The organism is Paenibacillus glucanolyticus (assembly GCF_037333485.1).
GTDB lineage: Bacteria > Bacillota > Bacilli > Paenibacillales > Paenibacillaceae > Paenibacillus_AQ > Paenibacillus_AQ glucanolyticus.
Genome location: NZ_CP147845.1, coordinates 4,793,872 through 4,851,542 on the forward strand (window position 1 = coordinate 4,793,872; position 57,671 = coordinate 4,851,542).

Sequence of the window (57,671 nt, forward strand, 5' to 3'; positions counted from 1 at the left end):
TACGCACCGCATTAATCGGCTGGCGCGTTTTTTCAATATCCTGAATGAAATCCATGATTTTATCGCGATCCTGGTTTCCGATTACAAGATCCACGCCTGGAATATCCAAAATCTCGGCAGGCGAGGTTTGGGCATAACAGCCCGTTACAGCCACGATGGCTTCAGGATTGCGGCGAACCGCGCGTCTGATCATTTGACGGCTCTTTTTATCCCCTGTATTGGTAACGTGGCAAGTGTTAATCAAATAAACATCAGCGGTTTGTTCGAAGTCCACCTGGTCGTAGCCTTCATTTTTGAAGTATTGCCAGATGGCCTCGGTATCGTAAAAATTGACTTTGCAACCCAACGTATAAAACGCTACGGATGGCATGTTCAAACGCCCCCCATTTCTCCAGATTCGTATAGTGCGCAGGCAAGCGCGGTCATGCCGGCAGTCTCGCAGCGGAGAATCCGCCTTCCCAGTCCGACGGACACGGCTCCCGCATCCTCGGCAGCCCGGCATTCCTCTTCCGTAAATCCGCCCTCAGGCCCAACGACCAGCAGCAAGCAGGCTTGGGAGCCGGACTCCGGCAGCGCCTGCTCTACAAATGGCTTGAGCACGTCCCTTAACTGGGAACCATGCTCTTTCTCATAACAAAAACAAACAGCATCATAGCTGGAAAACGCTGCAAGCAGATTCCTCCACGATAAAGGCTGTTCAACAGACGGTACCCGGTTACGATGAGCCTGTTCAGCAGCCTCCTTCGCGATTTTGCGCCAACGCTCCAGCCGCTTGCCTTCCTTCTTGGCATCGTACTGAACAATCGTTCGTTCCGATAAGAAGGGAGCAAAGGACACCGCGCCAATCTCGGTGCATTTTTGGATGACGGTCTCCATTTTGTCGCCTTTCGGCAAGCTCTGGGCAATCGTCACCTGCAGGCGCGGCTCATTTCTCATCTCCATGGATTCAATCACAACGGCAAAAACGCTAGCCGCTTCTAAACTTTCAATTTCAACCATGGCTTCGCGGGATACCCCATCGCTTACAATCAGTTTATCACCAAGCCTTCCTCGCATGACCTTGGTGATATGACGGGCATCATCGCCCGTAATCTCTACACGGTCTCCCTCGAATTGTGCGGGAGTCACAAAATATCGCTGCATCTTTATATCCTCACCTAACTCAAAAATCGCCAAACCCCATCATACAACTTTTCATGCGAACTGACCAGAAAAAATCAGTGTCGATAACCGCCGGTCATCAAAATGAACATATCCAAAATTTTGGAGGACAGCGCATATGCCGTATCATACAGGGGCTTGATCGTATAGTTCTGGAAAAAAGGCAACAGAATGATCAACAAGAATATAAGGATCGACCATTGCTCAAACTTTTGTATCTTCGCACTCATCCGCGGAGGAAGCGCGTTCTCCAGGATGCGGTAGCCGTCCAGCGGCGGCAATGGAACCAGATTAAACAGACATAAAAAGAAATTGAGCAATATGAATATATTAAAGAACAAATGTACCGCTTGATCCGTCTTGGTTATTCCTTCGGGAGGAATAATGCCGGTTTGATACAGAACAGCATAAATGAGCGCCCCAAGTATGCCTAACAAAAGGTTGCTCAGCGGACCCACCGCCGCCACGATAATGCTCATGCGGCGCGGGTTGCTAAAGTTCTCCCGATTAATGGGAACCGGTCTTGCCCAGCCGAACCCGGCAATCAGCAGGAGGACGATGCCCAGAAAATCAAAGTGCACCGCAGGATTCAGTGTCACTCTGCCCAGCAGCTTGGCTGTAGGATCTCCGAATTTATTAGCAAAATAGGCATGTGAAAACTCATGCACGGTAAATGCAATGATTAAAGCAATCAGGTAAAACGGAAGCTGTTCCAGCGGATAAAATAGCAGCTTATCCAAAAAATCCATAATCAGTTCTTCCTCGCTACGAATGCAACCCAATCATCCTCGCGGCAAATGTCCGCGATTTCGAACCCCGAGGCAATCAGCGCCTTCTCCACGATTTCTTCTTTGTTCTTGTAGATTCCGGAAGCGATATAGGCGCCGCCTGGCTGAAGGGCCTGGTAGACATCGTCCACAAACAATAGGATAACCTCCGCCAAAATGTTGGCCACTACAACTTGTACCGGCAGTCTCACGCCCAGGTCCGATTGAACGGACGAATCCGTCAGTACCGAGAGCAAATCACTTTCCTTCACTGTGATGACATCTTCCAGACCATTAAGACGGGTATTCTCCTTCGCGCTGGATACGGCAACCGGGTCCAGGTCAAGAGCCAGAATTCGCGAAGCCCCCAGATGCGCCGCACCGATGGAGAGAATGCCTGATCCCGTCCCGACGTCAATGACTTCCTCACCGCCCTGGATTACCATCTCCAGCGTACGCAGGCACAAGGAAGTGGTTGGATGTGTTCCCGTTCCGAAAGCCATCCCGGGGTCCAGTACAATAATGGATTCATTGTCCGATTCAGGCGTGTATTCCTCCCATGTCGGTTTGATGGTTAACCTCTCGGACACGCGGATCGGTTTAAAATACTGCTTCCAGGCAGTCGCCCATTCATTCTCATCCACCGTCTTCATCTCATAACTTACTTCACCTGTATCAATGCCAAATTCCTTCAGTTCCTCCACACGAGGGGCAATTTCATCAAGGACCGATTCCAGCGTAACCGTCTCATCAAAGTAACCTTTGATGACGGCAAACCCTTCAGGAATATCGTTAAACGGAACAATCTCATCAAACCATTGCCCAAGGGATGTATCCCGCTTCTTGTTCGTAGTACCGGACTCTTCAATTGAGACGCCTCCGGCTCCTGCTTCATGCAGGAAATTCGTAATCATCTCCACGGCTTCCTCCGTGGTATGTATCGTTAATTCACGCCATAACATGTGCTACAGTTCCTCCTCGTTCATACATAAATACCATTGTACTATATGGAGGACCCCTGATACAAAGTTTGTACGGAAATGCGTGGCGACTATTCTGTTGATCATATAATCAAAAAAGTCCTTCTTACCGCCTCCGCAAGAAGAAGGTAAGAGGGACCAGGCAATACATTAAATTCGTAACGATCAATCTACGTCTTTACTGGTTTCGTCGAGAATTTTCTTCAATTGGCGTTCATCCGCTGCCTCGCTTCTGCGAAGCGCCTCGACATCATCGTGATCGGCTTCCATTGCCGAGAATTCAACATCCTCAGCCTTGGCGGATTGAAGAGCAATCATCTTCTCCGTTTTGCTCGAAATTTTCCCTTTTTTCACACGTCTCATCATGAGTGCTATTCTCCTTTCCTTATAAACGATTAGCGCTGACCTGCAACACTTAAACCATGCCGCCGGATTCTTCGATGATTCGCATGGCTTGAGTGAATACGCCTTCATCCAACACAACCGTCAACAGAATATCCCGGCCTTCGGTTCCGTCCTGCCCTCCGCTGCTCATCCCGCTGGCAGAAGGATCCGCCGCTCCGAGGATTCCGGCTCCCGGCCCCGAAATGTCCGCATTTAGGGTCAACGTTGACAAGCTGGCAATATTACCTGTCAACGGATTCATCGGTTGGTTAAGCTCCCCGCCGGGATAAGCCCCAAATCGGTCGATAGACATATCCGCAACGCGCAGCGACTGGAGCTTGCGAGCTGCGTGCTGTGCCTGATCAGGGCTTTTGAAATACGCCAAAATATTTTTCTCTGCCACTTCACTTCACCTGCATTTCCTCTTCAAAATCGCGCATCTGGATGGAACCCCCCTAGGATGCTTCATCATTGATCCTTTTATTCTTGGGAGCTGTAGAAAAAACAGCAGGCCAAAGGTATGTTATCCTTCAGCCTGCTGTTATATTTCGTGCTATGAAAGGGAATATCCCTATATCGGTATTAGTCACCACGGAATGCTTTTTTCACACGGTCAAAAAAAGACTGTTCCTGTTCGTGAGTCTGTTCGCCATCAAGCGAAGCAAATTGACGAAGCAGTTCTTTCTGCTCATCACTCAGCTTACTTGGCGTGATAACCACGACTTTGACATGCTGGTCGCCCTGTCCCATGCCGCGCAGCCGCGGTACCCCTTTGCCTTTCAGTCGGAAGAAGGTGCCGGTCTGTGTTCCAGCCGGGATCTTCAGCTTCACTTTTTCGGTCAGCGTCGGGATTTCGATCTCATCGCCAAGCGCGGCTTGGGCAAAGGTAAGCGGTACTTCGCAATAAATGTCGTCCCCTTCGCGTTCAAAGAAATCATGCGGCTTCACACGGATAACAATATACAGGTCACCGGCCGGTCCGCCGCGTAATCCGCCTTCGCCTTCGCCTGTCATGCGCAGCTGAGCTCCGTCATCCACACCGGCAGGTACACGAACATGAATTTTGCGCTGTTTTTTCACTTTACCATTGCCATGACAAGTCGAGCAGCGGTCTTTGATAATCTTTCCGGTTCCGTTACAGTTGGAGCAAGCACGGCGGTTCACCATACGTCCGAATGGCGTATTTTGCACAACCTCCTGCTGTCCGCTGCCATTACATACCGAGCAGGTATGAGGCTGCGTGCCTGGTTTGGCACCGGAACCATGACAGGTATCGCAGGTCTCGGTTCTCGGGATATTAATATCCGTCTCCTTGCCAAATATGGCTTCCTTAAACTCTACCGTCATGGTGTACTGCAGATCGTTCCCCCGCTGAGGCGCATTCGGATCACGGCGTCCATTGCCGCCAAAGAACATATCAAATATATCTCCAAAACCGCCGAAATCACCGGAGAAGCCGCCTCCGCCCATTCCTTGGTTCGGATCGACATGACCGTACTGGTCGTAAGTCGAACGCTTCTGACCATCGCTCAATACATCGTAAGCCTCTTTCACTTCCTTGAATTTGGCTTCCGCGTCAGCCGCTTTGTTTACATCCGGATGGTATTGGCGAGCCATTTTGCGGTACGCCTTCTTTATATCATCATCCGATGCATCCTTGCCAACACCGAGCACCTCGTAATAATCACGCTTATCAGCCACGGTTTCACCCCAATCTCTTTATTACTCTTTACATAAGGAAAGCCAAAGTGCGAAGATGCGCAGCTTTGACCTTCCCATACAATCTATTCAGATTAACCTTTGTTTTTATCTTCGTCAACAACCTCGTAATCTGCATCAACGACATTGTCTTTCTTCGGAGCGCCAGTGTCAGCACCTTCAGCACCTTGCTGTTCTTGTGCTGCTTGCTCATACAGCTTCACGGACAGCTGCTGCACGATTTGAGTCAGCTCCTCAACCGAAGCGTTAATCTCTTCCAGGTTATCGGCTTCGAGCGCCTTTTTCACTTTCTCTTTCGCTTCGTTCGCTTTTTCCACTTCGGCCGCATCAACTTTGTCTCCAAGGTCTTTGATGGTTTTCTCTGTGGTGTATACGAGTTGGTCCGCATTGTTGCGAGCTTCTACCAGCTCTTTACGTTTACGGTCTTCCTCGGCGTGAAGCTCAGCATCTTTCATCATTTGTTCAACTTCAGCGTCACTCAAGCCGCTGGAAGACGTGATGGTGATCTTCTGGCTCTTGCCAGTGCCTTTATCCGTAGCCGAAACATTGACGATACCGTTCGCATCAATATCGAAGGTAACTTCGATTTGCGGTACACCGCGCGGTGCTGGAGGAATATCTCCAAGCATGAAGCGTCCCAATGTTTTGTTGCCGGCAGCCATTTCGCGCTCACCTTGAAGCACGTGAATTTCGACACTCGGCTGGTTATCGGCATACGTGGAGAATACTTGGGATTTGCTTGTTGGGATTGTCGTATTGCGATCGATCATTTTGGTGAATACGCCGCCTGCGGTTTCGATACCGAGGGACAGTGGAGTTACGTCGAGCAGAACCACGTCTTTAACGTCACCAGTCAATACGCCCGCTTGAACAGCGGCACCAAGCGCGACCACTTCGTCAGGATTTACGCCTTTGTGAGGCTCTTTGCCTGTCAATTTCTTAATGGCTTCTTGTACGGCTGGAATACGGGTAGAACCGCCGACAAGTACGATTTTATGAATATCATTAGCCGTCAAACCTGCATCGCTAAGCGCTTGACGAGTTGGTCCAAGCGTACGCTCTACAAGTGAAGCGGACAATTCTTCGAATTTAGCACGAGTCAGGTTGATCTCCAAATGCTGAGGCACGCCATCAGCAACGGTGATGAACGGCAGGGAAATCGTTGTTGTAAGTACGCCGGACAATTCCTTTTTCGCTTTCTCAGCTGCGTCTTTCAAACGTTGAACGGCAGCCTTGTCTTTGCTCAGGTCAATGCCCTGCTCTTTTTTGAATTCTGCTACCAGGTAGTCGATGATCACTTGGTCAAAATCGTCTCCGCCGAGTTTGTTGTCACCGCTGGTTGCTTTTACTTCGAAGAAGCCATCGCCGAGTTCCAGAATAGAAACGTCGAATGTACCGCCACCAAGGTCATATACCAAAATCGTTTGGTCTTCGGATTTTTCCATACCGTATGCCAAAGCAGCTGCCGTCGGCTCGTTAACGATACGCAGAACCTCAAGACCCGCGATTTTACCGGCATCCTTGGTTGCTTGACGCTGACTGTCATTAAAATATGCAGGAACCGTGATAACGGCTTGGGTTACGGTTTGGCCAAGATACGCTTCCGCATCGGATTTCAGCTTCTGCAGAATGATTGCGGAAATCTCTTGCGGTGTGTAGTCTTTGCCATCGATGGTTTCTTTGTGATTCGTACCCATATGACGCTTGATGGAGATAATGGTACGATCCGGGTTGGTGATCGCTTGACGTTTGGCTGTATCCCCAACAACACGCTCGCCATCTTTCTTAAATCCGACGACGGACGGGGTTGTACGAGCACCCTCCGGATTCGGGATAACTACTGCTTCCCCACCCTCCATTACGGCTACGCAGGAGTTGGTTGTTCCTAAGTCGATACCAATTACTTTGCTCATGAAAAATTTTCCTCCTTATTCATTCACACGAATCTTCGTATGATATTGATCATTTTTTTATATGATAAACGACCATTCGAGAGTCGCTTACATGCTCACTTTAACCATGGCAGGTCTCAATACTTTGTCTTTCAGCATGTAGCCCTTCTGCACTTCCTCGACCACGATGCCTTCCTCGAATTCATCGCTTTCCACTTGCATTATCGCTTGATGATACTCCGGATTAAACGGCTCGCCGATACTGTTCATCGCCGTCAAGCCTTCGCTTGCCAGAACGGATTCCAGTTGACGGAAAATCATGTTTACCCCTTTGGAGAAGGATTCAAACTCCGGATTGTCACCGGATGCCTGAAGGGCACGTTCAAAGTTGTCAATCACGGGCAGAAGCTCCGTAATGAGTTTGGAGGAAGCATATTTACCAAGCTCCTCTTTCTCCTTCTGTGTACGCCTGCGGAAGTTATCGAAATCCGCTTGCACTCGCAGCGCACGCTGCTGATGCTCCAGCACTTCAGCCTGAAGTTTCTCAAGCTCGACAGAACCAGCCTCATCCGAAGATTCCGTTACAGGAATCTCCTGCTCAGGGGTTACTTCACCCTCACCCGGGCCTGGCGTGTTCTCCAACATTTCTTCTACTATTTCCTCTGATACTGTATCTTGAACGGCATCCTTATGCTCATTATTCAAGACGCCTTCACCTCCTTCATATTCTAAACCAGGTTGTCTGTGATTCATTTATGGGATTACGCTATTCGCCTATTTCCTTCATCTTGATTACATGATGAATCCGAAGCACGGCAGCCGCTACTTCGCCGGCTGCCCGCAGTCCGTGAAGTTTGACCGGAGCCGGATCAAGCACCCCAAGCTCCTCATAATCCACAACACGGCCGCTGTCACAATCAATACCCATACTATCGGAGATGGCACGAATTTGTGCTGCGCGCACTTCTTCCATCTTCTCAAGCGGATTGTAACCGGCATTCAGAAGGATCTGCGACATCGGCTTGCGCAGCGCCGCCGAAACGGCCTCCATCCCGAAGGCTTCCATGCCTTTCTGGGCCTCCCGGATCCGTTCCAACTCGTAGGACACGGCAAGTTCGCTTGTCCCGCCGCCTGGAAGCACCCCGCCGGATACGGCCGCCTGCAGAGCCGATGCTGCGTCTCCCGCGATTCGGGCGGCCTCGCCCACCACTTCAGAGGTGCTTGCACCGACAATGACCGTCACAATACGGTCTTGATTGCCGCATGCAAGCCGGATCTTCTCAATCCCTTCATCATAAGAGACACGCGGGGTATGGCCCAGAAGAGCCGCAAGCTCCTTCGAGTCTTTATGTAACGCCTTCCGGCGTATGGGAGTAGCCCCCGTCATGTCGCTTACCCGCCGAAGATCCGCACGCGATACGCGCGGCACAACCATCATGCCGTGGTCGAGGCAGAACTGCTCTGCATCGGGGTGGATTCCTTTTTCAAGCAGAATGAGTTTTACGGACAACTCCGACATCTTCTCTAAATCCGAAGCGAACACTTTCCTAAGATCCATATATTGCGCAAACCCGGCTTCCGTTGTCAGCGCCTCTTCGTCTATCTCATCCGGCTCCAGGGAATCGAACAGCACAAGCACCTTGGCATCATCATATGATTGTGATTCGCGGGCGAAGATCGGCCTCTGCCGCAGCAGAACCCCTTCAAACACTTCATTCTCGGCATTCTCCAGAGCAATTATACTGTCTGCAAGCGAGTAGGAAGGGTCCTGGAGCCGATTAATTCCGGCCTTGTGTGCAGCCTGCATGATTAATTCCACAATGTCCTTGCGTTCACGGCCAGCAACGTACACCGTCCGCTCAAGCAGCGGATCGTCCAGTCCGTCAATGACCCGAACCCGGTCAGATAACAACCGCAAAGACGTCTCGATTCCCTGACGCAGACCCTCCACCACCTTGGAAGCCGGGACACCCCGCGTAATGCGGGATACGCCTTCCTGTACCAGGGCACCTGCAAGCACGGTAGCGGTTGTGGTGCCATCCCCGATCTTCTCCTGCTGGGCACGCGCCACCTGTATGAGAAGGCGGGCTGCCGGATGGGTGACATCCATTTTATCCAGAATCGTGACACCGTCATTGGTAATGACGACTTCACCGCGAGGACCCACCAGCATCACGTCCAGCCCCTTGGGCCCAAGAGTACCTTCCACAGCGGACGTGACAGCCCGGACGGCATTACTATTGTTCAGCAGCGTAGAGTACCGCTCATCTCCATCCACTTGGCTATGTTGTCCTTGGCTCATCTGTCTCACTCCTTTATTTGTACCAGTGTGACAGCAGCTTCGTCAGGTCATGGGATAATACATTCAAGATGCCGATCACCCGTGCATATTCCATTCGTGTAGGGCCGAGTATTCCGATGGAACCAAGCGCTTTGCCATCGATGGAATAGGTAGCCGTTATTAAACTGCAGTTGGAGATCGCTTCATGCGTATTCTCCGTACCTATCTTCACCTGAATGCCGTGCTCCCCAGGAGCCGGTGCCATCAGCTTCATCAGGGCGGGCGTCTGCTCCAGAAGCTCAAAGATTTCCCTTACCTTATCCACATCCTTGAACTCGGGCTGATTCAGCATATGGGTGGTACCGCTAAGATACACACCGCGGTGGTCCGGTTCGTTATTAAGCGCAATATCGAGCATGCTCATGAGATCCTCGTAATGCGAAATATGCCGCTGCATTTCCTCGCCAATCTCCGTATACAAACGGGTCTTGAGTTTATATAGAGGCACGTTGACAAGTTTCTTGTTCAGAAGGTTCACCACTTGCTCCAATTCCGAAACGGACACGCCCTTGGGAATGGAAACAATCTTGTTCTCGACTTGCCCAGTGCTGGTTACGATGATCGCTACGGCCTGGTCCTCATGAAGAGGAAGAAGCTGGAAATGACGCAAAGACGTATGAAAAACTTCCGGTCCCAGCAGGATGGAAGTGTAATTAGTCATCTGAGACAAAATGCCGGCTGTATGCTGAATCATCTGCTCCATCACGTTCAGCTTTTCTGCAAAAAATGATTTCATCAAATGCAGCTCCGCAGCGTTCAAGGAAAACGACGACGCGAGATGATCAACATAATAACGATATCCCTTATGAGACGGAATTCGTCCAGCTGACGTATGAGGCTGCTCCAAAAACCCGAGCTCCTCCAGATCAGCCATCTCATTTCGAATGGTAGCCGGACTATAACCCACATCCCCGCGTTTGGAAATGCTTCTCGAACCTACCGGCTCAGCAGAACGGATATAGTCATCCACAATGGCATTCAAAATCATGCGCTGACGATCTGTTAACATGTCGCTCCCCTCCTTGCTGACTGCTAAATTTCGCTTTCGTTAGCACTCATCGTCATCGAGTGCTAACCGATATAACAAAAATACCAAACCGACCTGAGGATTGTCAAGTCAGTTCAGTACTTTAAGAACAGCTATTTCGTCACAGGCGTGCTGCTTCTTGCAATGGATGCAGTCGGTCCACACCTTCTCCGGGAAAATCTCCTTCTCAACGACGTCAAAGCCGTTTTTGATGAAAAAGGATACCTCGTACGTCAAGGCCATCACTTTCGGAAGCTCACGACGCTTCGCCTCTTCCAAAAGGGAATCCACCAGCATCGAGCCGATGCCCTTTCCTTTATAACCTTCAGAGATGCCGAGTGATCGGATCTCAACCAAATCGGTTCCGAGCTGACACAATGAACCACAGCCGATAACATGTCCATCGGATTCCGCAACCACGAATTCTCCGATCTGTTTCTCCAGCACTTTTTTGGACCGGGGCAGCATGATCCCCTTCTCGGCATATCCCTGAATCATCTGATACAGCGGCTCGACATCCTCAAGCTTTGCTTTTCTGCATACCGCCGACATGTTGTCCGTCTCCCCTTTACACGCTCCGTCATGTTATGAATAAATATACAACAGAGCGCATATAAGTTCAATAGATTAATTTGTCGACAGACTCCCTATAAATTCGGCGAACACATCGTTGCCAAACAGAATTCCTTTGCTGCTCAGCTTATAGCCGTCTTCCGTGGAATCCAGAAGCCCAGCCCCCACCATTTTATCCAGCGGACGGGCGAATTCCTGCTCCATGGGAACACCGAATTGCTGCTGGAATCGGGTCCGTGATACACCGTCCAGCACACGGAGTCCAACCATCAGGAAATCCTCCATCGCTTCTTCCCTTGACACCTCAAAGCTTTCCAGTCTCGGGAGTCCTTTGTTGGCTGCTTCATTATAGGGATTGACCCCTTTGATGTTCACGTGACGCTGACGGCCTACATATCCGTGCGCTCCTGCGCCCAGTCCATAATAATCCTCGTTCCGCCAGTAGGTCATGTTATGACGGCTCTCAAATCCGGGTTTGGCAAAATTGCTGATCTCATACTGCTTATATCCGGCCGCCTTCATCCGTTCCATTAAGAGAAGGTACATATTCAGCTCGTCCTCCTCGTCCGGAAGCGGCAGCTGGTTTCTCTGGTACATCGTATGGAACAATGTGTTCTCTTCCACCTTCAGGCTGTATATCGAATAGTGGGGGAGCCCCAGTGCCAAGGCCTTATCCACGCTTTCCGCCAGCATCTCCAGAGTCTGGTTCGGAAGTCCGAACATCAAATCGATGGACATGTTGTCAAAGCCTGCTTGTCTGGCGTTGTCCAGGCTCCGGTACACGTCATCCGTATCATGGATTCTCCCGATGCCAGTCAGCAAGCTGTTCTGGAAGGCCTGCACCCCGAAGCTGATCCGGTTCACGCCCCCTTCACGCATGACGGACAATTTCTCCAAATCCGTAGTACCGGGATTCGCTTCCATCGAGAACTCAATATCCTCCGTCCATTCGGGAAAATGCCGCCTCACGCTTTGCAGAAAATATGCCATTTCATTCGGCTTGAGAACCGTCGGTGTTCCTCCCCCCACAAATATGCTCTTGATGATGCCCGGAGGATTGGCCTTAACGGTCAGTTCCATTTCCTTATCCAGCGCATGCAGATAATCCATAACTGGCTGATCCTTTAATACATAGGAGTTGAAATCACAGTAAAAACATTTATTGGTGCAGAACGGAATATGGATGTATACTGCTTCCGTCCGTTTATCGATTGCCATCATTCTTTTTCTTGCCCCCTTATGTGCAGCCTCCTGCACGACTTACTTAAGTAATTACAGAAGTTCATTCTCTACTATAACGCTACGCCTCTTGTAATGAAAGAAAGGAAAGCCGAGAATCGGCTTTCCCATCATTTGCATTGTGAAGCTGTAAGACTGGCGGCTTCGCTGAGACTAAACACGTCCTGCTGAACCATCCGATTACTAGTCGTCGATTTTCAAGACGGCCATAAAGGCTTCCTGCGGCACTTCGACGCTGCCGACTTGCTTCATCCGCTTCTTGCCTTCCTTCTGCTTCTCAAGGAGTTTCCGCTTCCGGGAGATGTCACCGCCATAACACTTGGCAAGTACATTCTTCCGCATCGCTTTCACCGTCTCACGGGCAACTACCTTAGTGCCCACGGAAGCTTGAATCGGCACTTCGAACATTTGGCGAGGAATCAGCTCGCGCAGCTTCTCGCAAATGGCCCGTCCGCGGTGATACGCGCGGTCCTTGTGCACGATAAAGGACAAGGCGTCCACTTGTTCGCCGTTGAGTACAATATCCATCTTCGCCAGATTGGATTTACGATATCCAGACACCTCGTAATCAAACGAGGCGTACCCCTTCGTGCTGGATTTAAGCTGGTCGAAGAAGTCGTAGACAATTTCCGATAACGGAATTTCATAGGTAATGGTAACCCGAGTTGTGTCCAGATATTCCATGTTGACGAATTCGCCGCGTTTGTTTTGGCACAGTTCCATGATCGATCCTACATAATCGTTCGGCACGATAATGGCTGCTTTAACATAAGGCTCTTCAACATAATCAACCTTGCCGACCTCAGGATAATGGGAAGGGTTATCGATCTGGATCTGCTCCCCGTTCGTCAGCGTAATGCGGTATATAACGCTTGGCGCGGTCGTGATCAGCGGTATGTTAAACTCGCGTTCAATCCGCTCCTGGATCACATCCATATGAAGCAGGCCCAGGAATCCGCAGCGGAAGCCGAATCCGAGTGCACTGGACGTCTCCGGCTCAAAGCTGAGCGATGCATCATTAAGCTGCAGCTTCTCAAGCGCCTCGCGCAGATCGTTGTAGTCTGACGTTTCGATTGGATACAATCCGCAGAACACCATCGGGTTGATTTTGCGGTAACCCGGGAGCGGCTCGGCTGTCGGACGCTTGGCATCCGTTACCGTATCGCCGACCTGCGTATCGCCTACACTCTTGATGCCCGCTACAATGAAGCCGACATCTCCGACGTTAAGCTCGTCCACGATGGACATGCGGGGCTTAAATGCACCCACTTCAATGACTTCGAAAGATTTGCCGGTCGCCATCATTTTGATTTTGGAGCCTGCCTTAATGCTTCCGTCGATAACACGCACATAGACGATGACACCCTTATATGGATCATAGTGGGAGTCGAAGATCAGCGCTTTCAGCGGTTCTTCCGGATGGCCCGTAGGTGCCGGTACTTTCTGCACCACCTGCTCCAAAATCTCCTTGATACCGATGCCCGCTTTGGCGGAAGCCAGGACCGCATCGCTGGCATCAAGCCCGATGACATCCTCGACCTCTTGCTTTACGCGCTCAGGATCGGCGCTTGGCAGATCGATTTTGTTAATGACAGGCAGGATTTCAAGATTGTTATCCAGTGCCAGATATACGTTGGCCAGCGTCTGGGCTTCGATACCCTGCGCAGCATCAACAACGAGCAGCGCGCCCTCACAAGCAGCCAGGCTTCGGGATACCTCATACGTAAAGTCGACGTGCCCCGGAGTATCAATCAGATTCAATATGTACTCCTCGCCGTTATCGGCTTTGTAATTTAGGCGAACCGCCTGCAGCTTGATGGTAATACCGCGTTCTCTCTCCAGATCCATCTGATCCAGAACCTGCTCCTGCATTTCACGCGAGGTTAATGCACCGGTATACTCTAATATACGGTCAGCAAGTGTCGATTTCCCATGGTCTATATGTGCAATAATGCAGAAATTACGAATTTTTTGTTGTCTTGCTTGTACGTCTGTCATGCCTAACCCCCAACAACCACCAGATGTTTGAATCAACTTATTATACCAGTTGAGGGGATGCACAGCAATGCTGAGAAAAAGGTGAATTTAATCCGTGATGGATCCGAACATCGACACCACCCAGCGTATGCTCTGGTCAGACAGCTGCTGGAGCAGTCCTGCCGTCTTGTCCGCAAGCACATCCGCAGGCGGTTTTGAGCGTTCGGGCAGCAGAATATCGCTGGGTGACGGCTCGAATTCAGGCTCCGATGCACGGACTTCCTGTTCCTGAGCCGTGGACTCTGATGCCGCCGGGGTCTTGCGCGTCCCTCCCCAGCCATTCCCTCGGGTTGTCTCGCCTTGCGTCTCTTGAACATGGCCTTGCTGCACATTCTGCACAGCTGAAACGCCGTCTGCCGGTACAGGCGCTCTTGACCCTCCAAGCTGCATGCCGACCAATATGCCGATGCCTGTCCAAATGATAAGAGCCACAAACCGTTTCCCCATTCTTGACATCATAAGTCCCCCTCCGATTTCACGTGTGCTCTGCCCTGTATTTGCCAAGGCAGCTTTCAGAACTTAGCCTGCCTTGGCTGCTTTACGCTCAGTGTCCGCAGTGCCGCTTTCTTTGGTTGGCGCTGAAGCGGCACGTTTGTTCGCTGGATCACTGTCTTTTTTCACGCTGGCTTTCTGGGCCTCCTGCTCCTGCCAATACACATCTGCAATAATATCCGCCAACGCTTCAGACGTACGCTGTAATTCTTCCTTGGTGTTGTCGATCCCGCCGATTTCGATCAGGATGCTGTTCGGTGACAGGGATTGGTTGTACTCCCCGTTTCCTTGATCTGCGGATTTGCCCCACACGCCCCGTGAGACGCCGGGATAGGATTTCTCAAGCTTGGCATTGATTTTACTTGCAAACTCCTCGTTCTTTCTCCAGTTCTCGTTCGCATGACCGATAATGAAGTAGACCTTGGCGTAGTTCAAACCGTTCACGGTGGCTGTTGTTTTGTTGTAACGCTGCGAATCGCGGTGGATATCGATCAGATAGTTGATGCCGTCATTCTGGGACATGGCTTCCATGACCATCTGGCGGGAGTATTTATAGGAATAGTTGTAGTTGTACCCCGGTACGGTAGATTGATAGTCACTCTTGTCATGCAGGGTGCCAATCCCGTTGGCCTCAAGTCTTTTGCTTAGAAAACTGCCCACCAGCATAACGTTTTTGCTCGGCGATACCGCCCCCGGATTATCGGATGGATGCGTGAGCAGCGGGTTATAGGCCTCCTGCGGATGCGAATGATAGATTAATACAGCCTTCTTGCCGCCTGTGGTTTTACCGTCCTTGGATGTGTTTCCAGGTTCATTCTTGCTGCCAGGCTCTTCCTCGGCCCCTTGATCCGGCCCGTCTTCACCGCCTATGCCGTTGTCGCCCTGCTCTCCTTGCGGCGGTTCCTCGCCCGTAACCCCCGGGTTCTCTTCCGGCTGTTCCGCTGCAGGATCCGGCCGGTAGTCCGCCGGGGCTTCGCCATCCTCATTGCCAGAGCCGTGGGACAGCTGTACCGGTTGATTGGCCTTCATACCCGGAAGCTCACCCGCGAGAAGGCTTTTTGGATCTTTGGGATTCACACTCGTGAGCAGTTCAAAGACGAAGGTCGACATTTTATCCCCGGAGAAACTTGAAGTCTCTTTCGAAGCCGTCATATGCGGCATTTCCATTCCGATCATATCAATGAAAAAGTGGCTTGATAGGGAAGCGGCCAAACCTTTCATCGACGACACAGGCGAGGAATTCATCCGTTGCTCCGCCATCCCGCCGAGCCCTAGTAAAATAAAAAATATAAGAGAGCCCAGCATTAATATGACTAATGTTCGCCCCATGCTCAGACCTTCCATCACCTTGCGTTTCAGTCGGGCAATATTCCATATACGAAACTTGCGATTGTTCATAACGAAGTCCTCCTCGGTTCGCCGGGAGCTATCAGGCCATCTACTCGCCGTTCCCGCGACTCTGTAATCTCTTATATTCCAAATCTATGAACCGAGGAGAATCGATAGAACTAGATCCATGGAAAAATATAAAAGCTCCGATAGATTCGGAGCTTTTATAGATTGGAGCTAGTGGGTGTACGCCCCCACATTACCGGGATCCACGGCCTCATGGAGCGCCGCGTTTAACCCCGATGCCACGATATTGGCAATATCCTCGATAAACTCGTCAATTTCCTTCGGCGTAACGATAAGGTCGTGGCCCAAAGGCTCCAGTACTTCCTTCACGAGCGCAAGCCGCTCCGCCTCCGATATATCATGGAGCATGCCCATGATCTTCCCGGTCTCCGGTGCTCCCTCGCCGAAATGTGACTTCATCATTTCAATCGCATTATTTACGATAGTGGAGGCATAACAGACCGTTGGCACTCCAATCGCAATGCAGGGGACGCCGAGTATGTCCTGCGTCAGACCCTTGCGTTTGTTGCCAACGCCCGAGCCGGGATGGATTCCGATATCCGCAATCTGAATGGTCGTGTTAACCCGCTCCAGTGAACGCGAAGCCAGTGCATCAATAGCAATGATCAGGTCGGGACGGGTCTGCTCCACAATGCCTTGCACCGTTTCGCTTGATTCAATCCCCGTCAGACCGAGGACGCCGGGTGCAACCGCACTGACCTGGCGATAGCCTGGCGCTACACGATCAGGCATGAGCTCAAAAAACTGACGGGTCACCATCACATTCTCGACAACGAGTGGTCCCAGCGAATCCGGGGTTACATTCCAGTTGCCAAGCCCCACAATCAACACACTCGCCTTAGGTCCGATTCCGATTCGAGACATAAACGCCTCAAACTCGCGTGCGAACACAACCGATACCTGATCCTGCAGCTCTGTATCTCCCTTGCGGAGATCGGGAACTTCCAATGTGACGTAGTGACCCTTCACTCTTCCGATCTTTTGGGAGGCAGCTTCGTTCTCTACGTCAAGCCTCGTAATCTTGATTCCGTCCTCCTGAACCACATCTTCCAGCAAACCCGGAATGGCTGGACTGCCTGCGCCACCGGCCAGTTCTCTAGATTCCACCGCGAGGTCCGTTCGGACCGAATATTTTTGAAGATCCAGATCCATCTAAATTCACACTCCTCCTCATATTGCTAATAGTGTGCGAGAGTAGGGGGGAGTTTATGCAGAAGTCCGAATGAGTATTGCTTTTTGTCCACCCCCATGCTAAAATATTTTAAGTTGTGAATCATTTCGCTCTATTGAAATGCCTTACAGGAGGTGAATGTAATGCCAAACATCAAATCCGCGATTAAACGTGTAAAGACAAGTGACAAACGCCACGCGCTTAACATTTCTCAGAAATCCGCGCTTCGCACAGCTGTTAAAACTGCTGACGTAGCGTTGAACGGTACAGAAATCGAAGCTGCTAAAGCTGCTTTCCAAGCTGCTTCCAAAAAGCTTGATAAAGCCGTTACGAAGGGCCTGATCCATAAAAACGCAGCTGCCCGCAAGAAATCCCGTCTGGCGAAAAGACTGAACGCTCTTACGGCTCAAGCGTAAGTAACGTTTGTTGAATACGACATTGAAAAAGCCCTGAACAGTTCACGCTGCTCAGGGCTTTTTGTGGAGATAAAAGGAGCATACGCTAGTGATAGCCGCACGCTCCGATCTCGCAATAACATTCAGGTGTGTCGTTGAACAAATGACTATGCTCCAAGCCTTAATAGAAACAATTCAATCCCCAGCACCTTATCCACAGCCCCGGTCTTCATCTGATAATCCAGATTAGCCAGATGGTTCAGTATGCCTTCCAGACGAGCCGTCTCAAACTTACGGGCCTGTTCTCCGGCAATCTTCACCGCATAGGGATGCAGTCCGATCGTGGATGCAATCTGCTGCTGCGAGTAGCTTTGGGTGGATAAGGTCTTCACTTGCAGAATGATTCGGAATTGCCTTGTGATCAATGCAGCAATCTTGATCGGCTCCTCGCGTTGTTTCAACAGCTCGTAATAAATACCGAGTGCCTTGTCCATCCGGAGATTTGCGATATCCTCGACCAATGCAAACACATTCTGTTCCGTGCTTCGAGCCACCAGCATATCCACGGTTGCGATATCAATGCTTCCGCCTGAACCCGCGTATAAACACAGCTTCTCGATCTCGCCCGACAAGGACTGCAGGCTGGTTCCGGCATTACGAACAATCGCTTCAGCCGCACCCTCACGCAGTGTGCAGCCGCTTTGCTTCACCTGCTTGTCCACCCAGCGGAGCAGCTCTTCCCCGCCTAAAGGCATGAAGGACAGCGCTACACCTGTCTTCTTCACGGCTTTAACTACCTTTTTGCGCTCATCCAGCTTCTCTTGGCCCACCATAAAGACAATCACACTATAATCAGCAGGATTGGTCAAATAATCCAGCAGTGCCTCTGGACGATGATCCACTTTCCCGTTATCTTTTGCAGCGGTAAAAAAAGACGTATCCCGGACAAATATCAATTTTTTCTGAACCATAAAAGGAACCGTCTCCGCCTCTTCCACAACGGCTTGAATCGAAGCTTCCCCTAAATCCATATGAATCAGGGCAAAATCACGGTCTTCTTTCGGGATCAGCTGGGCTTCCAGAAATTCGGCGAATTCCTTCATTTGAAATTTCTCGCTGCCGTACAGCAAATAGACGGAAGACACATCTCCCTGCTTGACCGCCTTGGCCGCCGCTTTGGCATCCATCGGCGTCCCCCCTTTCTACACTGTACACTATACCAAAAAAGAGGGCCCAAAAGCGATAGATGACCGGCAGAATTATGAGATCTGCTTTTTGAACAAACGGCAACAAAACTAGAAGGATTTCGCAAATCATCATCAACTCGCTTGCGATATCAAATCTTGCGGCAATTGGATGTCCAATCAATCCGGAGTCCTCAAAAAAACAAAGAGACCTCGGCTTTAGCAGCGGCAAGGTCCCTTCGTCCCAACACATCTATATAAACGCCGGCAAGAATGCTCTAGAAACACCCCGCCGCCGGTCATACGACTGTGGTTGGTATAATGCTCTCTCTAATATATAGTGTATTCATATCTCCCGGCATTGGTGCGCCGATTTCATTATCTATATATATATTTCTATTGCTTCGGCTTCTTCTGTTGTGTGGCAGCAGGCGGCTCGGTCTTCTCTATGGAATAAACAGATTCAACCAATTCGCTGTTCATCTGCACTTTGTACTTAAACGTCAAGCCATCCTCAGACCATTGACCGGATACCCATTTGCCGCTGAGTGGAATCTTCTCAAGTGTTTCCATCGCTTCTGGCGACGTATTGCTTCCCGAAGGCAGCCGATAAATGACCAGCTGATCCAGCTCCAGCGAAGCCCTGTACAGACCGTCCGGAGATGACCATTGCTCCGGCATCATCGCAATTCCCATTGACCGTTCGGAAGATTCAGCACTTCCGGCTCCTGCATCTGCTGAAGGATCATTGCTTGGAGACAGCGTCTCTGGCTTCGTATCCGCCGACTCGGAAGGCGGGGTCTGCCCATTCACTCCCTCATTATTCTGTTGAGGTTCACTGGCTGGAGGGGCAGACGGACTTGTAGCATTGCTTTTCGGTACCTCATTGTTGCTCGTTGCAGGTTGTTCTGGCGCTTGAGGTACCCCTTCATTGTCCTTTTTCACGGAAGCATCGGGTGCCGGCGTTTCTTCCCCAGTTTCCTTAGGGGCGTCCGACGGCTCAGCTGTTCCCTTGGTTTCATTCGGATCCGGATCGGATTCGGTTGACGATTCCAACGCCGAGCTTTGAGTGCTGTCGGAAGGGTCGCTCCCCTCCTTCTCCGTGCTATTGGCCGCTGTACCGCCATCGGTAAACAGCTGCGGCGTACCTTGATCCTGGATCTCGGTCGATTCCTCTGTCGATCCAGCGCTTGTCGTACTTGCCTCTTCATATGGAATTTCCGCATCGGATAACATCTTCGGCTCATTATTGAATATGGCAACGCCAAGTATAAGCACTGCGGCAGCAGCTCCGATGGCCGTTCTCCCGCCAACCGTACTCCACCAGCTGCCTGCACGTCGTGGACGCCGAATTTCCGGCATCATCTCTGCAGGCTCCTGGTTTTTTACGGCTGGGGGTATGACAAGGTTATGGCGATCACGGTCAATAGCATCAAGTCTCGGCATGATAGCATCTACCAGACTGACAGGCGGGGTTACGGCCGGAAGATCCTCAAGCTCTCTATTCAATGATTTCAATATATTAAAGGTCTCCGCACACATGGGACACAGAGCAATATGCTGATACATTTCGGCCGTCTCATCGGAAGTAAGGTCCCGGTCCAAATACCGGTGCATACGTTCCACCACCTCTTGGCAATTCATCCTGATACACCACCTTTCTGATGCTCTTGGAGCATATTCTGCAGCTGCTGCCTGGCCCTGAACAAATAGGATTTCACCGTATTGAGCGGGAGGTTCAGACAATCAGCGATTTCGTTGTAGGATAGGTCCTGCAAATATCTTAAGACAATGACGGTGCGATGATGATCCGGGAGTTGATTAATGGCCTCCTGGATATCCTGAGCGAGATAACCCGACATCACTTCCCGTTCTACATCGAGATTATCCCGAAACACCAGATCATGTTCATCGATGGAAACCGTCGGCTTCGTTCTGCGGAATTTATCAATGCATATGTTGGTTACAATTCGCTGGACCCATGTCTTGAACTGGGCCTTCTCCTCGTAGGAGTTAATCTTCGTATATACGCGTATTAGTGCTTCCTGGGCTGCATCCATGGCATCCTGTTCATTGTTTAAAATATAATAAGCAGTTCGGTAAACATGTTGCTCAATTTCTCGCAATAGGGTGATTAGAGCGTCGCGATCGCCCGATTGAGCGGCTCTTATGAGTCCCTGCTCCACCACAGTGGATCCCCCTCTCCCTGCATACATACAGACGGATAGAATAAAAAAATGTTGCAGTATGTAACCTATTATTTTTTTCAGGAAACTTCATCTAACTATACCAAATATAAAGTTTATAGTCATCTGCTGCAATTTCCTATATAGATCATACTACGATTCCGGGTCTCAAGGACAGCCGTGCGCATTATGGAAGCTTCGTGCGGATCTCAATATGGTTCTCCTTCATCCTCATCTGGACTTCACCATGAAGATTGGTCTGATAGATGATCGACCCGGACCGTTCCAGCCGTCCTACCACATCCGTATGCGGATGCCCGTACATATTGTTAACACCAGCAGAAATTACCGCCGTCCTCGGCTTCCAAGCATTCAGCCATGCCGCCGATGTCGAGGTTTTGCTTCCATGATGGGCAACCTTCATGACATCAACCGGGTTATCGGCTTGGAGTCCCGATCCTTCGTGCAGCAGTTCCTCCAGATGCAGCAATATTTTCTGTTCGGCAGCCTGATCCGTATCTCCGGTAAATAACACTCGGCTTCCATTCATCTGAAGGACAAATACTAGTGAAGCATGATTCTGTTCCTTAATCAACGGTAATGAATTTATGGTTTCTCCACTTTCTGGGAAAATAGGGAACAAAAATTGTATGTCCGTGTACTTGTCAACCTTCCAGGGTCCCCGCTCGGCGCCAGCCTGATATATCGGAACATTCCGTTGTACGGCAGTTGACATCAGCTCCCGGAAGGAGTCAGAGTCGGCCAAGGTCCCGTTAAAAACAACCGATTTCACAGGAATTTCCTTCAGTACGGCCAAGAGACCACCAATATGATCCTGATCACCATGCGTCATAATGACGGCCTCAAGCTGGTGAACCCCCCTTTTTTTTAACAAAGGCACCACCACTTTCTCTCCCACTTCGAACGGCGCTTTTCTTTCCTTCCAGGCATCCTTTTCCTTGCGAAAATTCACCGTTCCGCCGCCGTCAATAAGAATATGCTTGCCTTCCGGAGTTGTTACCAAAATCGAATCCCCTTGTCCAACGTCCAAAAATTGCACCAGACCTGCCCCACCCATGGAAGGGGATTGATATCCGGTATACAGCAGTGCACCCAAAACCACGGACAGCAGCATGATCACGGATCTTACCGCATAGCGCTCGATATAATGACTTGTTGTAATGAACCCCCTCCATCGCAACGAGCCAGCCCATTGATCCACAAGCGGAAACACGGCAGCCGGTTCAGATAAGTCTGCTCTGCTGTTCAAGGAATCACGACCTTCCAACGGAACCGTGTCATCGGAGTTATTCATCGCTGCTCCTTGATGCTCTGACTTCTTCTTCACAATCGAGAGCAGTACATACAGGACAACATAGTACACCAATATCCATGCCAGCGAAGGAGATGGCCACAACGTCATAAAAGCAGAGGAGGCATTCATCCATTCAACGATACGAAATGTCAGCTGATTCAGCCATTCGGTTATATTCGCCAGCCAGCCTGCTCCCCGCATCCATACCCAGCTGAGCAGCAGGGACACCATCCCTAACGGGAGAACGATCAGACTTATGACGGGAACGAGAATCAAATTTGCGATGACAGACAGGAGCGATACCTGATTGAAATAATAAATCGTGAGCGGAAAAGAGATGAGCTGAGCCACCACCGTAATGCCTACAGTGCCCGCAAGCCAGCGGGGCATAAATCTCAGCAGCGGCATCAGCTTTGGCACGAAAATCATCAAGCCTGCAGTCACGATGAACGAGAGCTGGAAGCTGACGTTGACAAGAAAATACGGGTTCCACAGCAGCATGGCAAGTGCCGCAGCACTAAGAATATGCAATCCGTCCTTCAACAGCCTTCGCCTCGCAGCATACAAGCCGATCATGCCCATGATTCCCGCACGGACGATGGAGGGACTCGCCCCGGTAAGCAAAACATAGACCGGTATCAGCCACATGACCACGGTGAGCGAAGTCTCTCGCGTCATTCGAAGGGTCGTGCACAAGAATAAGAGACAGCCTACAACCACGGCAACATGCATGCCTGATATCGCAAGAATATGTGTTAAACCCAAGCGGGAGAACTCCATAAATGTATCGGGATCCAGATCATCCTGACTGCCAATAACAAGTCCCTTCATATAACCTGCATGAACTCCGGTGTATAATTGCTCCAGCTTGCCGCCGAGTGTATCTCGGGCAGAATCATTCCACCTGAGAATATGGCTTAAGCTCCAGCCGTCAGGTGGTGTGATCTGCGCTTGGTCGGCGCCCTTGACCTTGATGATCCAATGCATATTCTGAGTGCGCAAATATTGAAGATAATCAAAACCGTCAAAATTTCGCGCTTCACCCGGTTTTTGCAGTTCTCCGGTTAACTGTATATGATCTCCGCGCTGCCACTGGCCTACTATATCCAGCTCGGACTTGTCCAATAATCTGACTTGAACCATAACGACATCATGCGTCTTTAGATCCTGGTCATTGTCCTGGTGAGCATGAGTTTTCATGTGGGTTAATGTAGACTGCCTGAAACCAAGATCAGCCTTCTGCAGCGAAACTTTGAAATCGGCCCTGTCTCCATCCACCTCCACAGGCGAAGAAATCACGCCCTGTGCGGTCACAGGATAAGTATCCACTGTCTCTGCTGCGGGAAGTCGCAATTCCAAATCACTTACATTTAACGCGTCGTGCCATTCCCAGTAGATGGTAGAACAACACAACGAGCACAGCATGCAGAACACAAACAAAGGTCCCGTGCGTCCCCAATGACATACAGCCAGCAGCAGGAGCATCAGCCCGGCAGCAATCAGGGCCAGTCTCCATCCATCGTACATACATGCAGCCCCGCTGCCCATAACCCATATAACAGTAAACACAAGTAACGGCCTTCGCCTCATAATTGGTATATCCTTTCGTTGTCATAACAAAAAAAGAACCTGTGCCTGCATATCGCAGCCAAAGGTTCTTCCTTTGTGACTTCCTATTTCGCATCCTATTTCATAGAAATATTACGTAGACATCCTTCACGCATCATTCCGCTACAGTCATTAATGTCTCTCGTGGGGGCTCGTACGACTCAAGCTGCCGGAACAAAATCCCCTTCTGTTCCATCATGCGAGACACCTTGCCCGAATCCTTCGGATACGAGCGGTGGAATACCACTTCGACAATGCCGCTGTTAGCCAGCATATTCGCACAGGTCCAGCAAGGCTCATCGGTCACATAGACCGTGCTGCCTTCCCTGTCGATCCGGTCTGTGAACAGCAGCAGGTTTTGTTCGGCATGAATGGTGCGGATACAGCGCTGTTTTTTCACCATGCGCTCCTGGCCATCCTGCACAACCAACTCGTAATCCTCCGCTATCATACAGCCTGCTTCCGAGCAGTCAGGAACCCCCATCGGCGCGCCGTTGTATGCTGTACCGAGCAGCTTTTTCCCCTGCACCAGCACCGCCCCAACATGACGCCGCGGGCATTGGGAGCGGGTAGAAACCATAAAGGCAATATCCATGAAATACGTATCCCAATCTTTACGTTGATCTGCACTCATCATCTGTCACCTGTTTCTTATCGATATCTCCTTTATTGTAGCACATAGCTAAAGTCCAACGTAAGGCTTCATCTTCTCCAGCATTTTGGGTCCAATGCCTTTGACATTCATTAAATCCGCTATACTCCGAAAAGGCCCAAACTGCTTCCGGTAATCGATGATGGCCTGGGCCTTGGCTTCCCCGATGCCGGGGAGTTCCATCAGAGTCGCTGCATCCGCCGTGTTCACATTAATCAATCCGGACTGTACCGAAGACGACGGCGAATCCACGGCAGACTCACTAGCAGAAGCTCGTTGCTGCGTCTGCAGAGCGCCACCATCGGTCTGGGAGGAACCCGAAGAGGATTCGGGCTGGACAGAAGCCGGAGGCGACGTTTCGCCTGGGGAACCGCTTACGGTAGCAGCACCTTGGCTGCTGCTTAGTGAGAGATCCTTCGTGTTGCCCGCAGGCTCGCTTCCTGTATCAGGGTCCGCCTTCTTCGCAGCATCAGGAACGTCACCAGCCTCTGCTGGAGCAGCATCTTCCACGGCCCCGTTCCGGGAGTTCGCGGAGGACGTCTTCATTCCCTTTTCTCCTTCAACCCCCACCACTTGCTCCAGTTGGTCGTTTAACGGCTGCCAGCCCTCAATCCCCTTGTCGGTGCCGCCTGCAAACAAAATGAATCCGCAACCTGCGATGGTTGCCGCAAGACTCCAACCTAATGATATCCGTTTCATTCATGACCTCTCCTTATCATAAAAATTCATATCCATTGCGTTCAAAAACAGAATACTTGCATTCTCTCACCGAAATCACATGAAAAACCGTCATGAATCGGCATCTTCCCCGCATACATTAACTTAAGGACGGTACATTTCTGCCGTAAAGCGCGAAAGGAGGGAACGTACACATGAAGGTCGGTTTTATCGGTACGGGCAGCATGGGAAGTCTGTTGATCGAAGCCTTCATTCAATCGGGCGCACTCCTGCCTGAGCAGATTCGAGTCAGCAACCGAAGTCCTGAAAAGGCGCAGAAGCTGGCAAAGCAACATCCCGGTTTGACTGTATGCAGCTCTAACACAGAGACAGCTTCACAGAGCGACCTGTTCTTCTTATGTGTCAAGCCGCTGGAGTTTAAAACGGTCATCAGCGAGATCAAAGATCAGCTGGAAGCCCGGCAAATCGCGATATCCATCACGAGTCCGGTGCAACTGATCCATTTGGAATCAACGCTGCCATGCAAGGTGGCGAAAATCATACCGAGCATCACCAACATTACCGGAGGCGGAGCATCGTTATGTATGTATGGTTCCCGAATAAAAGAAGAAGACAGGCAGCTTATAGAAAGCCTCCTGTCTTATATCAGCAGGCCGCTCGAGATACTGGAATCGCACACGCGAATCACTTCCGATTTCTCCAGCTGCGGGCCTGCTTTTTTAAGTTTATTCATGGAAAAATGGATCGACGCTGCCGTTGAAATGACCGGTATCGACCGTAAGACCCTCAATGCATTAGCCGGTGAAATGCTGCTTGGCACCGGCAAGCTGCTAACGGAGGAGGGCTTCTCCCCCGAGCAGCTGCAAGAGCGGGTGGCGGTTCCCGGAGGCATCACCGCCCAGGCTTTGACACTGCTTGAGTCAAACCTGAACGGACTGTTCTACCAATTGATCCAGACCACACACGACAAATATGAGGAGGATCTGGCAAAACTGGATGCTGCCTTCGGTTTTACGATTAACCGGCCACGATATTGACCAGTTTACCCGGTACGGCAATGATTTTGCGTACACTCTTTCCTTCCAGCGCCTGCTTGACATTCGGAAGGGAGAGGCTATGTTGTTGCATGGCTTCTTGATCCATGTCTTTCGCGATTTTGGCACGTTCTACGATTTTGCCGTTGACTTGAACAACAATCTCAACTTCTGCCTCTACGGTCCAAGCCTCGTCAAAATCAGGCCATGGCTCATAGGTTACACTCTCGCTGTAGCCTAAACGGCTCCACAGCTCTTCAGCCAGGTGAGGCGCAAGCGGGGAAAGCAGTTGAACGAAGCTCTTCATGGCCTTCCGTGGAAGCTCATCCGTCTTGTATCCCTCGTTGATGAATATCATCAGCTGGCTGATTGCTGTGTTAAAGCGCAGATGCTCGAAATCATCGGTCACTTTCTTGATCGTTTTGTGCAGCGTACGTTTGAATTCGTCCGTACCCTCGCCCTCAACGATTCTAGGATTCAATTGACCGTCGTCACCGATGAACAGGCGCCATACACGGGAGAGGAAGCGATGCGTTCCCTCAACGCCGTTAGTGTTCCATGGCTTGGTCGCTTCCAGCGGCCCCATGAACATCTCGTATACGCGCAGCGTATCGGCTCCATACTCGTTAACGATGTCATCCGGATTGATGACATTGCCACGGGATTTACTCATTTTTTCATTATTGTTGCCAAGAATCATGCCCTGATTGACAAGCTTCTGGAATGGCTCCTTCGTATCAACAACACCCAGGTCATACAATACTTTGTGCCAGAAGCGCGCATACAGCAAGTGAAGCACGGCATGCTCCACGCCACCGATGTACAAGTCAACCGGAAGCCACTCCTTCTGCTTCTCCTTGGAGCACAATTCATCATGGTTGTCAGGATCGATGTAACGCAGATAATACCAGCAGCTGCCTGCCCATTGCGGCATCGTATTGGTCTCGCGGCGGGCTTTCATGCCGGTTTCAGGATCTACCGTTTCCACCCACTCCGTAACGTTAGCCAGCGGTGATTCACCGGTACCGGACGGCTTGATCTGATCGACATCTGGGAGAAGCAGCGGAAGCTGATCCTCCGGCACGGTCTTCATCGTTCCGTCTTCCAGATGCAGGATCGGAATCGGCTCGCCCCAATAGCGCTGACGGCTGAACAGCCAGTCACGCAGACGGTAAGTTACCTTCTTCTGACCCTTTCCCTCTTTTTCCAGCCATTCATTCATCGCTTGAATAGCCGCTTCATTATCCAGCCCGTTCAGGAAACCGGAATTCACATGCTCGCCACTGCCGGTGTAGGCTTCCTCTTCAACATTTCCACCCTGAACGACTTCAATAATCGGAAGACCAAACTGTTTGGCAAATTCCCAGTCACGGCTGTCGTGACCCGGAACCGCCATAATGGCTCCTGTTCCGTAACCTGCCAGCACATAGTCCGCAATCCAGATCGGCACTTTAGCGCCGCTCACCGGATTAATGGCGTATGCTCCGGTAAAGACACCGGTTTTGTCTTTTGCCAAATCCGTCCGCTCCAGATCACTTTTACGGGAAGCCTGAACTTGATAAGCCTTGACCGCTTCGCGCTGATCCGCTGACGTAATTTTGTCCACGAGGTCATGCTCCGGTGCCAGCACACAGTAGGTAGCGCCGAACAGTGTATCCGGGCGGGTTGTAAATACCTCCAGATGGCCATCGTAACCCTCGATGTCAAAACGAACCTCGGCACCCGTGGATTTGCCAATCCAATTGCGCTGCATATCCTTCAGGCTTTCGCTCCAGTCCAGCTCATCCAGATCCTCAAGCAGGCGTTCTGCATATTCGGTAATACGCAGAATCCATTGACGCATCGGCTTGCGAACGACCGGATGTCCTCCGCGCTCACTCTTGCCATCGATGACCTCTTCGTTCGCCAGCACGGTACCGAGTGCTTCGCACCAGTTAACCGGCACTTCAGCCACATAAGCCAAGCCGCGGTTATAGAGCTGGATAAAGATCCACTGGGTCCATTTGAAATATTCCGGATCGGTGGTGCTGATCTCCCGGTCCCAGTCATACGAGAATCCGAGGGATTTGATCTGGCGCCGGAACGTATCGATATTTTGCACGGTGAACTCGCGGGGATGCTTGCCTGTGTCCATCGCATACTGTTCTGCAGGGAGTCCGAAAGCATCCCATCCCATGGGATGCAGCACATTGTAACCTCGCATCCGTTTGTAACGGGACACGATATCTGTTGCCGTGTATCCTTCCGGATGCCCTACATGCAGGCCTACGCCGGATGGATATGGGAACATATCCAGTGCGTAAAACTTCGGTTTGGATGATGCCTCTTCGGTTTTAAACGTTTTTTTCTCGTCCCAGTACTGCTGCCACTTCGGTTCGATGGCCTGCGGGATATAGCCGTGGCCGGTTGTCTGATTGTCCGTCATACTTCAATGCTCCTCCTTCACATTCGAGAGACAAGGCCTGATGCCATTGTCCAAAAACAAAAAAACCTCATCATCCATAGCGTTGATCGCTAGGGACGAGAGGTTTGATTCCCGTGGTACCACCCTAGTTAGCCAAAGGCATACTTTGCCTTTCACTCCCTTTGCATCCTTATCGCGGATGAGACGACAATGCTTCATCGGCCAGTTGCTGAAATAGCCATTCAGCGGCCGGGTTAACATCATTGCTCCGAGGCGAGTTCATTCCTATCGTCAACCGGTTTTCACCAAACACCGGCTCTCTGCATGATCGAATGCGGAAGTACTAATCCTCATCATCGCTTTCATATTACCATTTTAATGTGGCTATTATACCCAAAATGTACGATCAAGTCAACGAAAGTTCATCTCCGCTCCTGCGGTAATGCTCCGGTGTCGTTCCGACCATTGATTTGAACATCCGGCTGAAATGAGCCAGATGCTTAAACCCGGATGCCTGGCTGACCTCCGTTATGCTCAGATAAGGGTGAAGCCGCAGTAAAATTTTAGCCTGGTTGATCCGCCGGTGATACAAATATTTAAACACCGTTGTTCCCGTCACCTCCTTGAATAAGGAGGATAGATAATGCTTGGTAATATGCATATCGCGGGCGATTCTCTCCAGCGTCAGATCGTGCATATAATTTTCCTCGACAAACGATACCACATGCTGGACATGCCGCTCCTTCTCTGAGATCGAGTCCTGACCCTGTACAGCGGCCTGACACCAGCCTGCAATGACGTACATCAGCTCCTGGATGCGCAAGGTCATGCGTTCCTGGCGGTAGTGGGTCGTGGACGCTGACAGGCGATGAATATCGGCCAGCAGGGCCTCGAACTCTTCCCGATTGGTCCCGGTTAGGGTCATACGATGATTCCGGAGCGTATCGAAGGGATCCAGCAGGATCGTCTTGGCCGATTCCGACAGCCCCTTGCACACCCAGGCCGGGTCAAAATGCAGAATGCTTCTTACGTATCTGGAATCGGGTTCCACACTCGGACAATGAAGCGTCAAACCATTCATCAGCAGCAGATCCCCCGGCTTCAGCGCAAAGACAGAGTCACCGATTAGATAGGTGCAGCATCCCTCGTGAAAATAATAGATTTCATAAAAGGCGTGGGAATGGAATTGCCCGCTGATAAGGGGCTGTTCATTATAATAGCTCAGATCTATTGGCTCTTTCAGCTGCATCCACTCAAAGCTTGGCAGCCCTTTGGATGATGACGAGGACATAAGAGAATCGCCCCTTTAGCGGCCTGGGGTTGTAGAACCCCTGAACATCGCGGAGTTTTTCTCTATTATATATGATTTTCTTGAATGCGCACGGCTTCATTCTGAGCAATCACGCATAATTCGCCGGCCTTGAAGGCGTGCTCCTGGGACATGGCAAACTCGGTCCGTTCCAGACAATCCAGGATCAGCTCTCCGAAAAACGGATAGCCTACCTTGCCCTGCAGCTCCATATGAAACTCCCCTTCGCCGTTAACCAAATACAGATGATCGCCTTGTGGATGTCTGGCAATATCAATGTATTTACGAAGTTCGATATATCCGTCCGTTCCCAAAATAACGGTTCTTCCGTCGCCCCAGGTACCAAGGCCCCCAGGCGTCAGCCAATCGACACGGAAATAATTCGTGGCCCCATTGTCTCCGAGAAGTGTCGCATCTCCGAAATCCTCCAGCTCCGGGTAGGCCGGATTCGCATAATTGCCCACCTTGCTGCTGAGCACCTTGGCATCGCGGCAGCCTGCAAAAAACAAAAACTGCTCAATCTGGTGAGACCCGATATCGCACAATATGCCGCCATACTGCTGATGGCGGAAAAACCAGTCCGGACGGGATGGAGCATTTAAGCGGTGCGGTCCTGTTCCCATCACCTGCACCACGCGGCCGATCACGCCGTCCTGTATCAGCCGACCCGCGTGGACCGCACTCTCCACATGCAGCCGTTCACTGTAATAAACCATATACTTCCTGCCTGTCTCTGCCGCCTTTGCACGTGCCGCGCTTACCTGCTCCAGGGTGGTGAACGGCGTCTTATCGGTAAAATAATCCTTGCCGTGTGACATAACCTTCAAACCAAGCTCACATCTCTCCGATGGAATGGCGGCAGCCGCTACAAGATGAACTTCCGCATCCTCGAGCACCTGTGCCTCGGAGGAAGCGGCGGTTACGCCGGGATAGGTCTCGAGAAAAGCCGCTACCTTGGCGGGGTCTGAATCATACACCCATTTTAAAGTTGCCCCCGCTTCAATTAATCCGTTACACATGCCGTATATATGTCCGTGCTCCAGCGACATGGCGGCAAAGACAAAATCCCCGGGCTTGCACACCGGCTGGGCTTTGCCAACCGGCGCATAGAGCATTCCATTACTGCGATCCATACCGATTGCCTCCTGACGGTTCATTAATAGGTTCCGAACGTTTTGCTCATATCAACCGGTCCAACCTCTCTGACGGTCTTCTGGCTGGAAGATTGGGCAATGCGTTCCTGCAGCAGCTCATAATACAAATCTTCGTCCAAGGGCAGATCCACCCAATGATCGGTCCAGGTGGACAGATGCATCGCGTTTGACAGCGTCAATCCGTGGATCCCCTCTTCGCCCGGCGCAATCAGCGGCGTGCCTTGACGAATGGCATCCATAAAATTTTGAATAATACCGCTGTGCTGAGGATTATCACCCGAGATCGGCACATCGCATTTCCAGCATTCCGGTTCTCCAAAACCTCCGGTATACTGCTGATTGAATTCGGGTTCCGGAACGCGAAGGCGCCAGAAGGTAAGCTTTCCGTCCTCAATGACGATTTTTCCACGGTCCCCCGTCACTTCGTACCGGTTCGTTCCAGGCGCTTCGCCCGTTGTGGTGATAAAAACTGCCGTTGCACCATTCTCATATTCAGCATAAGCCGTCACATCGTCTTCCACTTCAATATTGCGGTATTTGCCAAACGAACAAAAGGCACGAATCCTCTTCGGCATCATTCCGGTCGTCCACTGCCACAAATCCAGCTGATGCGGAGACTGGTTGATCAGCACGCCTCCACCTTCACCGCCCCAGGTTGCACGCCAACCGCCGGAATCATAATAGCTTTGGGATCGGTACCAATTGGTTACGATCCAGTTCATCCGCCGGATCTCACCAAGCTCGCCGTCTGCAATCAGCTCCCGAAGCTTCTTATACAGCGGATTACAGCGCTGGTTATACATAATCGAAAAGACTTTGCCACTGCTCGCAGCGGCAAGGTTCATTTCCCGAACCTGCTTGGTATAGACGCCCGCCGGCTTCTCGATCAGGACGTGGAGTCCATGACTGAGGCATTTTATCGCCACTTGTGGATGTGCATAATGCGGCGTGGCAATGATCACCGCATCGATCTCTCCCGAAGCTATTAAAGCATCCGCATCATTCCAGATTTTCACATCCGAGGGCAGTGTTGCCTTCGCCTCTTCCTGCTTAGCCGGGTTGAGGTCACATATAGCGCTGAGTTTCCCTCCGGCAATCCGGCCTGCTGCAAGCGTTCTGGCATGCGAGAATCCCATGCCGAGTCCAATGACGGCTACTCTTACTTGATCCATATTTCTTACCTCCCTTGTGAATGAATGTCTACACGCGCTGTTTATGATCTGCCCACACCTTCATCTGCTCGGCAAAACGGAGCAGCATCTCCGTAGACTCATACGTACCGCTAAAGTCTTCAATCCCGAAATAACCATCGTAGCCCACCGAATGCAAATCCTGTATCACTTGCACCCACGGAACGGCTCCCTGGGCAAGAGAAACCCATTCTCCAGACCAGACTGCCGTGCTTCCATCCTCTGATGGAGTCTTGCGGTATCCTGCATTCTTAACATGGACATGAGCCAGATAGGGACCCAGCAGTTCCAGGCCCATTCGGTAATTCTCATACCCTTCATGGACCATATTGCCCGGATCATACAGCACCCCAATATGCTGTGGATTGAAGTGGGATACAAGACGGTGCGTTAGTCCCGCACTCGGCGCAATCGTCAGATGATGTGTCTCCACCAATGCCTTGACTTGATAAGCCGCTGCCAAGTCCTGAACCTCGTGTAAATACCGTACCGCTTGATCGTACAGTTCATTGTAGTTGTGCTTTCGGTCATATCCCGGAATACCCACGCGAATAAATGAAGCTCCGATCAGCTTGGCTGCCTGCATGACCTTTTCCGTTGCTTCCACATCACCACAGGTCAGATAGGGGACCACCGCAAGACTGCGCCGTCCAAACTTGTCGGCAGCTTGGCGGAATCTAAGCCAATCCTCCTCCGTGCCTCCCGGATCTATTGAGCATCGATTATGACGCCAGAAGGAAGGCTTCTCCTCTGCGGCATCGGCTGGAACTTCCTTGAAGCGCCATTCAATGCCCTCAATACCGGCATCAGCCGCTGATTTAGCCAGCGCCTCAGGCTGCAAATCAGGTGTTGCGACTGTAAAAACAGACAGTTTCATTATTCCGTCATCCTCTCTTCAGACCTGTGAATTTGCATGAGCAACATTTGATCATCGTTGGACTCATTTCTTATCATTCAGAGCGTCATAGATTCATAGAACCAACCTTGCAGATAGCGCTCTCATTTCTGTCTTTTCTCTCTCTCCAACATCGTAGCACAGTCCAGGAGGCAAACCCATATCCCTGTATCCGAACCTTAACCACAGTCAAACAAAGCGGAAAAGAAGTGTCTTTGAATACAATCAACCGTCCTTAACGCAAAAAAGCACCCCTGCCGTCCTGGAACAGACGGTAAGAGTGCCTTCCTTATCATAAGTATTCATTATTTTACGGCAACGTAGAACAGCCGGGATGCATCCTGCCCTGCTTCAATCCACTCAAAGTCGGCATAACATTTCACATCCCGAAATCCGGCCTTCACCAGTTCAACTCTCATCCATTCCGGGTCGTATCCGCGCTGGACATGAGTCTCCTCAAAGCGGCGGTAAACCGAAGGATCCTGATCGTCCCTGGCAAAAATGGAAAGATGATGTTCAATCTCACAACGACGTTCATCCAGGTCGCATGTCCAGATATAGGACACTTCCCGTTCATCCAGAACGAATGGCTGCTCTTCGTCATAACGAATCAGCGTATTGGGGTGATGCACATCAAACAGGAATGTGCCGCCTTCCTTAAGACCGCTGTAAGTCCGTGCAAAAGCGGAGCGTATGTCCTTCTCCTCCAGCAGGTAGTTCACACAATCACAAAATGAAATGACAGAATCCACCTGCTCTGGCAGTTCCCAGGAGCGCATATCCTGCTGTACCCAGCGGACGCTGCCCTCCCGAAATAAACGGTGCCCCTGCGGTGTTCCCTCGAGCTTGCGTCTGGCAACGGACAGCATGTCCGCTGACAGATCAATACCTGTTACCTCAAATCCGGAGTTAACCAGCGGGATGGTGATACTGCCAGTTCCGCACCCGAGCTCCGCAACGCTTTTTGGCATTCCGTGTTTATCCCAGGCTGTTCTCGCAAAGCGGATCCAATCCGGATAAGGCATGTCTTCCATGAGTTGATCATATACGTAAGCAAACTTGCGGTAAGACAACATGATGACACCACTTTCCTAGAAGCTTCCCCTATGATCCGGGTTGTTACTTAGAATCGGTATTCTCTTCTTTATTGACCATATACGTCCAGCTGTCCTTCTGGGTAACGAGCCCGTCCTTCATCAGTTTGCCAAGCGCACGTTTGAAAGCGGATTTGCTTATGCCAAATCGCTGCTTGATGATATCGGGCGGTGTATCATCCGAATACGGCATCGCATGGCCCGGGCGCTCCTTCAGAAAAGCAAGGAGCCGGTCGGCATCATCTGTCCGGCCGATCTCTTTTTGCGGAACCATGGACAGGTTGACCCTTCCATCTTCCCGAATATGACTTACCCGGACTTTGACCTCTTCGCCAAGGCGCAGCATGCGTGTCCGTTCGGAGGAATGGATCATGCCGATTGCACCAAAGCCGACCACGCCTCCGTCAATGATGACAAATGTGCCCATCTGGAGCGGTTTATAGACGAGGGCTGTGAACCATTCGCCCTTCCATGAATCAGGCGCATGGAACGAAAGCGGAGCCAGCTCCTGCTCGCCGGCAAGCTTCGCCCGAAGACGCCCTTGCTTGTCATGCTCCATAATGACAAACACATAGTCTCCCACGACCGGATGCAGTTCCCGCATCTCAGGCAACTCCCGGATTGGAAGCAGCAATTGTCTGCCAAGCCCCATCTCAAGAAAACACCCAAGACGGGGATGAACATCCGCCACCTGCAGCTTCGCGGTTTCACCCAGTGTCAGATAAGGTTTCTTCATCGTTGCAGCCAAGCGATCTTCCGTATCAAAGAAAATAAATACCTCTACCGTGTCCCCCGGTTCAATCTTGCCCGTGAGCTCCGAATAGTGAAGAAGCACATCCCGATCGCCGCCATCCAGAAAATAACCGTAAGGAGAAACTTCTCTGGATACAACCAGCTCCGTCAATGTGCCGGCAATTAAACTCATACGTTCTCCACCACTTTAGCATCCGACCACAGACGCTCGATATTGTAATACTCGCGCTCATCGCGGTGGAAAATATGCACGATAACATCTCCAAGATCCATCAATACCCAGCGGGCTGCGTCCATTCCTTCCAGTCCGCGAAGAGCTACGCCTTCATCATGGGCCCGTTTGCGGATTTCGGTTGCTATCGCTTGCACCTGGGTATCCGAGTTACCGTGACAGATGACAAAATAGTCTGCGATTAGCGAAATCCCTCTGAGATCCAGAACAACGAGATCCATTGCCTTTTTATCTTCTGCGGCGGCAACTGCCACATTTAACAACTCATTCGGTTTCAACGTCATGAATTCGCCTCCAATTGCTTAATTAGATCGTTGCGGGCTAATACCGTCAACGGATAAATAATTTGTCTGCGTGATAGCAGGTGTCCGATCGTGGAATCAAAACCGGCGGCAAGCGCCTCTTCAAGGCTATGGTTGGCCAGTTCGCGAATATTATTCACCCCGGGAAAATCCCGTCCCGGTTCCATGTAATCCGCAAGGCAGACCACCTTGTCCAGCAGCGTCATTCCTATGCGTCCTGACGTATGGTAACGAATTGCGTCAAGCACCTGGGCATCCGTCACCCCATACTCCTGCTGCGCTACAAAAGCACCGACCTCAGCGTGCCAGAGCTGCTTGTCGTAATGGAGCAGCTCTTCGGAGAGTTTATGATCCACCATCATCTGGTGAAGCCTCTGCACAGGCCAATATTTTGCAACATCATGCAGGATGGCTGCCAGCTCCGCCTTAACCGGGTCGGCTCCAAACCGGCCGGCCAGGATGACGGCGGTTTCCATTACGCCCTGCGTGTGCTCCCAGCGTTTGGCCGGCATCTGGGAGGATACAGCGTCAATCAGTTTCTCACGGCTGTACAGCATATATACCGCTCCTAACAATATAATCATAAACACGGTCCGGTACCATATAACGGATGGACAAGCCCGATGCCGCTCTATCCCGAATCAGGGTGGAGGATATTTCGATCAGCGGCATCTCCGCCGTGACCACCACCTGACGCAGAAATTCCGGCAGCTCATCCACGGACAGCTTGGTCTCGGGACGGTTGAGCCCGATAAAGATGAGCATTTCCGCCAGTTCCTCAATGCGGTTCCACTTGGGAAGGTATGCCACCATATCCGCTCCGATAATGAACGAAAATTCATGCTCGGGATACGTATCCCGCAGCTCTCTGACGGTGTCGACGGTGTAGGAAACTCCGCCGCGTTGCACTTCCCAGTCCAATGTACGAAAGGACGGATGGTCGGCTACAGCCTCGGCCGTCATTTCCAGCCGCATGAGTCCGGTTACGCCGGCATCTTCCTTGTGCGGGGGGATATGACTCGGCATGAACCATACCTCATCCAGGTCATAAGTATCCCGTGCAGCTTCAGCTGCCAGCATATGCCCGATATGAATGGGATCAAAGGTTCCACCCATTATCCCTACCTTCATCCGGATCGCCTCCCCTTATAGAGAGTTATTCTACTGCCTTACAAGGAGCAACGTGCTCCCTTATGGCAGTTCGATGGTCTTGTAATCTTTGGATTCTTTATAGAGCACGATCGTTTTGCCGATGACCTGCACCAATTCCGCTTTGGCTCCCTCGGCAAGTTCCTGCGCGATTTCCCGAGGATCTTCAAGGCAGTTGTTCAATACGGATACTTTCAGCAGCTCACGCTTCTCAATCGCCTCGGAAATATGGCGGATCAGATGCTCGTTGCTTCCTCCCTTGCCTACCTGGAACAGCGGATCCAGATGGTGCGCAAGGGAACGTAAATGTCGTTTTTGCTTTCCTGTTAACATGCTTGGTCATTACTCCTTAAATATTCAATTATTAAATCCAACGGATTGTCGAAAGCTATATTGTAGCTTTTGCTTCACCATTAATCAATAAACAAGATACACCGGTTCAGGCTTGAAAGCTGCTCAGAACCGCTTCCTTCATGGCCTGCACAGGTGCCGTCAATCCCGTCCAATACTCCAGTGCATACGCGCCCTGGTTGATAAACATCCCAAGTCCGCCATGCACGGTGCATTGCCGCAACTCACCTTGCCGGAGAAGCTCCGTCTTCAGCGGGTTATAGATCAGATCGCTGACCACGATCCCTTCCGGGATGTGCCCTTGAGGGATAGGAATCTCCGAAATCCGGGGAAACATGCCTACAGAGGTTGTGTTGATAATGACATCCGCTGTAAGCAATGCCTCTTCGGCATAATCTTCACCGTATCCCCTCAAGTCGGCAAGCGAGCTCCATTCCTCAGCCAGCGCCAGCGCTTTGGCGGCTGTCCGGTTCACGATCGATATCGTCTCGGGCTTTTCGCCGATAAGGGCATAAATGATACCCCGGGCAGCGCCTCCGGCTCCAAGGACAACAATGCGCTTCCCTTTGAGGTCGGGACACGCTTCATCCTTCAATGAACGAACATATCCGATGCCATCCGTATTGTAACCCTTTAGGGTGCCGTTGTCATTGACGATGGTATTGACGGCGCCGATCTGCCGCGCCCCTTCATCAACGACATCCAGATACTTCATAACCTCCACCTTGTGGGGGATCGTAACGTTTACGCCACGAAACCCCAACGCTTTCACAGCCTGGATCGCTTCCCCTAATCCTTCCGGACGTACATGAAGCGGCACATAGGCGCCCGATAACCCCAGTGCGGTTATGGCCGCATTATGCATGGCCGGCGATTTCGAGTGGCCGATGGGATCCCCCATAACGCCAAGGAACAGGTAATCACGCTCGATCCATGAATTCTCTTTCATTTCTCCTCCGCCTCTCCCGCCATAAGCCAATGGTGCACCTATGGATGAGTCACTTATATCAAGGATGGACGCGACAGAACTTTGATTCCTTTCGGTGCATGAACCGCTACAAGCGCACCCTGCTCACCGTTGATCTTGATCCAGCCGAGGCCGGATATAAACACGTCTTGGCGCGTTCCCTTCGGTATACGGATTTCATGTCTTGTCCATTCCGGTAATTCCTCAAGCCGTTCCTTAGTCGGGGGCGAGAGGAGCTCTCCGGCATGCTCCGCAAACAACGAATCCGCCCGTTCCAGCTTGGTCCGATGAATGCCTAATCGGCCGCTGATGAAGCAAGTGAAGGATTGATGCTCCCCTTGCAAAAAGTCAAAGCGGCCAAAACCTCCGAAGAACAGGGTCTGACCCTCGTTCAGCTGGTATACCATCGGTTTCAACGAATTCTCCGGCATCACTGTCCCCAAATCCTCACGGCTGACTACCTCGCTATAGCGCCAAGGGTATACGATGCCCGGCGTATCAATAATATACCGGCCATCATCCAGCGGGATATTGACCATATCCAATGTCGTTCCCGGATAACGGGAAACGGTCAACTCCTGATCCAGATCACTGTAGTCGCGGATCAAACGGTTGATCAAGCTGGATTTGCCTACGTTCGTGGCTCCAACTACATATACGTCACGGTCGCCTCTGTGCTGCCCGACCATCTCCAGCAGCCGCTCGAAGCCTTGATTCTTCTTCGCGCTGCAGAGCACAATATCTTCCGTTCTCAGGCCATGCTCCTTGCACTGCTTCTGCACCCAATTCAGAACCTTGTTCCAATTGGTAACTTTCGGCAGAAGGTCTGTTTTATTAACAGCCAAAACGACAGGGTTATTGCCGACAAAACGCTGCAGTCCTGAAATGAGACTTCCTTCAAAGTCAAAGAGGTCCACAATATGAATAACAAGCGCATTCTTGCCGCCAATTTGTCCGAGCAGCCGTAAAAATTCGTCCTGATCTACGGTTACCGAGGATGCTTCATTATAATTCTTGATCCGGAAACAGCGCTGGCAAATGACCGGGTCACGGTCCCAGGCCTTCTCCGGCAAATAGCCGGGCTTGTCCTGTGCTGCACTCTGAAGCGGTATGCCGCAGCCGCTGCACTTCTTGATGTCTCCGCCTGTAGGCAACGTCATGATTTCGGTTCCTCCTCCATCCATAATCCTTTTTTGCGTAAACGGGTCAATGCGATGCGTTCCACCCGGCGATTAACCAGACGGGTAAACCATCCCTCATCGCTGATTGCGATAGGCATAACCAGAACCGTATACAATCCAAGGCGATTCCCGCCATATACATCAGTCAGCATCTGGTCACCGACAACCACCGTTTTATCCGGAGTGAGCTCCATCATTTTCATGGCTTTGCGAAACGGAGTATTGCTGGGCTTACGGGCTTCGTGCACATATTGGATATCCAGCGGCGTCGCAAATTTGGACACGCGTTCGAGCTGGTTGTTCGAAACAATGATGAGCTGAAAGCCAAGCTCCTTCACTCTTTTGAACCAAACGACCAGTTCCGGTGTCGCCAGCGGAGCCTTTGCACCAACGAGGGTGTTATCCAGATCCGTAATGATTCCACGATACCCCTGCTCATATAATTCTTCTAGGTTAATATCAAAAACCGTATTGACACGGAGCTTTGGGATTAACATTTCAAACAAGTTCGTCACCTCAATTTCATACGAAAAACTATACCATATTCCGGTTCCTTAGTAAAAATAATCACGAGCCTTTTTCATCCTTCATACCGCGTAATCATCATGACCAGCAAAAGACCACCCGGCAGCTCAGGAAGAGAGCCGGGCGGTCTTGAAATTACTGGATATCAGAGCACGTATCCATATCGAGGTATCCTGATATCGCAAGAACAACCACCACTATGCGGTCTGTCTTCCTGGAATTACGGCGACAGCCGTTTTTCATGCACAATTCGAATCTTTTTTATAGACTTCTTCAGTTTCTCGGCATCATTTTGAACGGAACGCCACTGCTCCTCCTGCACTTCAGCAGGACTGTAACGTGCAGCCTCGAATTGCTGCAGCAGCGGTCTCATTTCGGATTCCAGCGCAGGATGTGCTTGCAACCAGCGCTTCACCGACTCACGAAGCGTTTCATGTTCCTGGCGTACCAATCCCTTGCGGTGCACGGAACGAATCCAGCGTTCGGTTTCGGCAATGACTTTATCCGCTGCCGTCAGCGGCTTGCCTGCACGAATGCGCGCTCCTGCAAAACGCAGGCTGATACGCATTCTCCACAAAATATACAGAATCCACAATACGATTACAACCGCGGCAGCCGTTACAATCATTTTGACCCACCCGGATTGTTGATCATTAGAGGCGGAAGCAGGAGTGGTTTCATCCTCTGCACTCTCTTCTTCTTCAACGTCTTCCTCAATGACCGGCTCGGCATCTGTGTCGGCTGTCAGGATGGGCATGCTAAATCCCGGCGTTGCCTCAATCGGAACCCATCCGTACTCACCGAAATATACCTCCACCCAAGAATGGGCGTCTGCATTCGTTACGGTATAGTTCCCTGGCTCAATCGGGGTTTGACCATCCATCGGCATGTATTCCGAAGCCGTCAGGCTGCCGGGAGCATAACCCTTTACCCAGCGTGCTGGGATATCAAGGGACCTTGTCATCATGACAAGCGAGGTAGAAAAGTAATCACAATATCCTTCCTTGACCTCAAACAGAAAACCATCCACGAAATCATCGCTCTTCTTGCGGGTAAGGTCAGGGGTGTTCGTATAGGTATAGTTGCTTGTTAGATATTGTTGCAAAAGCATAACCTTCTCATACGGAGTATCTCCTTCAGCCGTAATTTCCTCAGCCAGCGTTGTGACGCGTTCCGGGAAATTTCTCGGCTTCTGGATATAGGCATCGTCCATAGAGCCGGAATACAACTGATCGTATGTTCTTGTGCTCAGCTCATCAATAGGAATAACCGGCACTTCAGAGGTTAAGGTATAACTCTTCGGATAATCTGCATCCCGGACATCATCCAGATGCATTTCCGCGCCTTCCATCTGCCAGCGGAGCCGCCCCGGATCAATATCTTCATCCAGACCCTCCAGCTGCTTAACAGAGTATGCACCGAACAATACGGGGTACACCGTATCACTCAGCATCGTCACTGATTGCTCCAGTTTCTTGGTGGATAGTGATCCGTTCGATTCACCCGGCAGTTCCTCGCCGATCTCTACGCCTGTACCGGAACGCCGGCTGCTGGCTCCGTCTGCCCAACCTGTGCCGGAATACACCGCTCTGGTCTCGCCGCGCCAGTAGCTGCGTTCATCCGAGGTGATTGACATCACCGGTGAGTAGTCGAAGTTAAAGCCGCCGCCAAGATCATTGTCCTCTCTTCCGTAACCGGACATGCTCTCTGATGAAGACTCGATAAGAGTTCCGGTTCCGGTTGTACTGCCCGTGGACAGCGGCACCCCGCTCCATTCCCTCCATGCCGTATAAGGATCTGTTAATGTCGGCTGCACATGAGGCATATTCACGCCAGCTACAATAATCAAAGAGAATATAACCAAAATGTTAGCAATAATCTTAAACGGGTATTTTGATAAGTTGATCCAGCCCTGAGGAAACCGTCTGCGGAACCGGTTGAAATGGCTGGAAACAAGCCAGCCCATTCCGGCTCCGACCACCCAAGCGATCTCATCCCACAGCACAATTTTTGTAAAGGAATCCAGCACGGCAAAGCTGATGACATTCAGCCCGACAATAAAAAGGACGCGTCCTTTGGTTTTGGCCCAGTGTGCAATGAACAGGAAAATCGCCCAGGCAGCGACAGCGAACCATAAATAGGGAAAGAGATACATGATTTCTTCAGCCAAAACACTTTCACTTGTCATGACAGGAACCGGATTGCCGTAAGACTTCAGCAAACTGTACACGCAATAGAGAATCAAAACAAACTGTATCAGCAGCCTGTAGCCCTGTTTAATGGGAAGCAGGGCTTCAATGACAGCCGTGATGGTTAACGCCGCTATGACAATGGCCGTCGTTTCCGAGAGCCAGATCGTTTCGGTGAAGGATACCCACTGCATGCCCATGATCCAGAGCCAGAGCATCGCCAATGTACTGAAGAAGGTCGTGGACAGTTTATCCAGCCATAGTCTCATCAAACACCACCTCCAAGCGCAGCCGGAAGCTCATCCAGCGAGGAAACCGAATAACTCGATATGCCCCGGGATTGAAGGAGCGATATGGATTCATCCTGCCGCTTCTTTTCGTTCGGGTTATGAATTTGCAGAAAACAAGGGTTCATCCCCCTGGTTTCAACCCAGCGCATAATCTCGGATGCTTCCTTGCCACTCATCGGACTGATCAACAGGAACAAGGCGCCTTTGGGAAAATGACGATAGGACTTCTCCAGGGAAGCGATCAATTTGCCCTTTCGGTTATAATCCACATCAACCAAATGCTGAATCATCCGCATCCGTTCGCCCGCATGGTCGGCGGGAGCGAACATTTTGGCTTCCTGCGTGGTTGTGAACAGACCTGTACCCGCATGCTCCTTGGCACCATATTCAATCAACGACGCCGCTGCCGATACAGCGAGCTCAAACTGCTGGGCGTTATCAAACCCTTCTGCGGTGCAATCCAGAACGATCATCGTCTTCGGAAAGGATTCATGCTCGAATTCCTTCGACTTCCAGGAGCCGGTCTTTGCCGTAGCGTTCCAGTGAATCCGGGAGATCCGGTCACCATATACGTAATCGCGGACTCCATTGATCTGCGTTGTTTCCCGTCTTGAAGCCGATATCGTTGTATGCGTGCCGCCTAATCTGGAATTCCGAATGTTTCGATGCCACTTGGGGATATAGATGGTTCTCGGCAATACGCGAAAATCCGTCTGAACTTCAATCCGTCCCTTGTGCTCCATTAAGCCGAAAATATCTTCGCTTATGCATTCCGTCTTGGAAAAAGCATACCGCCCCCGCTCAAGCGGCGGCGTCTGGAATACAAGCTTGCCTGTACCGCGAAGGTTCGGAATGATGCTGTCCTCGAAAGACCAGGAGTCGCCGTTATGCCTCTGCAGCACTTCACGTACAATCATGTATGGCATAGGCAGCAAGCCTGGAACATGAACCTCCAGCTTCACGCGAACCTGTTCACCGGCATGAAGCTGCTCTCCAGCACGCTCCGACCCGCCCAGTACGCTGCGCTGCGCTTTGACTCGATTGACACCGCCAAAGCCAGCACCGATCAGATATATCGTCAGGAGGCTCACCATCGAGAACAGCATGAGCGAGGTTTTGCCTCCTTGAAACAAAACGTACAAAAGACACAGGCACCATACCGCCAACACCGCTGCCAGTCTGGACGGCTGCATGCCATTCAAAAATAACGAAACCGCACGGCGCATGCCTATTTCCCCATTTGTACAGGCACTTTGACCTGACGCAGTATAAACTCAAGCACCGATTCCGGACTCGCATTGTCGAGTCTGGCTTCCGGACGCAGCATGATCCGGTGCGAAAGTACGTACGGAGCAAGCGTCTTCACATCATCAGGCAAAACATAATCCCGCTCGTTCAAGAAGGCGTAGGCTTTGACCGCGTTCATGAATGACAGGGTTGCCCGGGGGCTTGCGCCCAGCATAACGGAAGGATGTTCACGCGTCGAGCGGGTGATATTCAGCAGGTAGTCGGCAACAGGCTCGCCGATGAAGACGTCCCGAATTTCACGCTGAATGGCGGAGATTGTATCCATATGTGTTACCGGCTGCAGCTTGTCCGCCAGCTGTCCGTCACGTGAACGGTACATCAGCTGCTTCTCCGTTGCGGCATCAGGGTAACCCAGGCTGAGCTTTAACATAAACCGGTCCAACTGGGCCTCCGGGAGCATGTACGTACCTTCAAAATCGATCGGGTTCTGGGTAGCGCACAACATGAAGGGATGGGGAAGTTCGTGGGTCGCCCCGTCCACCGTTACACTGCGCTCCTCCATCACTTCAAGCAGAGCCGATTGCGTCTTGGTGGTAGCTCGATTTATTTCATCCGCCAGCAGAATATTGGTCATGACCGGGCCTGGACGGAAGTAGAACATTTCGTCACGAGGGTGGAATACCGAAACCCCTGTTATATCACTCGGGAGAATGTCCGGATTGCACTGAATGCGGCGGTAGTCTCCCTGCATGGATTTAGCTAATGCTTTGATCAATTGGGTCTTTCCTGTGCCGGGCACATCTTCGATCAGAACATGTCCGCCGGCGAGCAGCGCCGTAAGGAGCAATTGGATCTCAAATTCTTTGCCTAGCAGGCACGACTCCAGATTGGTTCGTACCGAGGTAATGATTTTCATGGATTCTTGGCTTACGGGCATGTATGACTAACCTCCTGTAAGGGAATAAATACTTAATTTAGTACTATTGTACATGATCGAAGTCCCGGAGTACATTCGAAGAGATATTTTGGTTATTAACCTGTTTACAGGTCCGCATAAACAGGCAAAAGACCCTGGTACAGTACCAGGGTCTTGCAAACCGCATCATATGGCTTATCCCTTCGGACGGACGAACAAAGCTGCAAGAAAAGAGAAAATGATCGCTGAGGATATCCCTGCACTCGTTACTTCGAATATCCCCGTCACGACCCCGATCCAGCCGTCCCTCCCCAGCTCCGTTAAGGCGCCGTGAACAAGGGAATTGCCAAAGCTGGTGATAGGCACCGAGGCTCCGGCTCCGGCAAATTTGACAAGCGGTTCATATAACCCGAAACCGTCAGCAACGGCTCCGGCCACCACTAAAGTACTCATCGTATGTGCGGGTGTCAGCTTGATAACATCCATCATAATTTGCCCAATAACGCAAATCAGACCGCCTATAATAAAAGCCCACAGAAACTGCATACCATTATCCTCCCATCTCTAAGGCTACGGCATGAGCAATACACGGAATGCTCTCGCCCTGCTGGTACGAAAGCGGCGACAGCAGAGCCCCGGTAGCCACAATCAGCACCTTTTTTAATTCGCCTTTGCGCATCCGTTTCAAGATATGGCCGTATGTGACTACAGCCGAGCAGCCACACCCGCTGCCTCCGGCATTCACATATTTCTGTTTCTCCAAGTCGTAGATCATCAACCCGCAATCGGCAAACACCGTACCGTCCATGATGACATCATTCTTCTTCAGAAGATCCTTGGCGATGGGAAGCCCCACCGAGGCCAGGTCACCGGTGACAATCAAGTCATAATCCTTCGCCTGCCGGCCTGTATCCTTAAAGTGCTTGGTAATCGTATCTGCTGCCGCAGGAGCCATTGCCGCCCCCATGTTGAACGGATCCTTAATACCCAGGTCCACAACCTTGCCGATGGTGGCATAGGTGACCGCAGGGCCATCCCCCTTGTCCGAAACAACGGAGCAGCCTGCTCCCGTAATCGTATACTGCGCATAGGGCGGCTTCTGTGATCCGTACTCCGTCGGATAGCGGAACTGCTTCTCCACCGTGCAGTTATGGCTTGCCGTTCCGGCCATCACATACTTGGCTCCTCCCGAATCCACCAGCATCGAGGCGACGGCCAGACTTTCCATGGAGGTGGAGCAAGCACCAAATACGCCGATATAAGGCACACCCATCTGTCTGGCGGCAAAAGAACTGCTGATGATCTGGTTCATCAGATCCCCGCCGACAAAAAACTGCAGCTGGTCCTCTTTGATGCCCGCCTTCTCCACTGCTTTTCTGGAAGCATCCTCAAGCAGCTTCCGCTCGGCCTTTTCCCATGTTTTTTCATTAATTTCGATATTGTCATACACAAAATCAAAATCATTCGCCAGCGGTCCCTCGCCTTCTTCCGGTCCTACAATGGTTCCCGTGCTGATAATGACGGGTTTATTCTCGAACTGCCAGGTTTGGCCAATCACCTTCATTGAACGTTACCTCCCTTCGATGCCAAAAATGGCATAGATGACACCGATAATAAACGCAGCAACGGTACCAAACACAATGACAGAGCCTGCAAGTTTAAACATGCTGGCCCCAACGCCTAGAACCAGGCCCTCTGCCCGATGCTCCAGCGCTGCGGAGCACATGGAGTTGGCAAACCCCGTAACCGGCACGGCACTGCCTGCCCCGGCCCACTGCGCGATTTTGTCATACACGCCGAAGCTGGTCAGGATGACCGACAGTATAATCAGCACGGCAACCGTCGGATTGCTTGCTTCGGTTGAAGTCATATCGAATACGGACATAAAAAACCGCTGGATACACTGGCCGATCAAACAGATCAAACCTCCGACCAAAAAAGCGCGCAAACAATTTTTAAGGATGGCGCGGGGAGGTTCGTGCTTTTTGGCAATGGCCTGATATTCCGCCGAGCTCATTGTGGTGATATCGGACTTGGACTTTTGATTAGAGCCGGACATTCAAAACACCTCCGCTTGAATTAAGTATGGAATTTCATGAAGCGCCGAAGAGACACTATGGATATCACTCGATATCATTATGCTTTGAATGAACTTCCTTTATGTTTGGAAAATCATCCTTCTCATGATGAGGCACAGCTTGTCCCCCAGCATATGGAGAATCCGCACGAAAATCAGCCTTCAGGAATACGACCTGAAAGCTGAAAGAAGTCTCGCTGCCATTATGCTTAAGGCTGTCATTATATAAGAATGAACTTCAGCAAAATGACGAGTAGGATGAACAGGACCATAATGAGCAGAAGTTCTCTGACTTCGGCATGATGGTCGTACCAAACAACCCCATGGTGGTTCATATTCTGCCCCTTCCCGACTGACAAAATTTCACTTGTTTTCCTATCATCCTATTCCTATCCCACATACAGGGTGCTTGTCATTTACTTTTTATTTGGAGTATCTTGTACGGCGCCGGTTTTGTAGACTTTTCAGATATATAGGGGCATACTAGAAAAGTAAAACTCATACATACCTTTTCAAAAGGAGCGATATTCGTTATGAATGAATCAACATTGGAATTATTTCGAACACTAACGGAGTTTCCGGCTGCGCCGGGCTTTGAAAGAGAACTTCGTTCATGGGTGAAGGATGCCCTCTCTCCATATACAGATGAGTTCGTGCAGGATCGCCTGGGCAGTCTGTTTGCTGTTCTCCGCGGAAACGATGAAGGGCCAAAAGTCATGGTAGCCGGTCACATGGACGAAGTTGGATTCATGGTCACCGGCATCACCGAAGCGGGCATGGTCCGTTTTCAGCCGCTAGGCGGCTGGTGGAGCCAAGCGGTCCTTGCGCAGCGCCTGCAAATTATTACAGATAAGGGCCCGGTCGTCGGCGTTGTCGGCTCCATTCCTACTCATCTGCTGGATGAAGCACAGCGCAGCAAACCTGTCGACATCAAAACGATGTATATTGATATCGGTGCGGACAACAAAGCGGAGGCCGAATCGTTTGGCATCCGTCCCGGTCTGCAAGTGGTTCCGATCTGTGAATTCACCCCGCTGGCCAATCCCAAAAAAATCATGGCCAAAGCATGGGATAACCGCTATGGCGTAGGCCTGGCCATCGAGCTTGTGAAAGCTCTTCACGGCGAGAAGCTTCCAAACACGGTATATGCCGGTGCGACGGTTCAGGAAGAGCTGGGGCTGCGCGGGGCGCGCACTTCGGCAAACCTGATTCAGCCGGATATTTTCTTCGGACTGGATGCCAGTGCTGCAAACGACATGATGGGTGACAAGAGCCAGTTCGGTCAATTGGGACAAGGCGCGCTGCTCCGCATCTTCGATCCAACGATGCTGACTCACCGCGGAATGGTGGAATACGTTCAAGATACCGCGGAGACTAACAAAATCAAATACCAGTATTTTGTCTCTCCGGGCGGTACCGACGCTGGCCAAGTACATCTTAGCGGCATCGGTGTTCCATCCACCATCATCGGCATTTGTTCCCGCTACATCCACACTTCTTCATCCATCATCCATACCGATGATTATGAAGCAGCTAAAGAACTTCTGATCAAGCTTGTTAAAGGTCTTGATCGCTCGACGCTCCAGACGATTCTGGACCGCGCATAAGCGATATCAGTTCAAGGAAGCCCCTGCTGGCTTTCAAAGTATATATTGCTGATTATGTTAAATAAGGGTATCCTGCATCGTCTTGATCAGACCGCGGGATACCCTTTTTTTCCTCATGTTCACACTATGAAGACAGCGTCTCTTTATGCCTTGCCAAACGAAAGGAGATAATCATCGTTAAATAGACGAAAACCACCAGCACCGTGTTCAGCACAAAAATCATGCGAAATCCGGTCAATCCTCCTGCCGCCTGGCCTGGAAGCGCCAGCATGGCACCGCCAGCCGCCGTCCCGAACATCATGCCCAGATTCCGCGACAGCGCCAGAATACTGCTGATCAAGCCGAGATCGCTCTTGGATGTTCGGCTCATCACCAGAGAATTGTTTGGAGGCGTAATCAGCCCCATGGAACCGCCGAGCAGTACAATCAGGAGAATCAAAAAGAATATAGGGTAGGCAGGCGATACAAAGCCCAGTACGAGTAATGCGGTCGTCATAACCAGCAGACCGGCCGACAGCAGCGGAAATGTCCCCAGCTTGTCCGACAGATTGCCGCTCAAGGGAGAGAATATGATCAGCGACAACGGATAACCCATCATGATCAGCCCTGCCGTCGCAGGCTCAATGCCAAGCTCACTCAGCAGGAATACTGGGAGTACAAGCTGGGCCGAGAAAGCCGCCATATAGGAAATGATGGTAATGATAATCCCCACGCTGATGCCCGCATCTCGGAACAGATCCAGCTTCATGAAGGGCAGCCGCCCTTTTCCTTGCCGTTCCCAGCGTGAGGACAGACACCACCCGATGAAGGAAGCAGCGCCCACCCCAAACAGAATGAACAGTACCGCAACCTGCCATGAGCTCCAGCCCCACTGAGCGCCCAAATTCACAGCCGTAACCAGACCAGTCAATGATATGGCAAAAAGGGCAGCCCCAGGCACATCCAAACGGCTTTCCGACCCTTCCGGTTTGTCCTTCGGTATGAACCGCTGAGCAAACATCCACGCAATCAGCGACAGCGCCGTCAGCAGCCAGAAATTGCTTCGCCAGCTGAACCATTGGATCAATATACCGCCAAGGCTCGGACCAATCATGGAGCCTGCTGCAACAAACGTGCTGATCAGCCCGAGCGCTTTGCCTCGCTGCTCCTTGGGAAACACAGAAATGATCAAAGCCATATTGGTGGCCTGGTACATGGCCGCCCCTATACCTTGAAGAATGCGGGAGGATATCAGTCCGTTTAATGAAGGCGACACGGCACAGCAGAGAGCCCCGGCCATAAAAATAAAATAGCCGATATTGTGAATTTTCCGTCTGCCCAGCATATCGCCGAGCTTGCCCATCACAGGCAGCAATATGGAAATCACAAGCAGGTAAGCCGTAACGATCCATTGGGCTGTTGGAATAGTTGAATCAAAGGTTCTTGCAATGTCTACAAGCGCAATGTTGAACATGCCGGCTGACAGATTGGACAGAAATGCTCCTAAACAAATGGTGTATTGAACGATCATCCTCGATCTGTTATTCACGCAGGCCTCACCAGCTTATTCATGAATTTGTGCATGCGAAGAGAGGACCCTCACAGAAAAAGCTCCCGCATGCGGAGAGCTTCATTCTGCCTGGATCATGCACTCAGACAACCTAACGCGCGGTCGTCTGAGCCGCCGACATCGGCCTTACTGATTCATCTGGAATCTTATCCATCCAGATATCAATCACATGCTGCACCCCACTAACTTTCCCGAAATACCCTTCAATATTCTCGAGTGTCATATCATGGGCGCTTTGCGAATACGATGCGCAGGCATCCGCTACAAGCACGATATGATAATCCAGCATAAAACCGTCCCTGGCAGTGGATTCCACGCAGACATTGGTGCTGACTCCCGTCATGATTAACGTTTCGATTTTCAGCGTTTTCAACACGGAATCCAGCCTTGTATTCACAAAAGCGCTGTACCGGTGTTTATTGACAATGATGTCATCCTGCTCCGGAGCAACCTCATAGAACTCGGCTCCCCAGCTCCCCCTCCGGCAGACATGGGCCGACCGTCCCGATGACCTGGTAGTCCAGGCGTCGGAATCCGTTGCTTTCTCATGGAGTGTCTGAATGAAAATGACGGGCACATGAAACTCCCTGGCGGACTGAAGCAGCTTATGCAGCTTCGGCATCATCTCTCCTACCCCGCTAACATCGCAGCCCGCTCGGGGCAGCGCTCCCTCCGGATGACAATAATCATTCTGCACATCAACCACGATCACCGCCGCTTTGCTCTCAAGCATCAGCTGATTCAACGATTTCATCGCGACTCTCCCCTTCCGATTGTGTATTTGAAAGAATGAACCCCATCATTTACTTCTTGGCATTGTTCACAAACTGCATGTCCACAAGGGCATCGTAGGAATAATCCCCCTTGAATATCCCCGTTTCGATCATGACATCCATGTCATGTTTCAGCGCGTCTTCCGAGATCAGCCCGTCCAAACTCCATAAATTGTCTTCATAAGCCCGGTCCAGCGCCGCTTGAATCGCATCATCGGAAAGCGTCGGGAATTCGGCCTTCAAATTCTTCTTCGCCAGTTCTTTATCGCTCTGAACAGCTCCAAGCGCTTCGATGATGGCGTCTGTAAAGCTTTGAACGGCTTCTGCATCCTTCTCGATTGTGGACTTCCTCACACTGAGCACCGAATACGAGAAATCACCCAAATCATGAAACTTGTAAAACGGCTCCTCCCACACATTCTTCGATATCCCGTCGCTAATCTGCGGCTCCGCCCCATTGGCGATATCGGCAGCCCCTTGCTGAACCATCGTCACGACCGTGGAGCCGTCTGCCGGCTCAAGCAGCTTCACGTCCTTCTCCGGATCCAGACCAAGCTGAATCAGCAGATAGCGGGTTAACAGATTGGGCGTACCGCCATGGCGCCCGGCATTGATCTTTTTTCCTTGTAAAAAAGCCTTCAGGTCCTCGGGAGAATGGCTGGCGGGTGCGGTGCCTTTCTTAGCCATTAAATACACATTCGCCCGGTTGACAACGTTGACGACAGAGATGATCGGATCGGAATTGTTGTTGTTAGCCAAGGCGTTGGACTCCGTCCCGCCAATGACGCCCCAAGCATCGCCGCTGACCACGGCGGTTACATGCGCACCTCCCGCGGCTTGGATGACCTCGACATCCAGCCCCCTTTTCGCAAAGAAACCTTCGCGCTGGGCCACATATAGAGGAAGATAGCCTGTCGAATGGAGCGGCTCGGCGATCACGATTTTCTTCAGCTTACCCTCGCCGGAGGCGGAGGCGGTGTCATTCTTCTCATTGCCGCAGGCTCCCAGCAGACTTGTGAATATGACAAGTGCGAACAATAGCGAAAGCTTCCTCATTTTACGGTTCATATGAACTCCCCTTTTATATAGAAATAATAAGTTCGATTTCTGTCTATTGTTTGGTCAAGCCCTTGGACAACCATTTCTCTATGACGACTACTCCCCAGTACATCACCATGGACAGCAGCGACAGGACAACTACGCCCACCCACACGAGATTAATATCGAGTATGGTCCCCGCATACATGATCATCCGGCCGACACCCTGGCTTGAAGCGATAAACTCACCCACGATGGCTCCTGCCAGCGCAAGGGCAATGTTAATCCGCAAACTGCTGATAATCCAGGGCATGGACCATGGGACAACGACCTTGGTGAAGACCTGATGCCGCTTGGCGCCCAGGGAATACATCAGCTTTTCCATATCAGGGTCCACGCTCTTTACACCGCTGTATGCGGAAAGCGCAGAAACGACAACCGTCATGGAGAAAGCGAGAGCCACCTTGGAGAAGAATCCAATTCCCAGCAGAATGACGAGTACCGGAGCCAGGGCAAGCTTGGGCATGGCATTCAGAATGATAAGATACGGCTCGCTGATGCCTGCATACGACCTCGACCACCAGAACGATAATCCGAGCAGCGCTCCAAGCAAGGTTCCGAACACAAAGCCGAGGATCGTCGAGCCGGATGTGTACGTAATGTCCCTCAACAGAGTCCCTTCGGCCATTTGAGTCCAGGTCGTGCCAAGAATGGCGCTGGGGCTGCTCCAATAATAGGAATCCAGCAGACCGATCCGGGTGAACACCTCCCATACCAGAAAAATAAATACAGCCACAGCGGCGCGTCCCCAGACGATCCGCCGACTCCTGCGGCGCTCCATCGCCTCTTCATCCAGGATGTACGGTACAACCTCCGGCCGTTTGGATGATCCGGTCACCGACTCCGCCGGTGCCACGGCGTGTACAACAAATGCCTCTTTACGTGCAGTTTCCATCGCTATCCCTCCCTCTTCGATGCTTGTCGCTTACGATATTTGCTCTTCTTCATGCCCGGCCGACAATAAATCCATCAGATGATGCTTCAGCTCCATAAATGCAGGAGACGTCATGTCTTCCGTTTTGCGCGGACGTTCCATCGTTACCGTAATTTTGGATTTGATTCGCCCCGGTCTGGAAGAGAACACATAGATATCATCCGACAAATAAATCGCTTCATCGATGTCGTGGGTAACAAACAGAACCGTCTTTCCAAAATCCTCCCAGATCTGCAGCAGCCAATTTTGCATAGTCAGCCGGGTCTGTGCGTCCAATGCGCCGAACGGCTCGTCCAGCAAAATAATATCCCGGTCGTAGAGCAGCGTCCGCAGCAGAGCGGCGCGCTGTTTCATTCCTCCCGACAGCTCCCTCGGATAATGCTTGTCAAAACCCTTCAATCCATACTTCTCCATTAAGGGCAGGGCCCTTTCCACGGCTTCCTTGTAGGGGACGCCTCTAACCTCCATGCCCAGAATGATATTGTCGAGGATCGTGCGCCAAGGCAGGAGCATATCCTTTTGCAGCATGTAACCCACGTAACCGGTTTTGCCCACGATGTCCTTCCCATCAGCCAGCACTCTTCCCGTGGACGGCGGCATCAAGCCGGCGATAATGTTAAACAGGGTTGATTTGCCGCACCCGCTGGGACCGATAATGCTAACAAAGCGCCCTTCCTCAATCGACAGACTCGTCTCCCGCATGGCAGCAATTTCTTCCCCATTTCTGCGGAACCATTTGCTGACACCCGAAATTTCAATTTTTTGAGTCATACCCCTTCCTCCTTCATTCTGATTTCATGATTTTTCAGAAATACCAAACATTTATTTTCAAAAGCGGATGAAAAAAATCGCCAGTCCAGCCCCAATCTATGCACATACGTGCATGCTTGGTACCAAACTGACGATCGGCCCGCTCTCTACTTAGAGTTCCGGCATGTCGTTCAGATATGTTTCTACATCCTTCTCCAAGAATACGATGGTACCGGAGTATTCGGTCTCTGCATCGTAGTCTTTAAGAATGGAGATGATTTTAAATTGAAATTGCGCTTCGAGACAGGTTTTAATCTCCTGTTTGAATACCTGAAATAAAAGATGGTCCAACTGCCGGGTAGAGAGGGGGTAATTCTCATCCAGCAGTTTGAGGACGGGGACTCTACTATTCCTCGATACAATGATGATTTTGTTGCCGACGAAATCGACTTTTTGCTGCTTTACACCCACGTTAAATATTTTCTTATTTATCGCGTTGTAAACCCTCAAAAGATCCTGTTTGAGTTCGCCTGCTGTCGTCATTGTCCAACATCCCTTTGTGTAAATTTTCATTACATTGACCGGGGTAGGTATAGGGTGTTTATCGAGTTTTCTCTGTCCTTGGGTATAATTATAGGCGATTACAGACACTTGTCAATACAATAACGTCAAAAAAGTTACCAAAAATCAATTTTATGTTAAAATATATAACATTAATATGACACAATTTCATTTCTCTACCTTAGCTCTACTCTGTTCTTGTTTCATAGATTGTTAGAGATATCCACTGATTCGGCTAGGCCCTGTGCCCTCTTCTATTCCCCGTTAAAAATCCGCTCCAGGAACAAAACCGCCTCCCGCTTCTGGTATTCATTGACTTCATGGCCCGAGAACGGGTAGTCCCTGATTTCTTTATTCGCCTCTATCCTGTTGTATGCGGCATATATCGTCTCAGGCATGCAAACCGTATCCTTCCAGCCCACGGATACCATGACCGGCGCCTTGATTCTGGGCGCTAAATTCAGCATGTCAAAATGCGCGAGATGCGCCAGAATATGATCCAGCTGCTCCGGGAAACGTTTGATGTACTGGGCGATTTCGGTCAGGGAGCTGACCGAATACAGAATTCCGTAATCCATTCTGCACATATTGGGAATGTCTGCTACGATGGCTGAAACCTTCGCATTCAGAGCCCCTGCGAGCAGCGCCAGACCTCCGCCTTGACTCCCGCCAACCACGGCGATTTTATCCGAGTCCACACCCGGCTGCTGCGACGCTGTTTCAACTGCCCTCACAGCATCCATGGCAATTGCCATGTAATAGGAACGATGCATATCCGTAATCCCCTGTGTCACCCAGCCCTTCACCACGCCGCTGTCCATGGACAGCAGATTTCCCGTCTCCCCGCCCTGTCCCCTGACATCAACTGCAAACACTGCGTAACCGAGCATCACCCAGTGAGCGTACCGTTCGGGAAGTCCCCGATCTCCCGAATAACCCGGGAAGGTCACGATACATGGCATGGTCTTCTTCGTTGAAATACCGCTGGCTGGCGTGATATACCATGCATGGATGGGGGTATCATCATAACCGTGATAGGTAACCTTTGATACTTTCATATGAGGAAATGGCGTATCTTCCGGATGATTGACAATCTGCAGCGGCTTATCGTCGTAGTTCTTGAGCGCCTCCTCCCAAAACCGATTCAGTACCTGCTCGTTCATCGTTGGTTCCGGACGCAGGCTGCCAAGTTCATTCTTGCGAAGCTTAATGGTATCCATCTAGTGTTCAATCCCCTTTTCGCGTGTGAAGTAGAAGTACATGGTTAACATGATTATTCGGCAAGTGACCTGCAATCCCCTTCGATAGAATAGGAAGCAGCCCCGAACAAAAAACGGCAGGTCCTTCGATAAAGCGGTACAAGGAACGGGACGGCTACCCGTTAACCTTTTGTAAAAAATAATAAAAGCTATCATAGATTTATAGAGTCGAACATATCATAATAGAAACTATGAAATAACGAGGGTTGATATAGACGAAGCACTCACCTAACCCCCAAATGACATCTTATAGCGAATGGAGACGATGAATATGCTGCAAGGTTTAACTAGCGCAGGACTCGGAAAACTTGAAAGCGATTTACAGTTTATCGAACTCGCGGCCAAATATGAGTTTCAATGTGTCGATATCGATGCCAAGGGTCTTGCAGACCGTCTTGGAGTAGAAGCGGCAGCCGATCTGCTGCAATCCCATCACTTGGAGATAGGCGCAATCGGTCTCCCCGTTGAATGGAGAGGATCAGACGAACAGTTTCTCAGCGGCCTTGAAAAACTGCCGGCAGCGGCAGCGGCTGCCAAAGCCCTGGGCTGTACGCGCTGCTGTACATATATTCTGCCTGCGACAGATGCGTCCGCAGCACATTTTATGGCGCTCGCCACAACAAGGCTGCGGGCCTGCGCCAGCATTCTCGGAGCTTACGGGATCCGATTGGCGCTGGAATTTGTAGGACCGCATCATTTGCGTACCCAATGGAAGAACCCGTTCATCTGGACCGTCCAAGAGACTCTGGACTGGATTGATGCAATTGCAGAACCGAATGTCGGGCTTCTGTATGATGCATACCATTGGTATACCAACGAGATGACAACCGCCGATATTCGATCGCTGCGTGCCGAGCAGATTGTCCATGTTCACATTAATGATGCCAAGGACATTCCTGTCCAGGACGTACTCGACAATGATCGGCTCTACCCGGGTGAAGGCGTCATCGATCTGCCGGGCTTCCTTACGGCCCTGAACGATATCGGTTATACCGGCCCGGTTACGCAAGAAATTCTGACCCCGTCTGCACCAACGGGAACACCGGAAGAGCTGGCAGCCAAATCACGCGAAGCCTTTAATAAAGTATTCGGCGCTGCCGGACTGTAGCGTGATCATGTGATTCGTACGGAATGACCGCAAGATAAGTAACATTATGTATGGCAATGAGCTGTTATCCAAGCTCGCGGTTCAGCCGCTGACGGAATGAATTCTCGTGTTCAGGGTACACTGAAACGGTAGTTTAAGTACCTTTTCGGGAGGCCGCAATATGAACGGGTTTGAGAAGGAAGAACGATCGGAAGCCACCGATCTGTCCACCGTTGAGTCACAGCGCAACGATCTGGCACCGGAGGAATTTCCGGAGGGACCCTATGGTTCCGATCTTCGCAGCGAATCCCTCGGCAAGAGCAGTCCGTGGCGCGCGGATCAACGCCCTCCGAATCGATTCGATTATGAGGATCGCAATCTGCACATGGGCATCAAGCGGGATTATCCCGGTGAAGATGAAACCATTCAAGCAGATCCGGGACAAGAAAAACCAGAGTAGAAACTGTATATACCAACCGTCATTCTGTGGACAAGACGGTTGGTTTTTGTCGTAACAGGGCTTGTATGTCCCGGCCGAAGAGCATAACCGCCTATAAAAATACATAAGATGGCATAAAAACCTCAATCGAACACCATGATGCACTGGCTCATGAGCCTTATCGCAATTTACCGAAGATACAGAGATAAGAAGGAGTGGGGGGAGCTGCTTATGCCAAACCAGAGGAAAAACGAAGAATTCGTTATCTATGTTGTCACTTTATCCCATGTTACACACTACATGTCCATCGAGTTTATCGGTGGATCCTGCGGCTATATCATCGCACAAAGAGCACTTCAATCCGATCTGCTTGGCATGATCGGCAGTATCCTGGCTCCGATTGCGATTCGCCGCGTGCTGCAGTGGCAGCAGCTTAAATCCGGCAATTCTCCGCACCTGAGTCTGCGCTCGCTGTCAGGTGCAAGGGAGCTAAACCCTACATAGATCAAAGCGGCGGCACCTTGGAGAGGTGCCGCCGCTTTATACTTTCCAACTTGTATTTTTGCTACCGGACAAGGTGTTTAAATTGAACTTCTGCTCAAATGCAAGTAAAAATCAAGATCTGCCTGCAGATGAGATTTCATTAAGCGCTCAGCCTCTTCAGCATCATGAGCACGGATTGCATCCACGATCTGCTGATGCTCATCAATGAGGAACGGACGTTTATGATGCACCACCGCTCTGCGAAACAGATAAATAATGGACTGCATTCGATCAATGATAAGAACAAGCTCCGGATTGCGGCTTGACTGCACAATAATATCATGGAACATCTTGTTAGCTTCCATGGTTTCGCTGACGCTCCCGCTGCGGGCCACAGCAATGCATTCCTGCAGCTGTTCCAGCGTCGCTTCATCCATATAAAATGCCGCACAACGAGCAGCAAAACCTTCGAGCAGCATGCGCACCTGAAAAATATGGCGCAAATCCTCGTCAGACGGATTCACCACCCGCTTATTCTTGATGAGACCTTCCTGCTCCAGCTTTCGGATGGACTCACGGACAGGAGTGCGGCTTACACCCAATTCCTCCGCAAGCCGTTCCTCCACCAATTTCATGCCGCCCGGCAATTCGCCG

57 protein-coding genes and 1 other annotated feature (2 of these 58 only partly in view) are annotated in these 57,671 nt (G+C 51.0%); of the genes, 6 read left to right on the top strand and 51 right to left on the bottom strand.

The genetic code is table 11. From position 1 onward, the window contains the following. From mtaB to gpr, 17 genes are all read right to left on the bottom strand, one after another. Nucleotides 1–370 carry the beginning of a tRNA (N(6)-L-threonylcarbamoyladenosine(37)-C(2))-methylthiotransferase MtaB gene (mtaB, locus tag WDY75_RS22585; RefSeq protein WP_063478937.1) on the bottom strand. Its footprint begins 974 nt before the window's first position, so the window shows 370 of its 1,344 coding nt (coding positions 1–370); its start codon is at nucleotides 368–370; the stop codon falls past the left edge of the window. Nucleotides 371–372: 2 nt separating this feature from the next. Next, nucleotides 373–1,143: a 16S rRNA (uracil(1498)-N(3))-methyltransferase gene (locus tag WDY75_RS22590; protein ID WP_006209010.1), complete on the bottom strand. Its 771-nt coding sequence runs from the start codon at nucleotides 1,141–1,143 to the stop codon at nucleotides 373–375. A gap of 74 nt (nucleotides 1,144–1,217) precedes the next feature. After that, nucleotides 1,218–1,910, bottom strand: a complete 693-nt coding sequence (locus WDY75_RS22595; RefSeq protein ID WP_036644467.1) for a site-2 protease family protein — start codon at nucleotides 1,908–1,910, stop codon at nucleotides 1,218–1,220. Nucleotides 1,911–1,912: 2 nt separating this feature from the next. Next, complete coding sequence (prmA, locus tag WDY75_RS22600) at nucleotides 1,913–2,890, bottom strand: 50S ribosomal protein L11 methyltransferase (RefSeq protein WP_036644469.1); 978 nt, start codon at nucleotides 2,888–2,890, stop codon at nucleotides 1,913–1,915. Nucleotides 2,891–3,073: 183 nt separating this feature from the next. Continuing rightward, nucleotides 3,074–3,274, bottom strand: a complete 201-nt coding sequence (locus WDY75_RS22605; RefSeq protein WP_006209007.1) for a YfhD family protein — start codon at nucleotides 3,272–3,274, stop codon at nucleotides 3,074–3,076. A 49-nt stretch (nucleotides 3,275–3,323) separates the two neighbouring features. Continuing rightward, a complete protein-coding gene (locus WDY75_RS22610; RefSeq protein WP_006209006.1) occupies nucleotides 3,324–3,695 on the bottom strand; it encodes a hypothetical protein in 372 nt (123 codons plus the stop codon). A 179-nt stretch (nucleotides 3,696–3,874) separates the two neighbouring features. Continuing rightward, the gene (gene dnaJ, locus WDY75_RS22615; protein WP_006209005.1) at nucleotides 3,875–4,993 is read right to left on the bottom strand and encodes a molecular chaperone DnaJ; all 1,119 of its coding nucleotides are present in this window, start codon (nucleotides 4,991–4,993) and stop codon (nucleotides 3,875–3,877) included. Nucleotides 4,994–5,085: 92 nt separating this feature from the next. Beyond that, nucleotides 5,086–6,924: a molecular chaperone DnaK gene (gene dnaK, locus WDY75_RS22620; protein ID WP_006209004.1), complete on the bottom strand. Its 1,839-nt coding sequence runs from the start codon at nucleotides 6,922–6,924 to the stop codon at nucleotides 5,086–5,088. 87 nt (nucleotides 6,925–7,011) lie between these two features. Further along, a complete protein-coding gene (grpE, locus tag WDY75_RS22625) occupies nucleotides 7,012–7,608 on the bottom strand; it encodes a nucleotide exchange factor GrpE (RefSeq protein WP_063478936.1) in 597 nt (198 codons plus the stop codon). Nucleotides 7,609–7,669: 61 nt separating this feature from the next. After that, the gene (locus WDY75_RS22630; protein WP_006209002.1) at nucleotides 7,670–9,205 is read right to left on the bottom strand and encodes a TCP-1/cpn60 chaperonin family protein; all 1,536 of its coding nucleotides are present in this window, start codon (nucleotides 9,203–9,205) and stop codon (nucleotides 7,670–7,672) included. 13 nt (nucleotides 9,206–9,218) lie between these two features. Then, nucleotides 9,219–10,253, bottom strand: coding sequence for a heat-inducible transcriptional repressor HrcA (gene hrcA / locus WDY75_RS22635; protein ID WP_006209001.1), 1,035 nt, complete (start codon nucleotides 10,251–10,253; stop codon nucleotides 9,219–9,221). Between the two features lie 108 nt (nucleotides 10,254–10,361). Beyond that, nucleotides 10,362–10,823 carry an N-acetyltransferase gene (locus WDY75_RS22640; RefSeq protein ID WP_006209000.1) on the bottom strand — a complete coding sequence of 154 codons (462 nt, stop codon included), beginning with the start codon at nucleotides 10,821–10,823 and terminating at the stop codon, nucleotides 10,362–10,364. A 75-nt stretch (nucleotides 10,824–10,898) separates the two neighbouring features. Further along, a complete protein-coding gene (hemW, locus tag WDY75_RS22645; protein ID WP_006208999.1) occupies nucleotides 10,899–12,065 on the bottom strand; it encodes a radical SAM family heme chaperone HemW in 1,167 nt (388 codons plus the stop codon). A 201-nt stretch (nucleotides 12,066–12,266) separates the two neighbouring features. Then, entirely contained in the window at nucleotides 12,267–14,081 is a 1,815-nt protein-coding gene (gene lepA, locus WDY75_RS22650) for a translation elongation factor 4 (RefSeq protein ID WP_006208998.1), read from the bottom strand. Nucleotides 14,082–14,168: 87 nt separating this feature from the next. Then, nucleotides 14,169–14,579: a hypothetical protein gene (locus WDY75_RS22655; RefSeq protein ID WP_063478935.1), complete on the bottom strand. Its 411-nt coding sequence runs from the start codon at nucleotides 14,577–14,579 to the stop codon at nucleotides 14,169–14,171. A gap of 60 nt (nucleotides 14,580–14,639) precedes the next feature. Beyond that, nucleotides 14,640–16,010 (bottom strand): stage II sporulation protein P, encoded by a 1,371-nt coding sequence (locus WDY75_RS22660; RefSeq protein ID WP_063478934.1) that lies wholly within the window; start codon nucleotides 16,008–16,010, stop codon nucleotides 14,640–14,642. Between the two features lie 168 nt (nucleotides 16,011–16,178). Continuing rightward, nucleotides 16,179–17,180 (bottom strand): GPR endopeptidase, encoded by a 1,002-nt coding sequence (gpr, locus tag WDY75_RS22665; protein WP_036644484.1) that lies wholly within the window; start codon nucleotides 17,178–17,180, stop codon nucleotides 16,179–16,181. A gap of 162 nt (nucleotides 17,181–17,342) precedes the next feature. Here gpr and rpsT point away from each other — a divergent pair, with 162 nt between their 5' ends. Then, entirely contained in the window at nucleotides 17,343–17,615 is a 273-nt protein-coding gene (gene rpsT / locus WDY75_RS22670) for a 30S ribosomal protein S20 (protein WP_006208995.1), read from the top strand. A gap of 146 nt (nucleotides 17,616–17,761) precedes the next feature. On the opposite strand, the gene holA is transcribed toward rpsT, so the two are convergent. From holA to WDY75_RS22700, 6 genes are all read right to left on the bottom strand, one after another. Then, nucleotides 17,762–18,781 carry a DNA polymerase III subunit delta gene (holA, locus tag WDY75_RS22675; protein WP_063478933.1) on the bottom strand — a complete coding sequence of 340 codons (1,020 nt, stop codon included), beginning with the start codon at nucleotides 18,779–18,781 and terminating at the stop codon, nucleotides 17,762–17,764. Between the two features lie 393 nt (nucleotides 18,782–19,174). Continuing rightward, on the bottom strand, nucleotides 19,175–20,422 hold the full coding sequence (locus WDY75_RS22680; RefSeq protein ID WP_063478932.1) for a zf-HC2 domain-containing protein: 1,248 nt from the start codon (nucleotides 20,420–20,422) through the stop codon (nucleotides 19,175–19,177). Then, the gene (locus WDY75_RS22685) at nucleotides 20,419–20,967 is read right to left on the bottom strand and encodes an RNA polymerase sigma factor (protein WP_036644490.1); all 549 of its coding nucleotides are present in this window, start codon (nucleotides 20,965–20,967) and stop codon (nucleotides 20,419–20,421) included. Before WDY75_RS22685 ends, WDY75_RS22680 begins: the two co-directional genes overlap by 4 nt. A gap of 184 nt (nucleotides 20,968–21,151) precedes the next feature. Next, complete coding sequence (locus tag WDY75_RS22690) at nucleotides 21,152–23,806, bottom strand: ComEC/Rec2 family competence protein (protein ID WP_063478931.1); 2,655 nt, start codon at nucleotides 23,804–23,806, stop codon at nucleotides 21,152–21,154. A 196-nt stretch (nucleotides 23,807–24,002) separates the two neighbouring features. Further along, on the bottom strand, nucleotides 24,003–24,521 hold the full coding sequence (locus tag WDY75_RS22695; RefSeq protein ID WP_006208991.1) for a deoxycytidylate deaminase: 519 nt from the start codon (nucleotides 24,519–24,521) through the stop codon (nucleotides 24,003–24,005). A gap of 48 nt (nucleotides 24,522–24,569) precedes the next feature. Then, nucleotides 24,570–25,238, bottom strand: a complete 669-nt coding sequence (locus WDY75_RS22700; RefSeq protein ID WP_063478930.1) for a ComEA family DNA-binding protein — start codon at nucleotides 25,236–25,238, stop codon at nucleotides 24,570–24,572. Between the two features lie 173 nt (nucleotides 25,239–25,411). On the opposite strand from WDY75_RS22700, the gene comER reads away from it, so the two are divergent. Continuing rightward, entirely contained in the window at nucleotides 25,412–26,254 is an 843-nt protein-coding gene (gene comER, locus WDY75_RS22705) for a late competence protein ComER (RefSeq protein ID WP_063478929.1), read from the top strand. Here comER and leuS read toward each other — a convergent pair. The 20 genes from leuS to spoVAC all read right to left on the bottom strand — a co-directional run bounded on the left by leuS (nucleotide 26,235) and on the right by spoVAC (nucleotide 46,459). Continuing rightward, nucleotides 26,235–28,676 (bottom strand): leucine--tRNA ligase, encoded by a 2,442-nt coding sequence (leuS, locus tag WDY75_RS22710; protein ID WP_063478928.1) that lies wholly within the window; start codon nucleotides 28,674–28,676, stop codon nucleotides 26,235–26,237. The two genes, comER and leuS, sit on opposite strands and share 20 nt — an antisense overlap. A gap of 88 nt (nucleotides 28,677–28,764) precedes the next feature. Continuing rightward, nucleotides 28,765–29,021: a binding site (T-box leader), on the bottom strand. Nucleotides 29,022–29,061: 40 nt separating this feature from the next. Beyond that, complete coding sequence (locus WDY75_RS22715; protein WP_006208987.1) at nucleotides 29,062–29,946, bottom strand: AraC family transcriptional regulator; 885 nt, start codon at nucleotides 29,944–29,946, stop codon at nucleotides 29,062–29,064. Nucleotides 29,947–30,011: 65 nt separating this feature from the next. Next, a complete protein-coding gene (locus WDY75_RS22720; RefSeq protein WP_063478927.1) occupies nucleotides 30,012–31,097 on the bottom strand; it encodes a Gfo/Idh/MocA family protein in 1,086 nt (361 codons plus the stop codon). Between the two features lie 23 nt (nucleotides 31,098–31,120). After that, complete coding sequence (locus tag WDY75_RS22725) at nucleotides 31,121–32,290, bottom strand: Gfo/Idh/MocA family protein (RefSeq protein WP_063478926.1); 1,170 nt, start codon at nucleotides 32,288–32,290, stop codon at nucleotides 31,121–31,123. Nucleotides 32,291–32,318: 28 nt separating this feature from the next. Further along, nucleotides 32,319–33,185, bottom strand: a complete 867-nt coding sequence (locus tag WDY75_RS22730) for a sugar phosphate isomerase/epimerase family protein (RefSeq protein ID WP_006208984.1) — start codon at nucleotides 33,183–33,185, stop codon at nucleotides 32,319–32,321. Between the two features lie 323 nt (nucleotides 33,186–33,508). Further along, nucleotides 33,509–34,279 (bottom strand): class I SAM-dependent DNA methyltransferase, encoded by a 771-nt coding sequence (locus WDY75_RS22735; protein WP_006208983.1) that lies wholly within the window; start codon nucleotides 34,277–34,279, stop codon nucleotides 33,509–33,511. A gap of 43 nt (nucleotides 34,280–34,322) precedes the next feature. Beyond that, nucleotides 34,323–35,222 carry a S1 RNA-binding domain-containing protein gene (locus tag WDY75_RS22740; protein WP_036644512.1) on the bottom strand — a complete coding sequence of 300 codons (900 nt, stop codon included), beginning with the start codon at nucleotides 35,220–35,222 and terminating at the stop codon, nucleotides 34,323–34,325. After that, on the bottom strand, nucleotides 35,219–35,566 hold the full coding sequence (rsfS, locus tag WDY75_RS22745; RefSeq protein ID WP_006208981.1) for a ribosome silencing factor: 348 nt from the start codon (nucleotides 35,564–35,566) through the stop codon (nucleotides 35,219–35,221). Before rsfS ends, WDY75_RS22740 begins: the two co-directional genes overlap by 4 nt. Continuing rightward, nucleotides 35,563–36,141 carry a bis(5'-nucleosyl)-tetraphosphatase (symmetrical) YqeK gene (yqeK, locus tag WDY75_RS22750; protein ID WP_006208980.1) on the bottom strand — a complete coding sequence of 193 codons (579 nt, stop codon included), beginning with the start codon at nucleotides 36,139–36,141 and terminating at the stop codon, nucleotides 35,563–35,565. The genes rsfS and yqeK overlap by 4 nt, the downstream gene beginning before the upstream one ends. Beyond that, on the bottom strand, nucleotides 36,125–36,715 hold the full coding sequence (locus WDY75_RS22755; RefSeq protein ID WP_063478925.1) for a nicotinate-nucleotide adenylyltransferase: 591 nt from the start codon (nucleotides 36,713–36,715) through the stop codon (nucleotides 36,125–36,127). Before WDY75_RS22755 ends, yqeK begins: the two co-directional genes overlap by 17 nt. Nucleotides 36,716–36,775: 60 nt before the next feature. Further along, on the bottom strand, nucleotides 36,776–37,066 hold the full coding sequence (yhbY, locus tag WDY75_RS22760; RefSeq protein ID WP_006208978.1) for a ribosome assembly RNA-binding protein YhbY: 291 nt from the start codon (nucleotides 37,064–37,066) through the stop codon (nucleotides 36,776–36,778). 106 nt (nucleotides 37,067–37,172) lie between these two features. Next, nucleotides 37,173–38,033 (bottom strand): shikimate dehydrogenase, encoded by an 861-nt coding sequence (locus tag WDY75_RS22765; RefSeq protein ID WP_063478924.1) that lies wholly within the window; start codon nucleotides 38,031–38,033, stop codon nucleotides 37,173–37,175. Between the two features lie 53 nt (nucleotides 38,034–38,086). After that, entirely contained in the window at nucleotides 38,087–39,211 is a 1,125-nt protein-coding gene (yqeH, locus tag WDY75_RS22770; protein WP_063478923.1) for a ribosome biogenesis GTPase YqeH, read from the bottom strand. Beyond that, a complete protein-coding gene (locus WDY75_RS22775; protein WP_006208975.1) occupies nucleotides 39,208–39,738 on the bottom strand; it encodes a YqeG family HAD IIIA-type phosphatase in 531 nt (176 codons plus the stop codon). The genes yqeH and WDY75_RS22775 overlap by 4 nt, the downstream gene beginning before the upstream one ends. A 239-nt stretch (nucleotides 39,739–39,977) precedes the next feature. Beyond that, nucleotides 39,978–42,215, bottom strand: a complete 2,238-nt coding sequence (locus WDY75_RS22780; protein WP_231888034.1) for a transglutaminase domain-containing protein — start codon at nucleotides 42,213–42,215, stop codon at nucleotides 39,978–39,980. Next, nucleotides 42,215–43,462, bottom strand: a complete 1,248-nt coding sequence (locus WDY75_RS22785) for a DUF58 domain-containing protein (protein ID WP_063478921.1) — start codon at nucleotides 43,460–43,462, stop codon at nucleotides 42,215–42,217. The genes WDY75_RS22780 and WDY75_RS22785 overlap by 1 nt, the downstream gene beginning before the upstream one ends. A gap of 2 nt (nucleotides 43,463–43,464) precedes the next feature. Further along, nucleotides 43,465–44,421, bottom strand: a complete 957-nt coding sequence (locus tag WDY75_RS22790; RefSeq protein WP_006208973.1) for an AAA family ATPase — start codon at nucleotides 44,419–44,421, stop codon at nucleotides 43,465–43,467. A 174-nt stretch (nucleotides 44,422–44,595) separates the two neighbouring features. Then, entirely contained in the window at nucleotides 44,596–44,946 is a 351-nt protein-coding gene (gene spoVAE, locus WDY75_RS22795; protein ID WP_006208972.1) for a stage V sporulation protein AE, read from the bottom strand. Nucleotides 44,947–44,950: 4 nt separating this feature from the next. Next, nucleotides 44,951–45,964 (bottom strand): stage V sporulation protein AD, encoded by a 1,014-nt coding sequence (gene spoVAD / locus WDY75_RS22800; RefSeq protein ID WP_006208971.1) that lies wholly within the window; start codon nucleotides 45,962–45,964, stop codon nucleotides 44,951–44,953. Nucleotides 45,965–45,970: 6 nt separating this feature from the next. Then, on the bottom strand, nucleotides 45,971–46,459 hold the full coding sequence (gene spoVAC, locus WDY75_RS22805) for a stage V sporulation protein AC (RefSeq protein WP_006208970.1): 489 nt from the start codon (nucleotides 46,457–46,459) through the stop codon (nucleotides 45,971–45,973). 551 nt (nucleotides 46,460–47,010) lie between these two features. Here spoVAC and WDY75_RS22810 point away from each other — a divergent pair. Then, nucleotides 47,011–48,084: a M42 family metallopeptidase gene (locus tag WDY75_RS22810; RefSeq protein WP_063478920.1), complete on the top strand. Its 1,074-nt coding sequence runs from the start codon at nucleotides 47,011–47,013 to the stop codon at nucleotides 48,082–48,084. 124 nt (nucleotides 48,085–48,208) lie between these two features. Here WDY75_RS22810 and WDY75_RS22815 read toward each other — a convergent pair whose 3' ends face one another. The 7 genes from WDY75_RS22815 to WDY75_RS22845 all read right to left on the bottom strand — a co-directional run bounded on the left by WDY75_RS22815 (nucleotide 48,209) and on the right by WDY75_RS22845 (nucleotide 54,969). Continuing rightward, complete coding sequence (locus WDY75_RS22815) at nucleotides 48,209–49,612, bottom strand: MFS transporter (RefSeq protein ID WP_063478919.1); 1,404 nt, start codon at nucleotides 49,610–49,612, stop codon at nucleotides 48,209–48,211. A gap of 112 nt (nucleotides 49,613–49,724) precedes the next feature. Then, nucleotides 49,725–50,387, bottom strand: a complete 663-nt coding sequence (locus tag WDY75_RS22820) for a cysteine hydrolase family protein (RefSeq protein WP_006208966.1) — start codon at nucleotides 50,385–50,387, stop codon at nucleotides 49,725–49,727. A gap of 49 nt (nucleotides 50,388–50,436) precedes the next feature. After that, complete coding sequence (locus WDY75_RS22825; RefSeq protein WP_063478918.1) at nucleotides 50,437–51,474, bottom strand: ABC transporter substrate-binding protein; 1,038 nt, start codon at nucleotides 51,472–51,474, stop codon at nucleotides 50,437–50,439. Between the two features lie 43 nt (nucleotides 51,475–51,517). Beyond that, complete coding sequence (locus tag WDY75_RS22830) at nucleotides 51,518–52,399, bottom strand: ABC transporter permease (protein ID WP_006208964.1); 882 nt, start codon at nucleotides 52,397–52,399, stop codon at nucleotides 51,518–51,520. 30 nt (nucleotides 52,400–52,429) lie between these two features. Next, nucleotides 52,430–53,209 (bottom strand): ABC transporter ATP-binding protein, encoded by a 780-nt coding sequence (locus WDY75_RS22835; protein ID WP_063478917.1) that lies wholly within the window; start codon nucleotides 53,207–53,209, stop codon nucleotides 52,430–52,432. Nucleotides 53,210–53,359: 150 nt separating this feature from the next. Beyond that, nucleotides 53,360–53,731 carry a Na-translocating system protein MpsC family protein gene (locus WDY75_RS22840; protein ID WP_006208962.1) on the bottom strand — a complete coding sequence of 124 codons (372 nt, stop codon included), beginning with the start codon at nucleotides 53,729–53,731 and terminating at the stop codon, nucleotides 53,360–53,362. A gap of 272 nt (nucleotides 53,732–54,003) precedes the next feature. Beyond that, nucleotides 54,004–54,969 (bottom strand): alpha/beta fold hydrolase, encoded by a 966-nt coding sequence (locus WDY75_RS22845; RefSeq protein ID WP_036644536.1) that lies wholly within the window; start codon nucleotides 54,967–54,969, stop codon nucleotides 54,004–54,006. Between the two features lie 310 nt (nucleotides 54,970–55,279). Between WDY75_RS22845 and WDY75_RS22850 the strand changes: the two genes are divergently transcribed. The 3 genes from WDY75_RS22850 (at nucleotide 55,280) to WDY75_RS22860 (ending at nucleotide 57,038) form a co-directional block, all read left to right on the top strand. Next, nucleotides 55,280–56,116 (top strand): sugar phosphate isomerase/epimerase, encoded by an 837-nt coding sequence (locus WDY75_RS22850; protein ID WP_063478916.1) that lies wholly within the window; start codon nucleotides 55,280–55,282, stop codon nucleotides 56,114–56,116. Nucleotides 56,117–56,276: 160 nt separating this feature from the next. Further along, a complete protein-coding gene (locus tag WDY75_RS22855; RefSeq protein WP_006208959.1) occupies nucleotides 56,277–56,555 on the top strand; it encodes a hypothetical protein in 279 nt (92 codons plus the stop codon). Between the two features lie 210 nt (nucleotides 56,556–56,765). Further along, nucleotides 56,766–57,038, top strand: a complete 273-nt coding sequence (locus WDY75_RS22860) for a hypothetical protein (RefSeq protein WP_036644540.1) — start codon at nucleotides 56,766–56,768, stop codon at nucleotides 57,036–57,038. Between the two features lie 77 nt (nucleotides 57,039–57,115). On the opposite strand, the gene WDY75_RS22865 is transcribed toward WDY75_RS22860, so the two are convergent. Then, on the bottom strand, nucleotides 57,116–57,671 hold the 3' portion of the coding sequence (locus WDY75_RS22865) for a GntR family transcriptional regulator (RefSeq protein ID WP_006208957.1). It continues 68 nt past the right edge of the window; 556 of the gene's 624 nt are visible here — the last part of the coding sequence; its start codon lies beyond the right edge, outside the window; its stop codon occupies nucleotides 57,116–57,118.

Bases quoted from the DNA above. Each gene is read 5' to 3' on its own strand.
- WDY75_RS22845 (WP_036644536.1), bottom strand. From the start codon at position 54,969: ATGGATACCATTAAGCTTCGCAAGAATGAACTTGGCAGCCTGCGTCCG.
- WDY75_RS22860 (WP_036644540.1), top strand. From the start codon at position 56,766: ATGCCAAACCAGAGGAAAAACGAAGAATTCGTTATCTATGTTGTCACT.
- hrcA (WP_006209001.1), bottom strand. From the start codon at position 10,253: ATGTTAACAGATCGTCAGCGCATGATTTTGAATGCCATTGTGGATGAC.
- WDY75_RS22820 (WP_006208966.1), bottom strand. From the start codon at position 50,387: ATGAAATCGTTGAATCAGCTGATGCTTGAGAGCAAAGCGGCGGTGATC.
- dnaK (WP_006209004.1), bottom strand. From the start codon at position 6,924: ATGAGCAAAGTAATTGGTATCGACTTAGGAACAACCAACTCCTGCGTA.
- spoVAE (WP_006208972.1), bottom strand. From the start codon at position 44,946: ATGCAGTTTCTGTGGGCTTTTATTATAGGCGGTCTGATTTGCGTTATT.
- hemW (WP_006208999.1), bottom strand. From the start codon at position 12,065: ATGATGGCAATCGATAAACGGACGGAAGCAGTATACATCCATATTCCG.
- WDY75_RS22700 (WP_063478930.1), bottom strand. From the start codon at position 25,238: ATGAAACGGATATCATTAGGTTGGAGTCTTGCGGCAACCATCGCAGGT.
- yhbY (WP_006208978.1), bottom strand. From the start codon at position 37,066: ATGTTAACAGGAAAGCAAAAACGACATTTACGTTCCCTTGCGCACCAT.
- WDY75_RS22595 (WP_036644467.1), bottom strand. From the start codon at position 1,910: ATGGATTTTTTGGATAAGCTGCTATTTTATCCGCTGGAACAGCTTCCG.
- WDY75_RS22715 (WP_006208987.1), bottom strand. From the start codon at position 29,946: ATGTCCTCGTCATCATCCAAAGGGCTGCCAAGCTTTGAGTGGATGCAG.
- WDY75_RS22850 (WP_063478916.1), top strand. From the start codon at position 55,280: ATGCTGCAAGGTTTAACTAGCGCAGGACTCGGAAAACTTGAAAGCGAT.
- WDY75_RS22630 (WP_006209002.1), bottom strand. From the start codon at position 9,205: ATGAGCCAAGGACAACATAGCCAAGTGGATGGAGATGAGCGGTACTCT.
- holA (WP_063478933.1), bottom strand. From the start codon at position 18,781: ATGGATGCCAAAGCGGCGGCCAAGGCGGTCAAGCAGGGAGATGTGTCT.
- WDY75_RS22825 (WP_063478918.1), bottom strand. From the start codon at position 51,474: ATGAACCGTAAAATGAGGAAGCTTTCGCTATTGTTCGCACTTGTCATA.
- WDY75_RS22695 (WP_006208991.1), bottom strand. From the start codon at position 24,521: ATGAGTGCAGATCAACGTAAAGATTGGGATACGTATTTCATGGATATT.
- gpr (WP_036644484.1), bottom strand. From the start codon at position 17,180: ATGGATCTGGATCTTCAAAAATATTCGGTCCGAACGGACCTCGCGGTG.
- WDY75_RS22835 (WP_063478917.1), bottom strand. From the start codon at position 53,209: ATGACTCAAAAAATTGAAATTTCGGGTGTCAGCAAATGGTTCCGCAGA.
- WDY75_RS22765 (WP_063478924.1), bottom strand. From the start codon at position 38,033: ATGAAAGAGAATTCATGGATCGAGCGTGATTACCTGTTCCTTGGCGTT.
- WDY75_RS22755 (WP_063478925.1), bottom strand. From the start codon at position 36,715: ATGAAGGTAGGGATAATGGGTGGAACCTTTGATCCCATTCATATCGGG.
- WDY75_RS22730 (WP_006208984.1), bottom strand. From the start codon at position 33,185: ATGAAACTGTCTGTTTTTACAGTCGCAACACCTGATTTGCAGCCTGAG.
- WDY75_RS22740 (WP_036644512.1), bottom strand. From the start codon at position 35,222: ATGAGTTTAATTGCCGGCACATTGACGGAGCTGGTTGTATCCAGAGAA.
- WDY75_RS22735 (WP_006208983.1), bottom strand. From the start codon at position 34,279: ATGTTGTCTTACCGCAAGTTTGCTTACGTATATGATCAACTCATGGAA.
- yqeH (WP_063478923.1), bottom strand. From the start codon at position 39,211: ATGACGTTGCCTACAGGCGGAGACATCAAGAAGTGCAGCGGCTGCGGC.
- WDY75_RS22655 (WP_063478935.1), bottom strand. From the start codon at position 14,579: ATGATGTCAAGAATGGGGAAACGGTTTGTGGCTCTTATCATTTGGACA.
- leuS (WP_063478928.1), bottom strand. From the start codon at position 28,676: ATGACGGACAATCAGACAACCGGCCACGGCTATATCCCGCAGGCCATC.
- WDY75_RS22790 (WP_006208973.1), bottom strand. From the start codon at position 44,421: ATGCCCGTAAGCCAAGAATCCATGAAAATCATTACCTCGGTACGAACC.
- WDY75_RS22660 (WP_063478934.1), bottom strand. From the start codon at position 16,010: ATGAACAATCGCAAGTTTCGTATATGGAATATTGCCCGACTGAAACGC.
- lepA (WP_006208998.1), bottom strand. From the start codon at position 14,081: ATGACAGACGTACAAGCAAGACAACAAAAAATTCGTAATTTCTGCATT.
- rpsT (WP_006208995.1), top strand. From the start codon at position 17,343: ATGCCAAACATCAAATCCGCGATTAAACGTGTAAAGACAAGTGACAAA.
- spoVAD (WP_006208971.1), bottom strand. From the start codon at position 45,964: ATGAAGGTGATTGGCCAAACCTGGCAGTTCGAGAATAAACCCGTCATT.
- prmA (WP_036644469.1), bottom strand. From the start codon at position 2,890: ATGTTATGGCGTGAATTAACGATACATACCACGGAGGAAGCCGTGGAG.
- WDY75_RS22830 (WP_006208964.1), bottom strand. From the start codon at position 52,399: ATGGAAACTGCACGTAAAGAGGCATTTGTTGTACACGCCGTGGCACCG.
- WDY75_RS22780 (WP_231888034.1), bottom strand. From the start codon at position 42,215: ATGAGACTATGGCTGGATAAACTGTCCACGACCTTCTTCAGTACATTG.
- WDY75_RS22690 (WP_063478931.1), bottom strand. From the start codon at position 23,806: ATGTACGATGGATGGAGACTGGCCCTGATTGCTGCCGGGCTGATGCTC.
- WDY75_RS22725 (WP_063478926.1), bottom strand. From the start codon at position 32,290: ATGGATCAAGTAAGAGTAGCCGTCATTGGACTCGGCATGGGATTCTCG.
- spoVAC (WP_006208970.1), bottom strand. From the start codon at position 46,459: ATGTCCGGCTCTAATCAAAAGTCCAAGTCCGATATCACCACAATGAGC.
- WDY75_RS22840 (WP_006208962.1), bottom strand. From the start codon at position 53,731: ATGACGACAGCAGGCGAACTCAAACAGGATCTTTTGAGGGTTTACAAC.
- WDY75_RS22720 (WP_063478927.1), bottom strand. From the start codon at position 31,097: ATGGATCGCAGTAATGGAATGCTCTATGCGCCGGTTGGCAAAGCCCAG.
- WDY75_RS22680 (WP_063478932.1), bottom strand. From the start codon at position 20,422: ATGAATTGCCAAGAGGTGGTGGAACGTATGCACCGGTATTTGGACCGG.
- comER (WP_063478929.1), top strand. From the start codon at position 25,412: ATGAAGGTCGGTTTTATCGGTACGGGCAGCATGGGAAGTCTGTTGATC.
- WDY75_RS22590 (WP_006209010.1), bottom strand. From the start codon at position 1,143: ATGCAGCGATATTTTGTGACTCCCGCACAATTCGAGGGAGACCGTGTA.
- yqeK (WP_006208980.1), bottom strand. From the start codon at position 36,141: ATGCTGTACAGCCGTGAGAAACTGATTGACGCTGTATCCTCCCAGATG.
- WDY75_RS22640 (WP_006209000.1), bottom strand. From the start codon at position 10,823: ATGTCGGCGGTATGCAGAAAAGCAAAGCTTGAGGATGTCGAGCCGCTG.
- rsfS (WP_006208981.1), bottom strand. From the start codon at position 35,566: ATGACGTTGAAACCGAATGAGTTGTTAAATGTGGCAGTTGCCGCCGCA.
- WDY75_RS22785 (WP_063478921.1), bottom strand. From the start codon at position 43,462: ATGCGCCGTGCGGTTTCGTTATTTTTGAATGGCATGCAGCCGTCCAGA.
- WDY75_RS22605 (WP_006209007.1), bottom strand. From the start codon at position 3,274: ATGATGAGACGTGTGAAAAAAGGGAAAATTTCGAGCAAAACGGAGAAG.
- WDY75_RS22810 (WP_063478920.1), top strand. From the start codon at position 47,011: ATGAATGAATCAACATTGGAATTATTTCGAACACTAACGGAGTTTCCG.
- WDY75_RS22855 (WP_006208959.1), top strand. From the start codon at position 56,277: ATGAACGGGTTTGAGAAGGAAGAACGATCGGAAGCCACCGATCTGTCC.